At 68.4% G+C, this 56,088-nt stretch carries 52 protein-coding genes (1 of these 52 cut by a window edge); 37 read left to right on the forward strand and 15 right to left on the reverse strand.

The genetic code is table 11. The features are described 5' to 3' along the window. Positions 1–376: 376 nt before the first annotated feature. The 3 genes from EJP69_RS23050 (at position 377) to EJP69_RS23060 (ending at position 1,962) form a co-directional block, all read left to right on the forward strand. Positions 377–1,069, forward strand: coding sequence for an HAD family hydrolase (locus EJP69_RS23050; protein WP_126472631.1), 693 nt, complete (start codon positions 377–379; stop codon positions 1,067–1,069). 61 nt (positions 1,070–1,130) lie between these two features. Beyond that, on the forward strand, positions 1,131–1,457 hold the full coding sequence (locus EJP69_RS23055) for a thioredoxin family protein (protein WP_093205930.1): 327 nt from the start codon (positions 1,131–1,133) through the stop codon (positions 1,455–1,457). Between the two features lie 43 nt (positions 1,458–1,500). After that, a complete protein-coding gene (locus tag EJP69_RS23060) occupies positions 1,501–1,962 on the forward strand; it encodes a hypothetical protein (protein ID WP_126472632.1) in 462 nt (153 codons plus the stop codon). Positions 1,963–1,968: 6 nt separating this feature from the next. Here EJP69_RS23060 and EJP69_RS23065 read toward each other — a convergent pair whose 3' ends face one another. After that, positions 1,969–2,997, reverse strand: coding sequence for an AraC family transcriptional regulator (locus EJP69_RS23065; protein ID WP_126472633.1), 1,029 nt, complete (start codon positions 2,995–2,997; stop codon positions 1,969–1,971). A gap of 143 nt (positions 2,998–3,140) precedes the next feature. On the opposite strand from EJP69_RS23065, the gene EJP69_RS23070 reads away from it, so the two are divergent. The 10 genes from EJP69_RS23070 (at position 3,141) to yfcF (ending at position 14,333) form a co-directional block, all read left to right on the forward strand. Beyond that, entirely contained in the window at positions 3,141–4,313 is a 1,173-nt protein-coding gene (locus EJP69_RS23070; RefSeq protein ID WP_093205924.1) for an isovaleryl-CoA dehydrogenase, read from the forward strand. A gap of 75 nt (positions 4,314–4,388) precedes the next feature. After that, on the forward strand, positions 4,389–6,071 hold the full coding sequence (locus EJP69_RS23075) for an AMP-binding protein (protein ID WP_126472634.1): 1,683 nt from the start codon (positions 4,389–4,391) through the stop codon (positions 6,069–6,071). Beyond that, the gene (locus EJP69_RS23080; RefSeq protein ID WP_093205920.1) at positions 6,068–7,690 is read left to right on the forward strand and encodes a carboxyl transferase domain-containing protein; all 1,623 of its coding nucleotides are present in this window, start codon (positions 6,068–6,070) and stop codon (positions 7,688–7,690) included. The genes EJP69_RS23075 and EJP69_RS23080 overlap by 4 nt, the downstream gene beginning before the upstream one ends. A gap of 22 nt (positions 7,691–7,712) precedes the next feature. After that, the gene (locus tag EJP69_RS23085; protein WP_170217214.1) at positions 7,713–8,576 is read left to right on the forward strand and encodes an alpha/beta hydrolase family protein; all 864 of its coding nucleotides are present in this window, start codon (positions 7,713–7,715) and stop codon (positions 8,574–8,576) included. A gap of 16 nt (positions 8,577–8,592) precedes the next feature. After that, positions 8,593–9,393, forward strand: coding sequence for an enoyl-CoA hydratase/isomerase family protein (locus tag EJP69_RS23090; protein ID WP_126472636.1), 801 nt, complete (start codon positions 8,593–8,595; stop codon positions 9,391–9,393). A 5-nt stretch (positions 9,394–9,398) separates the two neighbouring features. Then, complete coding sequence (locus EJP69_RS23095; protein ID WP_126472637.1) at positions 9,399–9,905, forward strand: SMI1/KNR4 family protein; 507 nt, start codon at positions 9,399–9,401, stop codon at positions 9,903–9,905. Positions 9,906–9,924: 19 nt separating this feature from the next. Further along, complete coding sequence (locus EJP69_RS23100) at positions 9,925–10,599, forward strand: DUF4126 domain-containing protein (RefSeq protein ID WP_093205912.1); 675 nt, start codon at positions 9,925–9,927, stop codon at positions 10,597–10,599. After that, positions 10,592–12,598: an acetyl-CoA carboxylase biotin carboxylase subunit gene (locus EJP69_RS23105; protein WP_126472638.1), complete on the forward strand. Its 2,007-nt coding sequence runs from the start codon at positions 10,592–10,594 to the stop codon at positions 12,596–12,598. The genes EJP69_RS23100 and EJP69_RS23105 overlap by 8 nt, the downstream gene beginning before the upstream one ends. Before the next feature lie 74 nt (positions 12,599–12,672). Beyond that, positions 12,673–13,629 carry a DUF4349 domain-containing protein gene (locus EJP69_RS23110; protein ID WP_240652271.1) on the forward strand — a complete coding sequence of 319 codons (957 nt, stop codon included), beginning with the start codon at positions 12,673–12,675 and terminating at the stop codon, positions 13,627–13,629. Positions 13,630–13,700: 71 nt separating this feature from the next. Beyond that, complete coding sequence (gene yfcF, locus EJP69_RS23115) at positions 13,701–14,333, forward strand: glutathione transferase (RefSeq protein WP_126472639.1); 633 nt, start codon at positions 13,701–13,703, stop codon at positions 14,331–14,333. A gap of 21 nt (positions 14,334–14,354) precedes the next feature. Here yfcF and EJP69_RS23120 read toward each other — a convergent pair whose 3' ends face one another. Further along, positions 14,355–14,669, reverse strand: a complete 315-nt coding sequence (locus EJP69_RS23120) for an EthD family reductase (RefSeq protein WP_093205902.1) — start codon at positions 14,667–14,669, stop codon at positions 14,355–14,357. 118 nt (positions 14,670–14,787) lie between these two features. On the opposite strand from EJP69_RS23120, the gene EJP69_RS23125 reads away from it, so the two are divergent. The 14 genes from EJP69_RS23125 (at position 14,788) to EJP69_RS29560 (ending at position 26,181) form a co-directional block, all read left to right on the forward strand. Then, a complete protein-coding gene (locus EJP69_RS23125) occupies positions 14,788–15,708 on the forward strand; it encodes a 2-hydroxyacid dehydrogenase (RefSeq protein WP_093205900.1) in 921 nt (306 codons plus the stop codon). A gap of 93 nt (positions 15,709–15,801) precedes the next feature. Continuing rightward, on the forward strand, positions 15,802–16,551 hold the full coding sequence (locus EJP69_RS23130; RefSeq protein ID WP_126472640.1) for an IclR family transcriptional regulator: 750 nt from the start codon (positions 15,802–15,804) through the stop codon (positions 16,549–16,551). Further along, positions 16,548–16,946 (forward strand): cupin domain-containing protein, encoded by a 399-nt coding sequence (locus tag EJP69_RS23135; RefSeq protein ID WP_093304657.1) that lies wholly within the window; start codon positions 16,548–16,550, stop codon positions 16,944–16,946. The genes EJP69_RS23130 and EJP69_RS23135 overlap by 4 nt, the downstream gene beginning before the upstream one ends. A 31-nt stretch (positions 16,947–16,977) precedes the next feature. Then, positions 16,978–17,994, forward strand: a complete 1,017-nt coding sequence (locus EJP69_RS23140) for a Bug family tripartite tricarboxylate transporter substrate binding protein (protein ID WP_093205894.1) — start codon at positions 16,978–16,980, stop codon at positions 17,992–17,994. Positions 17,995–18,124: 130 nt separating this feature from the next. Continuing rightward, positions 18,125–19,342 carry a CaiB/BaiF CoA transferase family protein gene (locus tag EJP69_RS23145; RefSeq protein WP_126472641.1) on the forward strand — a complete coding sequence of 406 codons (1,218 nt, stop codon included), beginning with the start codon at positions 18,125–18,127 and terminating at the stop codon, positions 19,340–19,342. Between the two features lies 1 nt (position 19,343). Then, a complete protein-coding gene (locus tag EJP69_RS23150; RefSeq protein WP_126472642.1) occupies positions 19,344–20,513 on the forward strand; it encodes an acyl-CoA dehydrogenase family protein in 1,170 nt (389 codons plus the stop codon). A gap of 17 nt (positions 20,514–20,530) precedes the next feature. Next, complete coding sequence (locus tag EJP69_RS23155; RefSeq protein WP_126472643.1) at positions 20,531–20,827, forward strand: acylphosphatase; 297 nt, start codon at positions 20,531–20,533, stop codon at positions 20,825–20,827. Between the two features lie 158 nt (positions 20,828–20,985). After that, entirely contained in the window at positions 20,986–21,906 is a 921-nt protein-coding gene (locus EJP69_RS23160; RefSeq protein WP_126472644.1) for a hydroxymethylglutaryl-CoA lyase, read from the forward strand. 40 nt (positions 21,907–21,946) lie between these two features. After that, entirely contained in the window at positions 21,947–22,585 is a 639-nt protein-coding gene (rhtB, locus tag EJP69_RS23165) for a homoserine/homoserine lactone efflux protein (protein WP_093205884.1), read from the forward strand. Positions 22,586–22,642: 57 nt separating this feature from the next. After that, on the forward strand, positions 22,643–23,131 hold the full coding sequence (locus EJP69_RS23170; RefSeq protein ID WP_093205882.1) for a YbaK/EbsC family protein: 489 nt from the start codon (positions 22,643–22,645) through the stop codon (positions 23,129–23,131). Further along, entirely contained in the window at positions 23,128–23,403 is a 276-nt protein-coding gene (locus tag EJP69_RS23175) for a DUF1289 domain-containing protein (RefSeq protein WP_126472645.1), read from the forward strand. Before EJP69_RS23170 ends, EJP69_RS23175 begins: the two co-directional genes overlap by 4 nt. Beyond that, a complete protein-coding gene (locus EJP69_RS23180) occupies positions 23,400–24,047 on the forward strand; it encodes a 2-hydroxychromene-2-carboxylate isomerase (RefSeq protein WP_093205878.1) in 648 nt (215 codons plus the stop codon). Before EJP69_RS23175 ends, EJP69_RS23180 begins: the two co-directional genes overlap by 4 nt. A 176-nt stretch (positions 24,048–24,223) precedes the next feature. Continuing rightward, complete coding sequence (locus EJP69_RS23185; RefSeq protein ID WP_093205876.1) at positions 24,224–25,918, forward strand: MFS transporter; 1,695 nt, start codon at positions 24,224–24,226, stop codon at positions 25,916–25,918. Between the two features lie 113 nt (positions 25,919–26,031). Next, positions 26,032–26,181, forward strand: a complete 150-nt coding sequence (locus EJP69_RS29560) for a hypothetical protein (RefSeq protein ID WP_019656389.1) — start codon at positions 26,032–26,034, stop codon at positions 26,179–26,181. Positions 26,182–26,259: 78 nt separating this feature from the next. On the opposite strand, the gene EJP69_RS23190 is transcribed toward EJP69_RS29560, so the two are convergent. Then, complete coding sequence (locus EJP69_RS23190) at positions 26,260–27,372, reverse strand: ABC transporter substrate-binding protein (protein WP_093205874.1); 1,113 nt, start codon at positions 27,370–27,372, stop codon at positions 26,260–26,262. A gap of 175 nt (positions 27,373–27,547) precedes the next feature. Continuing rightward, entirely contained in the window at positions 27,548–28,660 is a 1,113-nt protein-coding gene (locus tag EJP69_RS23195) for an ABC transporter substrate-binding protein (RefSeq protein WP_093205873.1), read from the reverse strand. Positions 28,661–28,847: 187 nt separating this feature from the next. On the opposite strand from EJP69_RS23195, the gene uvrA reads away from it, so the two are divergent. Next, positions 28,848–34,598: an excinuclease ABC subunit UvrA gene (gene uvrA, locus EJP69_RS23200; RefSeq protein WP_126472719.1), complete on the forward strand. Its 5,751-nt coding sequence runs from the start codon at positions 28,848–28,850 to the stop codon at positions 34,596–34,598. 40 nt (positions 34,599–34,638) lie between these two features. On the opposite strand, the gene EJP69_RS23205 is transcribed toward uvrA, so the two are convergent. From EJP69_RS23205 to gabT, 7 genes are all read right to left on the reverse strand, one after another. Beyond that, positions 34,639–36,117, reverse strand: coding sequence for an NAD-dependent succinate-semialdehyde dehydrogenase (locus EJP69_RS23205; protein WP_126472646.1), 1,479 nt, complete (start codon positions 36,115–36,117; stop codon positions 34,639–34,641). A 50-nt stretch (positions 36,118–36,167) separates the two neighbouring features. After that, positions 36,168–37,130, reverse strand: a complete 963-nt coding sequence (gene speB / locus EJP69_RS23210; RefSeq protein ID WP_126472647.1) for an agmatinase — start codon at positions 37,128–37,130, stop codon at positions 36,168–36,170. A gap of 11 nt (positions 37,131–37,141) precedes the next feature. After that, positions 37,142–37,960, reverse strand: a complete 819-nt coding sequence (locus EJP69_RS23215; RefSeq protein ID WP_126472648.1) for an ABC transporter permease — start codon at positions 37,958–37,960, stop codon at positions 37,142–37,144. 42 nt (positions 37,961–38,002) lie between these two features. Next, positions 38,003–39,259, reverse strand: coding sequence for an ABC transporter permease (locus tag EJP69_RS23220; protein WP_126472649.1), 1,257 nt, complete (start codon positions 39,257–39,259; stop codon positions 38,003–38,005). A gap of 42 nt (positions 39,260–39,301) precedes the next feature. After that, entirely contained in the window at positions 39,302–40,330 is a 1,029-nt protein-coding gene (locus EJP69_RS23225; RefSeq protein WP_126472650.1) for an ABC transporter substrate-binding protein, read from the reverse strand. 74 nt (positions 40,331–40,404) lie between these two features. Then, positions 40,405–41,511, reverse strand: a complete 1,107-nt coding sequence (locus EJP69_RS23230) for an ABC transporter ATP-binding protein (RefSeq protein ID WP_093205861.1) — start codon at positions 41,509–41,511, stop codon at positions 40,405–40,407. Positions 41,512–41,538: 27 nt separating this feature from the next. Continuing rightward, a complete protein-coding gene (gabT, locus tag EJP69_RS23235; protein ID WP_126472651.1) occupies positions 41,539–42,831 on the reverse strand; it encodes a 4-aminobutyrate--2-oxoglutarate transaminase in 1,293 nt (430 codons plus the stop codon). Between the two features lie 170 nt (positions 42,832–43,001). Between gabT and EJP69_RS23240 the strand changes: the two genes are divergently transcribed. From EJP69_RS23240 to EJP69_RS23255, 4 genes are all read left to right on the forward strand, one after another. Further along, positions 43,002–44,411, forward strand: coding sequence for an aminotransferase-like domain-containing protein (locus tag EJP69_RS23240; RefSeq protein ID WP_126472652.1), 1,410 nt, complete (start codon positions 43,002–43,004; stop codon positions 44,409–44,411). 147 nt (positions 44,412–44,558) lie between these two features. Beyond that, positions 44,559–45,608 carry an ornithine cyclodeaminase gene (locus EJP69_RS23245; protein ID WP_093205855.1) on the forward strand — a complete coding sequence of 350 codons (1,050 nt, stop codon included), beginning with the start codon at positions 44,559–44,561 and terminating at the stop codon, positions 45,606–45,608. Positions 45,609–45,648: 40 nt separating this feature from the next. After that, positions 45,649–46,689, forward strand: a complete 1,041-nt coding sequence (locus EJP69_RS23250; protein ID WP_126472653.1) for a histone deacetylase family protein — start codon at positions 45,649–45,651, stop codon at positions 46,687–46,689. 131 nt (positions 46,690–46,820) lie between these two features. Then, the gene (locus tag EJP69_RS23255) at positions 46,821–47,807 is read left to right on the forward strand and encodes a Bug family tripartite tricarboxylate transporter substrate binding protein (RefSeq protein WP_126472654.1); all 987 of its coding nucleotides are present in this window, start codon (positions 46,821–46,823) and stop codon (positions 47,805–47,807) included. On the opposite strand, the gene EJP69_RS23260 is transcribed toward EJP69_RS23255, so the two are convergent. Beyond that, the gene (locus tag EJP69_RS23260; RefSeq protein WP_126472655.1) at positions 47,794–48,372 is read right to left on the reverse strand and encodes a TetR/AcrR family transcriptional regulator; all 579 of its coding nucleotides are present in this window, start codon (positions 48,370–48,372) and stop codon (positions 47,794–47,796) included. The genes EJP69_RS23255 and EJP69_RS23260 overlap by 14 nt on opposite strands. Before the next feature lie 89 nt (positions 48,373–48,461). Here EJP69_RS23260 and EJP69_RS23265 point away from each other — a divergent pair, with 89 nt between their 5' ends. Both EJP69_RS23265 and EJP69_RS23270 read left to right on the forward strand, forming a co-directional pair. Next, positions 48,462–49,727: an MFS transporter gene (locus tag EJP69_RS23265; protein WP_126472656.1), complete on the forward strand. Its 1,266-nt coding sequence runs from the start codon at positions 48,462–48,464 to the stop codon at positions 49,725–49,727. Positions 49,728–49,930: 203 nt separating this feature from the next. Beyond that, complete coding sequence (locus tag EJP69_RS23270) at positions 49,931–51,148, forward strand: porin (protein ID WP_126472657.1); 1,218 nt, start codon at positions 49,931–49,933, stop codon at positions 51,146–51,148. A 125-nt stretch (positions 51,149–51,273) separates the two neighbouring features. Here the strand turns inward: EJP69_RS23270 and EJP69_RS23275 are convergent, their stop codons facing one another. Further along, positions 51,274–52,128, reverse strand: a complete 855-nt coding sequence (locus tag EJP69_RS23275; protein ID WP_126472658.1) for an HAD-IIB family hydrolase — start codon at positions 52,126–52,128, stop codon at positions 51,274–51,276. Positions 52,129–52,220: 92 nt separating this feature from the next. Between EJP69_RS23275 and EJP69_RS23280 the strand changes: the two genes are divergently transcribed. From EJP69_RS23280 to EJP69_RS23290, 3 genes are read left to right on the forward strand one after another with little or no spacing between them, the layout of a single operon-like run. Then, the gene (locus EJP69_RS23280) at positions 52,221–53,216 is read left to right on the forward strand and encodes an ABC transporter ATP-binding protein (RefSeq protein ID WP_126472659.1); all 996 of its coding nucleotides are present in this window, start codon (positions 52,221–52,223) and stop codon (positions 53,214–53,216) included. A gap of 5 nt (positions 53,217–53,221) precedes the next feature. Next, positions 53,222–54,064, forward strand: coding sequence for an ABC transporter permease (locus EJP69_RS23285; RefSeq protein WP_126472660.1), 843 nt, complete (start codon positions 53,222–53,224; stop codon positions 54,062–54,064). Between the two features lie 5 nt (positions 54,065–54,069). Then, positions 54,070–54,873: an ABC transporter permease gene (locus EJP69_RS23290; RefSeq protein ID WP_093304626.1), complete on the forward strand. Its 804-nt coding sequence runs from the start codon at positions 54,070–54,072 to the stop codon at positions 54,871–54,873. Positions 54,874–54,880: 7 nt separating this feature from the next. On the opposite strand, the gene EJP69_RS23295 is transcribed toward EJP69_RS23290, so the two are convergent. Continuing rightward, positions 54,881–55,540, reverse strand: a complete 660-nt coding sequence (locus tag EJP69_RS23295; RefSeq protein ID WP_093304624.1) for an SIMPL domain-containing protein — start codon at positions 55,538–55,540, stop codon at positions 54,881–54,883. 9 nt (positions 55,541–55,549) lie between these two features. After that, a protein-coding gene (locus EJP69_RS23300; protein ID WP_093205838.1) for a peptide chain release factor 3 crosses the window boundary here: on the reverse strand, positions 55,550–56,088 show its 3' portion. It continues 1,090 nt past the right edge of the window; 539 of the gene's 1,629 nt are visible here — the last part of the coding sequence; the start codon falls outside the window, past its right edge; it ends in the stop codon at positions 55,550–55,552.

Consider the following 56,088-nt stretch of genomic DNA (forward strand, 5'->3'; position numbering starts at 1 on the left):
AGTTTCGGGGCCTCAATGCGTGGCCGAGCGAAGCGAAGGCCAGTGTGGGCTGTTCAGAGGCCGAGCGCAGCGATGGCCTGCTCGGTCTCCAACTCCCTTCTGGCTGCGCCGAGGAGCGCAGACGTAGGAGGGACAAGGGCCGCAGCTGTTTGAGCGAAGCGAGTTCTGCGGACCCCCTCCTACGTCGAGCACCGCAGGTTGCCCGCAGCGAAGCGAAGGGACGCAGACAGTAGGGTCGCCTTTCTTTTGCCTACTTTTCTTTGGCGAAGCAAAGAAAAGTAGGTCGGCCGCCGGGCCGAGACCCGGCCTCGGGAAGCAAACCAACCCAAGGGCCGATTGCTACCATCACACCAATCCCAAGGCCAATTCCCCAAAAATGTCCCCCTTCCCCTTCTCCGCAGTCCTCTTCGACTGCGACGGCGTCCTGGTCGACTCCGAACCCATCACCAACCGAGTCCTCGCCGAAATGCTCGGCGAACTAGGCTGGCAAATCACCACGGAAGAATCCATGAACACCTTCACAGGCAAAGCCGTGAAGGACGAAGCCGCCCTGATCGAATCGAAGACGGGCTTCAAGATCACCGACGACTGGCTCAAGACCTTCCGTGCCCGCCGCAACGAGGCACTGGAGCGCGACCTCACGGCCATCCCCCATGCCCCTGCCGCGATCCGCGAGATCCACTCCAGGCTCAAGGGCCGCATCGCCTGCGCATCGGGCGCCGATCGCCACAAGGTCGAGCTGCAGCTCGCCAAGGTCGGCCTGCTCGAGTGTTTCCAGGGCCGCATCTTCAGCGGCCACGAGATGCCGCGCTCCAAGCCGCATCCCGACGTGTACCTCGCCGCAGCCGAAGCGCTGGGCGTCGACCCCAGGCGCTGCGCCATCGTGGAAGACACGGTCACCGGCGCGATGGCCGGCGTGGCCGCGGGCGCGACGGTGTTCGGCTACAGCACGGGCGAGTCGGGCCACAGCGGCCCCGGCCCGTTGCTGAGCGTGGGCGCGGTGAAGGTGTTCAGCGACATGGCCGAACTCCCGGCGCTGCTTTCGGGCTACGGGCTGCAGGCGGCCTGAGTTTCTGTTGGAATGCGAGGGAGCACAGCCCACTCCCCAGCCGCAGGAAGCAAGCACCCCCATGACCTCCGAATACAAAACCGAGCAACCCGAGCGCAGCGAGATCGACGCGCTCTCCGGTCCCGCCGTCGTCGAGTTCGGCACCAACTGGTGCGGCATCTGCAAGGCCGCGCAGCCGAACATCACCGAGGCCTTCGCGAAGTATCCGAACGTGCGCCGAATCAAGGTGGAAGACGGCAGCGGCCGTCCGTTGGGCCGCTCGTTCAACGTGCGGCTCTGGCCCACATTGGTGTTCATGCGCGACGGCAAGCAGGTCGCGAAGCTGGTGCGGCCCGAAGACAGCCAGTCGATCGCCGACGCGCTGGCACTGATCGACGCACCTGCCTGAGCACAGCAGGCGATGCTCTATCCACCGAGAAAGGGCGCCTGACATGAATACGGAACTGCAGCGGCTCGCCAGGGCCGCAGATCTCGATGCGGAGGCCCATGCCCCGTTGCGGTTTCGCTTCGGCTTCATGTGTGCGCAGCGCGTGAGGCACCTGCTGGAGTCACCCGAAGCATTGAGCGGCCTCGACACGCTCGGAGCCTTTGTCGATGGCCATGCCGATGCTGCCACGCTGGCATCGGCGCAACAGCGCATGGCGGTGGCGGCGGGCAGCCATCCGGGCTCGCGCTCCATCGACGGAACGGCCCATGCAGCGGTGTCCGCGACCTATGCCGTGTACCAGGCGGTAGCCGGCCGCGCGCTGCAGGCGGCGGAGTACGCGGCCTACGCCATGGTCTACGCCTATGGCGCCTACGCGATCACCGATCCCGACGCCTTCGCGGAAGAGTTCGCATGGCAGGTCTCCGCGTTCGAGGGCCTGCTGCGGGACCGCGAAAAGACCGCCTGATCCCGTTCATTTGCCCTGCTGCCTGAAGTCGCGCGGCGCCTGCCCCGTCCATTGCAGGAAGGCGCGCGAAAAGCTCTTCTCGTTGCGAAAGCCCACCGCCAGCGCCACCTGCTTGATCGGCCGCGTGGTGCGGCGCAGCTGGTCGACGGCCATCTCGTGGCGCACCTCGTTCTTCAGCATCTGCAGCGAAGTGCCTTCCTCGTGCAGCTGCCGGTGCAGCGTGCGGCCCGACACATTGAGCAGCGCGGCCAGCGCCTCGGCGGTGGTGGCCTCGCTGGCGCGCGAGCGCAGCAGTTCGCGCACGCGCTGGCCCAGCAGGCGGTCGCGCCGGTACTGCAGGATGGTGAGCGGCAGTGCGCGCTTGAGCATGGTGCGCAGCGCGCGCTCGTCGCGCTGCAGCGGCAGGGCGAGATAGCGCTCGTCGAAGGCGATGCCGGCCTGCGGCGCGCCGAAGCGCACGTCGGGCGTGAACATCAGCGGGTAGGCGTCGCTGTGCGGCGGCGCGGCGAACGGAAAGCTCGCATGGCGCAGCGAGATGCGCGAGTCGATGGCCCAGCACATGTAGCCGTGCACGAAGCGCAGCGTGGTCACCAGGCAAAACTCGCGGAAGGCGTCGTCGAGCGGGCGGTTCTCGGCGATGCGCAGCGTGGCCACGCCGCCGGCCACGTCGAGCGAGAGGCCGATGTCCTCGGTCAGCAGCCGGTGGTGGCGGCACCATCGCTTGAGGGCCACGCCCAGGTCGGGCGATGTCAGCGAGGCGCGGCACAGCATGCCGTAGCTGCCCCAGGGCAGGCGCCGCGTGAACCAGCCCAGGGTTTCGTCGTCGAGTTCCTGCATGGCGTGGCCGGACAGCGCCTCGAACTGCGCGGCCGTCACGCGCGCGCCCGGCCGGGCCAGTTCGCGCGGCGTGATCTGTGCCGCCTTCAGGGCCTCGGCGGGGTCCATGCCGTAGCGTTCGTAGGCCCGCACGATGGCTCTCACGAAGGCCATGGGCGTGACGGCGCGGGCGGGTCGGAGGAACGAGGGGGGCGACATGGTTCGGCGATTCTGTCGTGGCGCGATTTGCAACCATTGTGGCGCCAATTGAGGCACCGCGAAGCGTAAGCTGCGGTCTTTCAAGCAAGCGCCATCCCGCGCGGGTAGCCCTGCGCGCCGACCCCTCAGAGGAGACAAACCCCATGCACGATCCCGGCCTGAACTTCGACCTGGGCGAGACCATCGACTCGCTGCGCAGCGCGATCCAGGACTTCGCCGCGAACGAGATCGCTCCCCGAGCCGCCGACATCGACCGCGAGAACCTGTTCCCGCACGACCTCTGGAAGAAGCTCGGCGACCTCGGACTGCACGGCATGACGGTGAAGGAAGAGTACGGCGGCACCGAGCTGGGCTACCTGGCCCACATCGTGGCCATGGAGGAGGTGTCGCGCGCATCGGCCTCGGTGGGCCTGTCGTACGGCGCGCACTCCAACCTGTGCGTGAACCAGATCCACCGCAACGGCAGCGAGGCGCAGAAGAAGAAATACCTGCCCAAGCTGGTGAGCGGCGAGCACGTGGGCGCGCTGGCCATGAGCGAGCCCAACGCCGGCTCCGACGTGGTGAGCATGAAGCTCAAGGCCCAGAAGAAGGACGGCTACTACGTGCTCAACGGCGGCAAGATGTGGATCACCAACGGCGGCGACGCCGACACGCTGGTGATCTACGCCAAGACCGAGCCCGAGATGGGCGCGCGCGGCATGACGGCCTTCATCGTGGAAAAGAATTTCAAAGGTTTTTCGGCCGGCACCAAGCTCGACAAGCTCGGCATGCGCGGCTCCAACACCTTCCCGCTGTTCTTCGACAACTGCGAAGTGCCCGAAGAGAACGTGCTCGGCGGTGAAGGCATGGGCGCCAAGGTGCTGATGAGCGGCCTCGACTACGAGCGCGCCGTGCTCTCGGGCGGCCCGCTGGGCATCATGGCCGCATGCATGGACGCTGTGCTGCCCTTCATCCACGAGCGCAAGCAGTTCGGCCAGAGCATCGGCGAGTTCCAGCTCATGCAGGGCAAGCTGGCCGACATGTATTCCACCTGGCAGGCCACGCGCGCCTATGTGTACGCCGTGGGCAAGGCCTGCGACCGCAACGACCATGCGCGCACCTTCCGCAAGGACGCGGCCGGCGCCATTCTTTACTCGGCCGAGAAGGCGACGTGGATGGCCGGCGAGGCGATCCAGACGCTGGGCGGCGTGGGCTACACGAAGGAGTTTCCGGTCGAGCGCCTGTGGCGCGACGCGAAGCTGTACGAGATCGGCGCGGGCACCAGCGAGATCCGCCGCATGCTGATCGGCCGCGAGCTTTTCGCAGAGACGGCATAGGATGTTTTCTCCCTGCCCCGGCACGAACCGGGCAGGGAAGAAAAGCGAAAAGAGCGAACGGAGACAAGGAAGGAAATGAGCATGACTGCTTCGTTGACCGAGAGCTACGGCAAGGGCGCCACCGACGTCCCCCTGATCGAACAACCCATCGGCGACTTCTTCGACGACATGGTCGCGAAGCAGCCGGACAGCGAGGCGCTCGTCAGCCGCCATGAAGGCAGGCGCTACACCTACCGCGAGCTGCAGGCCGAATCGAACCGCCTCGCCAGCGCGCTGCTGAAGCTGGGCCTCGTGCCCGGCGACCGCGTGGGCATCTGGTCGCACAACAACGTGCCGTGGGTGCTGATGCAGATCGCCACCGCGAAGGCGGGCCTGATCCTCGTCAACATCAACCCGGCGTATCGCACCTCCGAGCTCGAATACGCGCTCAACAAGGTCGGCTGCAAGGCGCTGGTGACGATGGCGCAGTTCAAGACCAGCGACTACCTCGGCATGCTGCGTGAGCTGGGCCCGAAACGCCTGCCGCAGCTGGCTCACACCTTCTGGATCGATGCGAAGCCGGGCGAGGGCGCCGAGCAGCCCGGCATGCAGCGCTTCTCGCAGCTTCTTGCGAGCGGTGATGCCAATGATTCGCGCGTCGCGCAGGTGCAGAAGACGCTGAAGGCCACCGACCCGATCAACATCCAGTTCACCAGCGGCACCACCGGCTTTCCGAAAGGCGCGACGCTCACGCACCGCAACATCCTGAACAACGGCTTCTTCATCGGCGAATGCATGAAGCTCTCGCCGGTCGACAGGCTGTGCATTCCGGTGCCGCTGTACCACTGCTTCGGCATGGTGCTGGGCAACCTGGCCTGCCTCACGCACGGCTCGGCCATCGTGTACCCGAACGACGGCTTCGATCCGCTCACCGTCCTGGAGACGGTGCAGGCCGAGAAGTGCACCGGGCTGCACGGCGTGCCGACGATGTTCATCGCAGAGCTCGACCATCCGCGCTTCAGGGAGTTCGACCTGTCGACGCTGCGCACCGGCATCATGGCCGGCTCGCCGTGCCCCATCGAGGTGATGAAGCGCGTGGTCAGCGAGATGCACCTGAGCGAGATCACCATCGCCTACGGCATGACCGAGACCAGCCCCGTGAGCTGCCAGAGCAGCACCGACACACCTCTGGACCGCCGCGTGTCGACCGTGGGCACGGTGCAGCCGCACCTGGAGGTGAAGATCGTCGACCCCGAGACCGGCGCCGTGATGCCGCCGGGCAAGTCGGGCGAGCTGTGCACGCGCGGCTACTCGGTGATGCACGGCTACTGGGACGACGAGGCCAAGACCCGCGAGGCCATCGACGCCGAGCACTGGATGCACACCGGCGACCTCGCCACCATGGACGCCGAAGGCTACGTCAACATCGTCGGGCGCATCAAGGACATGGTGATCCGCGGCGGCGAGAACATCTATCCGCGCGAGATCGAGGAGTTCCTGTATCGCCATCCGAAGGTGCAGGACGTGCAGGTCGTCGGCCTGCCCGACCGCAAGTACGGCGAGGAGCTGTGCGCCTGGATCATCGTCAAGCCGGGCCAGAGCGCCACCGAGGAAGACATCCGCGAGTTCTGCAAGGGCCAGATCGCGCACTACAAGGTGCCGAAGTACATCCGCTTCGTGAGCGAGTTCCCGATGACGGTGACCGGCAAGATCCAGAAATTCAAGATCCGCGACGCCATGACCGAGCAGCTCGGCCTGAGCCAGGAAAAGACAGCATGAGCCAACTCGAGACCAAACTGAACGCCCGCTCGGCGGATTTCCAGGCCAACGCCGCCGCCATGCGCGCGCTGGTCGACGACCTTCGCACGCAGTTCGCGAAAGTGGAGCAGGGCGGAGGCGAGGCCGCGCGCGCCAAGCACACGGCGCGCGGCAAGCTGCTGCCGCGCGACCGCGTGGCCGAGCTGCTCGACCCGGGCACGCCATTCCTCGAGATCGCGCCGCTGGCCGCGCATGCGATGTACCTCGACGGCAAGGGCGCCGAGTCGGCGCCGGGCGCCGGCATCATCGCGGGCATCGGTCGCGTCAACGGCGTGGACTGCATGATCGTGTGCAACGACGCCACGGTGAAGGGCGGCACCTACTATCCGATGACGGTGAAGAAGCACCTGCGCGCGCAGGAGATCGCCGAGCAGAACCGCCTGCCGTGCATCTACCTCGTCGACTCGGGCGGCGCCAACCTGCCGAACCAGGACGAGGTATTTCCCGACCGCGAGCACTTCGGCCGCATCTTCTACAACCAGGCCAACATGAGCGCCCAGGGCATCCCGCAGATCGCGGTGGTGATGGGCTCGTGCACGGCCGGCGGCGCATACGTGCCCGCGATGAGCGACGAATCGATCATCGTGAAGAACCAGGGCACCATCTTCCTGGGCGGCCCGCCGCTGGTGAAGGCGGCCACCGGCGAGGTGGTGACGGCCGAGGATCTGGGCGGCGGCGACGTGCACACGCGCCTGTCGGGCGTGGTCGACCACCTCGCGCAGAACGACCTGCATGCGCTGGCGCTCGCGCGCTCGGCGGTGGCGAACCTCAACGCCAAGGCGGCCGAGGCCCCGGCGAAAGCCGCGGTGCGCGAGCCAGCATTCCCGCGCGAGGAGCTCTACGGCGTGATTCCCACCGACACGCGCAAGCCATTCGACGTGCGCGAGATCATCGCGCGCATCGTCGACGGCAGCGAGTTCCACGAGTTCAAGGCGCGCTTCGGCGCCACGCTGGTGTGCGGCTTCGCCGAGATCGAGGGCATGCCGGTAGGCATCGTCGCCAACAACGGCATCCTGTTTTCCGAATCGGCGCAGAAGGGCGCGCACTTCATCGAGCTGTGCTGCCAGCGCAAGATCCCGCTGGTGTTTCTGCAGAACATCACTGGCTTCATGGTGGGCCGCAAGTACGAGAACGAAGGCATCGCGCGCCACGGCGCCAAGATGGTGACGGCGGTGGCCACCGCCAACGTGCCCAAGTTCACGATCATCATCGGCGGCAGCTTCGGCGCCGGCAACTACGGCATGTGCGGCCGTGCGTACAGCCCGCGCTTCCTCTGGATGTGGCCCAACGCGCGCATCAGCGTGATGGGCGGCGAGCAGGCCGCGAGCGTGCTGGCCACCGTGAAGCGCGACGGCATCGAGCTCAAGGGCGGCAGCTGGAGCAAGGAAGAGGAAGAGGCTTTCAAGGCGCCGATCCGCCAGCAGTACGAAGACCAGGGCCACCCCTACTACGCCACCGCGCGGCTGTGGGACGACGGCATCATCGATCCGGCCGACACGCGCCGCGTGCTGGCGCTGGGGCTTGCGGCTGCGCGCAATGCGCCGGTGCCGGAGCCGAAGTTCGGCATCTTCCGGATGTAGGGAGAGGGACGGAGTCGCTCTCATGACGCTGCGCCGGCTCACGCTCATCGCCGCCTTGCTCTGCGCGGCGCTGGGCGCGCACGCGCAGAGTGTGGCGCGCCGCGACATCGAGATTCCGATGACGGTAAAGGGCTTCTTCGGCGAGTCCCACATCAAGCTGGCCGCCACCGAATACAGGCCCGAGGGCAACGGGCCGTTTCCGGTGCTGGTGATCAACCACGGCACGCCGCGTTCGTCCGCCGACATTCCGAAGATGCAGGACCGCTACGCGCGGCAGGCCGAGATGTTCGCGAAGCACGGCTTCCTGGTCCTCAACCCGCTGCGGCGCGGCTACGGCAAGTCCGACGGGCCGTGGGCCGAGAACTACTTCAGCTGTGCCAACCCCGACTACGTGCAGGCCGGCCTCGAAAGCGCGAAGGACATCAGCGCCGCGCTCGATTACGCGCGCACGCTGCCGTATGCCGACGCGCAGCACATGGTGCTGCTCGGCAAGTCGGCAGGTGGCTTCGGTGTGCTGGCGTTGTCGAGCCTGAACCCCGAGGGCGTGGTCGGCACCATCAACTTTGCGGGCGGCCGCGGCTCGCGCGGGCCGGACGACGTGTGCAACGAAGCGAAGCTGGTCGATGCCTTCGGCCGCTACGCATCGACCACCAGGGTGCCGATGCTGTGGGTCTATTCGGAGAACGATCATTTCTTCGGCCCCGCACTGGCGAGCCGGCTGCTGGAGGCCTACAAGGCCAAGGGCGTGGACGTGCGTTTCGAGCGCGTGCCGCCCTACGGCAACGACGGTCACGCCTTCTTCGAGGGCCGCGACAACGCCGCGATCTGGGTACCCATGGTGGACCAGTTCCTCGCGAAGCTGGGCTTGCCTCGGCACCCGCAATGACGACAAGACAACCGACATGAGCGAATACACCAAACTCCAGCTGAGCTTCGACGGCGCCATCGCCCGCATCTGGCTCGACCAGCCCGACGCGCGCAATGCCTTCGACGACATCGTCATCGCCGAACTGACGCGGGCCTTCACCGAAGCCGGCGCCGCGACGCAGGTCAAGGCCATCGTGCTCGGCGCGAACGGCCCGGCCTTCTGCGCAGGCGCGAACCTCAACTGGATGCGCCGCATGGCCGACTACACGCGCGACGAGAACATCGCCGACGCGGGCAAGCTGGCCGCCATGCTGCGCACCATCGCCGAGTGCCCCAGGCCCACCATCGCGCGCGTGCAGGGCGACGTGTACGCGGGCGGCATGGGGCTGGTGGCGGCCTGCGACATGGCCGTGAGCGTGGACAGCGCCTGGTACTGCCTGAGCGAAGTGAAGATCGGCCTCGTGCCCGCGACCATCAGCCCCTACGTGCTGCGCGCGATGGGCACGCGCGCCTCGCAGCGCTACTTCCTCACGGCCGAGCGCTTCACCGCTGCCGAGGCGCATCGCATCGGCTTCGTGCATGAAGTGGTGGCCGCCGATGCGCTCGATGCCAAGGTCGACGAGCTGGTGAAGGCGCTGACCGGCGCGAGCCCAGCCGCGGTGCGCGCCTGCAAGCAGTTGGTCGCCGACGTGGCCGGCCGCGAGATCGACGATGCGCTGATCGCGAAGACGGTCGAGGGCATTGCCGACATCCGCGCGAGCGACGAAGGCCGCGAGGGCGTGCAGGCCTTCCTGCAGAAGCGCAAGCCGTCCTGGCTGGAATCGAACAAGGCCTGAGCGGCATGGCGCAGCATCGCGAACTCATCGGGCGCATGGACGCGTGGCTGGCCGTCCGTCGGCCGGACTACCACGCGTTGCTGCAGCCCGGCGTGGACGACGGTGCGCTCGACGCCTTCGAGGCGAAGTTCTCGTTGAAGCTGCCCGAGGCCTTCCGCGCGCTCTACCGCTGGCGCAATGGCCAGCCGAACAGCAGCTTCGACAGCCTGCAGGGCAACCGCATGTTCAGCGCGCTCGAGGACATCGCCGACACCAAGGAGATGCTCGACGACATGATCGGCTTCGACTTCGAAGACCCGGCCACGTGGCGTCGCGGCTGGGTGCCCTTCCTGTCGAACGGCGGCGGCAGCTACCTGTGCGTGGACATCGATGCCGAGGGCGGCGGCCTGCCGGGGCAGCTCGTCGGCTTCTGGAAGGCGGATGAAGACCGTCCCGTCGAGCATGCGTCGGTCGAGGCATGGCTCGCGGAGCTCGTGGCTTCCATGGAAGCCGGCACCGTCGAATTCGACTGAAGAGAGAAGGGGCCTCGCCATGAACACCAGCCTCGACATGCCGCAGCTGCTCGCGCTGGCCGCCGCCATCGGCTGGGCCAGCGGCGTGCGGCTCTACCTGGTCGTGCTGCTGACGGGCCTGGCCGGCTACTTCGGCTGGGTGCCGCTGCCGGGCGGGCTGCAGATGCTGGCGCATCCGGTGGTGATCGCGGCCAGCGGCTTCATGGTGTTCATCGAGTTCTTCGCCGACAAGATCCCCGGCCTCGATTCGCTGTGGGACGTGGTGCACACCGCCATCCGTATTCCGGCCGGCGCGGCGCTCGCGGCCAGCGTGTTCGGCGTGGACCATGGCGTGATGGCGATCGTCGCGGCGCTGCTCGGCGGCAGCTTCGCGGCCACTGCGCACGCGGCCAAGGCCACGACGCGCGCGGCCATCAACACATCGCCCGAGCCGTTCTCGAACGTCGGCGCCTCGCTGGCGGAAGACGCCATGGTGCCCACGGGGCTGTGGCTCGCGGTGGCGCATCCCTTCGTCTTTCTCGTGCTGTTCGTGCTGGTGCTTGTGGCGAGCGTGTGGCTCATCCGCAAGAGCTGGCGTTTCCTCAAGGCGCTGTTCGCCCGCGTGGCCCGCATCTTCAGCGGCCGGCCCGATCCGGGCGTGGTGCCCGCGTTTCAACTGAAAAAGAATCCTCCGGGAGACACTCCGAATGTTTAAGAAGATCCTCATTGCGAACCGTGGCGAGATTGCTTGCCGAGTTGCCGCGACTGCCCGCCGCATGGCGATCCGCACCGTCGCCGTGTATTCCGATGCCGACGCGCACGCCAACCACGTGCGCGCCTGCGACGAGTCGGTGCACCTTGGCGGCAGCGCCCCGAAGGACAGCTACCTGCGCTGGGAAAAGATCCTCGAAGCCGCCAAGGCCACGGGCGCCGAGGCGGTGCATCCGGGCTACGGCTTCCTGAGCGAGAACGAGGAGTTCGCGCAGGCCTGCGCCGACGCGGGCCTGGTCTTCATCGGCCCGCCGCCCTCGGCCATCAAGGCGATGGGCCTGAAGGCCGAGTCGAAGCAGCTGATGGAAAAGGCCGGCGTGCCGCTGGTGCCCGGCTACCACGGCCACGACCAGGATCCGCAGCTGCTGCAGCGCGAGGCCGACCGCATCGGCTATCCGGTGCTCATCAAGGCCAGCGCCGGCGGCGGCGGCAAGGGCATGCGCGCGGTCGACAAGGCGGAAGACTTCGCCGCCGCGCTCGCCTCGTGCCAGCGCGAGGCCATCAACAGCTTCGGCGACGATGCGGTGCTGATCGAGAAGTACGTGCAGCGCCCGCGCCACATCGAGATCCAGGTGTTCGGCGATACGCACGGCAACTATGTCTACCTGTTCGAGCGCGATTGCTCGGTGCAGCGGCGCCACCAGAAGGTTCTTGAAGAAGCCCCGGCGCCCGGCATGACCGAGGCCATGCGCAAGCAGATGGGCGAGGCCGCCGTGGCCGCCGCGCGCGCGGTGAACTACGTGGGTGCGGGCACGGTCGAGTTCATCGTCGAGCAGCGCGAGGGCGGCGAGATGAACTTCTTCTTCATGGAGATGAACACGCGGCTGCAGGTGGAACACCCCGTGACCGAGGCCATCACGGGGCAGGACCTCGTCGAATGGCAGCTGCGCGTGGCTTCGGGCGAGACGCTGCCCGCGAAGCAGTCGGAGCTGCAGATCCACGGCCATGCCATCGAGGCGCGCATCTGCGCCGAGAACCCGGACAACAACTTCCTGCCCGCCACCGGCACGCTGCGCGTGTACCGCAAGCCGCAAGCCACCGCCTTCCAGCGCAGCCGCGTGCGCATCGACGACGGCGTGCGCGAGGGCGGCGAGATCTCGCCGTTCTACGACTCGATGATCGCCAAGCTGATCGTGCACGGCTCCACGCGCGAAGAGGCGCTGGCCCGGCTCGATGCGGCGCTGGCGCAGGTACAGATCGTGGGCGTGGCCACCAACGTGCAGTTCCTGCGCGGCATCCTGGCGACGGAATCGTTCTCGAAGGCCAACCTCGACACCGCGCTGATCGAGCGCGAGCGAGCCGTGCTGTTCGACCGCGAGCCGCTGGGCCTGCCGCTGGCGGCTGCCGCGGCCATCACGCGCACGCTGATCACCGAATGGCCCGCGAAGATGCCCGATCCGTTCGCGCGCCGCGACGGCTGGCGCTCGCTGGGCGAGTACCGGCGCCACTTCGACTTCGAGTTCCGCGGTGCGGAGCAGACCGCCGTGCTGACCTACAAGCGCGACGGCAGCCTGTGGCTCGAGGCCGGCGGCGCAGCAGGGCCGCTGGTGATCGGCCAGTTCCCGACCGGCGAGTTCGAGGTGGAGTTCGCCGGCACGCGCCAGACGCTCGACGTGCACGTCGACGGAGCCACCGCGCACGTCTTCGCATCGAAGGGCGCCACGAAGATCACCGCCATCGATCGCCTGGCCCACGCCGGCGACACCCATGCCGAAGGCGGCCGGCTCACCGCGCCCATGCCGGGCAAGGTTGTGTCCTTCGCGGTCAAGGCCGGTGACAAGGTCAGCCGCGGCCAGCCGCTGGCGGTGATGGAGGCCATGAAGATGGAGCACACCATCGCCGCGCCGGCCGACGGCACGGTGGAGGAGTTGATGTTCGCGCCGGGCGAGCAGGTGGCCGAGGGCGACGAACTGCTGCGGATGAGTGCGGCGGTGGCGGCTTGACCAAAAAAAGTTAACCCCGTTGCGGGCGCTCGCCCGTATGAGCTGCGGTAGTCATCACTCAAGGGAATCGTTCCATGACCTATCGCCTGCCCCGTTTGCCCCTTTTGTCCCGTTTCTCCGCCCGTCGCCATACGGGCATCGCCCTGCTGGCCCTGGCGGCCGCGCTGTCGCTGGCCGGCTGCAACCGCAACAGCGGCGAAGCCAGCGTGCTCGCCGAATCGGCCCCGCCGCCCGCGCCGATGCAGGCAGCGGCCGGCTACGGCGGCGGCATGGCCATGAAGGAGCAGCGCATGCGCTCGGCGGAGCCGGCCACCGACTCGCAGCAGGATGGCACGCCCCTGCAGCGCTTCCTGGCCGTGCGGCAGGACCTGAACGTCGAGGTGCCGGCCGAGCAACTCGCCGATGCCTGGGGCAAGGTGCGCGACCTGTGCGGCACGCTGAAGTGCGAGCTGCTGTCGTCCTCCCTGCTGCGCGAGACGCCGCAGCAGCCCGGCAACGCCATGCTCGAGATGCGCGTGGAGCCCGCCGACGTCGACAAGCTGCTCGGCGGCCTGGCTGGCGTGGCGAACGTGGTCTCGCACACCACCACCAGCGAGGACAAGACCGCCGAGGTGATCGACGTCGAGGCCCGCATCAAGAACCGCACCGAGTTCCGCGACAGCCTGCGCACGATGCTGCGCGACACTGTCACCAAGCGCACCATGACCGACCTGCTGGCCATCCAGCGCACGCTGTCGGACACGCAGGCCGAGCTCGACGCCATCGCCACGCAGCGCAAGGTGCTGGCCCAGCAGACCAGCAAGCAGCACATCCAGATCCAGTTCTCGGCCAAGCGCGCGCTGGTGAGCAGCGGCGACGGCTACAGCCCGATGCGGCATGCGCTGCGCAACGCCGGCTCGGTGCTGGCGGAAAGCGTGGGCTCGCTCATCACCTTCATCGCGGCGGTGCTGCCGTGGCTGGTGCTGGTGGTGCTGCCGGTGGGCTGGCTGGTGCGCGTGCTGTGGCGTCGCCGCCGCGCCGCAACCAAATGACGCGGCCGAGTAAGTAAGATCGGGGAGGGCTCTGTTCTAGGCCCTTTTTCTTACCCCAGGAGCCTTTTCCGATGCCGGATCCGCTGCGTCTCTACGTGGATGCCCAGTACGCCAGTCCCTACGCCATGTCGGTGTTCGTGGCGCTGCACGAGAAGCAGCTGGGCTTCGACATGTCGCCCGTCGACCTGGGCGCGCTGGAGCACCGGGCGGCCGGCTTCTCGCAGTTGTCGCTCACGCAGCGCGTGCCGACGCTGGTGCACGGCGACTTCGCCCTGTCGGAGTCTTCCGCCATCACCGAGTACATCGACGAGACCTTCACGGAAGGAACGGCGCTGTATCCCGCACAGCCGCGCAACCGGGCCCGGGCGCGCCAGCTGCAGGCCTGGCTGCGCAGCGATCTGATGCCGATCAGGCAGGAGCGCCCCACCGAGGTGATCTTCTACGGCCCGGCCGGCGTGCCGCTCTCGGCCGTGGCCCATCGGGCGGCGAAGACGCTCTTCCAGGTGGCGCAGGCGCTGCTCGCGGACGGCGCCGAGAACCTGTTCGGCGAATGGTCCATTGCCGACGTCGACCTGGCACTGATGCTCAACCGCCTGGTCATGAACGGCGATGCCGTGCCGCAGCGGCTGGCGTCGTACGCGGATCGCCAGTGGCAGCGGCCCTCGGTGCAGCGCTGGGTGGCGCTGGAGCGGCCGCCGCGCTGACCGGATGGTGACGGGGCTTCGTCAGCCCACCACCACTTCGCTGATCTGCGTCGCCGGCACGATGTCGGTGTAGTTCTTCACGTCGTCCCTGATCTCCTTCGCGTGCGGGCCGAAGGCCTTCTGGAAGGATTCGACGGATTCGGCGAACACGTGGCACATGGCTACGTAGGTGGGCGCGGAGCCCGGCGCGCCGCCGCCCAGGCCCTTGTCGATGGTGTAGGAGAGGCATGCGTCGCCCATGCGGGCCGCGAGCAGGGGCATGTGCTTGTCGCGGTAGTAGTCGTGATCGAACCGTGCGCCGGGGGTGTGGGGGTACATCACGCTGAACTTGATCATTGAAGGTGGCTCCTGAGGTGAGCGTTCGAGGATAGGAGATGGCCAGTGCCCGCACAAGCCGAGGGCGAGCCGGGCGCGACTCTGCGTGTCGCGCGGGCGGCCCCTAAGATGCGTGCCCATGCGAATCACCGTCTACCTCACCGACAACCGCCCGGAACCCTGGATCGAAGGCCTGAAGGCCGAACTCCCCGATGCCGTCATCGAAGCCTGGAAGCCCGGCGCTCCCCAGGCCGACCATGCCGTGGTCTGGGCGCCGCCGCAGGAGTTCCTCGACGAGCAGCCGAAGCTGCGCGGCATCTTCAACATCGGCGCGGGCGTCGATGCACTGCTCAAGCTGAAGGTGCCGGCGCACACGCGCATCGTGCGGCTCGACGACGCGGGCATGTCGGTGCAGATGGCCGAGTACGTCTGCCACACGCTCATCCGCCACTTCCGCGAGTTCGACGCCTACGAGGCCGACGCGCGCGAGGGCAAGTGGAGCTACCGCAAGCCGAAGCTGCGGCGCGACTTCCCCGTCGGCATCATGGGCCTGGGCGTGCTCGGCGAGCGCGTGGCGAAGGCCGTGGCGCAGTTCGAGTTCCCGGTGCTGGGCTGGAGCCGCTCGCCGAAGGAGATCGAAGGCGTGCGCGTGTTCAGCGGCGAGGCGCAGTTCGACGAGTTCCTGTCGTCCACGCGCGTGCTGGTCAACCTGCTGCCGCTGACCGAGGCGACGCGCGGCATCCTCAACCGCGACACGCTGGGCAAGCTGAAGCCCGAGGGCTATCTCATCAGCATCGCGCGCGGCGGCCACCTGGTTGAAGACGACCTGATCCCGCTGCTCGACGCCGGCCGACTCGCGGGCGCGACGCTCGACGTGTTCCAGGTCGAGCCGCTGCCTTCCGACCACGCCTTCTGGCGCCATCCGAAGATCACCGTGACGCCGCACGGCTCGGCGCGCACGCTGCGCGAGGAGTCCATTGCCCAGATCGCCGGGAAGATCCGCGCGATGGAGAAGGGGCTGCCGATCGCCGGCGTGGTCGATCCGGCACGCGGTTACTGACGGGAGCGCGTCCTCCTTCCGGGCCCGCCGGAATGCATCGCGGGCAGGGGAAACCCTGAAACACATGTTTTTCACAAGTATGAAAATCTTTTCATGACTGTGAAAACTGCGTTTCGGGTGATCGAGATCGTCGAGCTCTTCGCCCGGGAGAAGCAGCCGCTGGCTCTTTCCGAGATGGCGCGCCTGCTCGACATGCCGGTGTCGAGCTGCCTGGGCCTGATCCGCACGCTCGAGGAGCAGGGCTACATGTACGAGACCGGCCGCCGCCAGGGCTACTACCCGACGGGCCGGCTGCTCGCGATGGCACAGGTCATCGCCGCCCACGACCCGGTGCTCGACCGGGTGAAGTCCACGCTCGAAGAATTGCGCGACGCGGCGCGCGAGACGGTGGTCTTCGGCAAGTTCCGCGACGCGGGCCAGGTGGTGTACCTGGAGGTGCTGAGCGCGCCGCAGAGCATCCGCTACACCGCCGAGTCGGGCGAGACGCGCCCGGCCTACGCCAACTCCATCGGCCGCGCGCTGCTGTCCACGCTGGCCCCCGACGAGCGCCGCAGGCTGCTCGAAGGCGCCACGCTCGCGCCGCTGACCGACGCCACGCTCACCACCGCCGACGCCATCGAGGCCGAGCTGCAGCGCTCCGCCACGCGCGGCTGGTACGGCAACCTTGGCGAGAGCATTCCCGACCTGATCGGCCTGGCCTGGCCGCTTCGCATCGGCGGCGAGGCCTATGCCATCTCCGTCGCCGGACCGCGCTACCGCATGGAGGCGCGCATCGAGGAGATCGCCGCGATGCTGCGCTCCGCCTGCCTCGCCATCGAACCCAAGAACGAAAGCCCCCGATGACAACGACGACCGCCGCAGCCCCCCGCTATTTCGTCCGCGAGGCCGAGATCGCCGGCTACCACCCCGCGAACCACACCGGCACGCTGAACAAGCGCCTGATCGGCCCCGAGACCGTGGGCGCGAAGCAGCTCGAGGTGCTGGTCGGCCACATCCAGAAGGGCAAGGGCGCGCTGCCTCACGCCCACCCGGGCATCGAGCAGGTCTGCTACATGCTCGAGGGCCGCGCGGTCGCCGAGGTGGGCGGCCAGCGGCAGGAGCTGCACCCGGGCGACAGCTGCTTCTTTCCCGCCGACGCGATGCACACCTTCACCGTGGTGAGCGACGAGCCGGTGCGCGTGCTGGTGATCTACAGCCCGCCGTACGAGGAATCGCCGGAGCGCGTGATCCGGCCCTGAGAACCGACAGCACAACAACCGGAGACAAACCATGCAGACAACGAAGAACGCGACCGGGCAACCGGCCGCGATGGCGAACCGTCGCCGTTTCATTTCCATCGGCGCGGCCGCGGGCCTCGCGGGCGCCATGCCCTGGGCCTTCGCGCAGGACGGCTACCCGAAGCAGCCGATACGCATCGTCGTGCCCTTCGCCGCCGGCAGCGGCACCGACGCGGTGGCGCGCATCACCGGGCAGATGCTGGGCGAGGCGCTCAAGGCCTCGGTGATCATCGACAACCGGGCGGGCGCCAACGGCGTGATCGCGGCCGAGTACGTCGCCAAGGCGGCGCCGGACGGCTACACGCTGTTCATGACGACCAACACCACGCATTCGGCCAACCCGAGCCTGATGAAGTCGCTGCCCTACGACCCCGTGAAAGACTTCGCGCCGGTGAGCCGCATGGGCAACCTGCCCTTCATGCTGGTGGTGAACAACGACCTGCCCGTGAAGAGCGTGGCCGAGCTGCTCGCCTGGGGCCGCGCCCATCCGGGCAAGCTCACCTACGCGAGCGGCAACAGCACCGGCATCGTGAGCGGCGCCACGCTCTCGCGCATGAGCGGCGTGCCGATGCTGCACGTGCCCTACAAGAGCACGCCGCCGGCCATCGCCGACCTGATCGGCGGGCAGGTCTCGATGATGGTGGTCGACCTCGCGGCGGGCCTCGCCACGGTGAAGGCCGGCAAGATGCGCGCGATCGCCGTCACCACGCAGGAGCGCACCAAGCTCTTTCCCGAACTGCCGCCGCTGGCCGACACGCCGGAGCTCAAGGGCTTCGACATCACCTCGTGGAACGGCGTGTTCGCGCCGGCCGGCACGCCGCGCGACATCGTGCTGAAGCTCAACAAGGCGCTCGCCGAGATGGCGAACGGCCCGGTCTTCCGCGAGCGCGTGGCGAAGCTGGGCTTCGACGCCTTCGGCAGCACGCCGGAAGAGCTGGGCGCATTCACCGTGTCGGAGCTGGCGAAGTGGAAGAAGCTGATCCAGGCCGCGGGGATCCAGCCCGAATGAGCGCTGCCTTGAATCTGCATTTCTCCCTCCCCCGTTGGGGGAGGGCAGGGGTGGGGGCATGCGGCGTCTCCATCGGGCGCCCTGCCTGCCCCCATCCCAGCCTTCCCCCAGAGGGGGAAGGAGCGAAGACATGAATACTCCTGGACCTCTCGAAGGCATCCGCATCCTCGACCTCACGGCCGTGGTGATGGGGCCGTATGCGACGCAGACGCTGGGCGACCTCGGCGCCGACGTCATCAAGGTCGAGCCGCCCGGCGGCGACAACCTGCGTGCCGTCGGCCCGATGCGCAACCCGGGCATGGGCGCGATGGCGATGCACCTCAACCGCAACAAGCGCTCGATCGTGCTCGACCTCAAGCAGCCCGAGGGCCGCGAGGCCTGCCTGCGGCTGGCGGCGGGCTGCGACGCGCTCATCTACAACACGCGGCCGCAGGCGATGGCTCGGCTCGGGCTCGGCTACGAGGCGGTGTCGGCCGTGAACCCGAAGATCGTCTACCTCGGCGCCTTCGGCTACGGCGAGCAGGGGCCCTATGCGGGCAAGCCGGCGTACGACGACCTGATCCAGGGCGCGGCCGGCGTCGCCTCGCTGTTCGCGCAGCAAAGCGGTGGCGCGCCGCGCTACGCGCCCGTCACGCTGGCCGACCGCGCGGTGGGGCTGCAGGCCGCCATCGCGCTGCTGGCCGCCGTGCTGCATGCCCAGCGCACCGGCAAGGGCCAGGCCGTCGAAGTGCCGATGTTCGAGGCGCTGTCGCAGTTCGTCATGGGCGACCATCTCGGCGGGCACAGCTTCGAGCCGCCGCTCGGTCCCACCGGCTATGCACGCTTGCTCGCGCCGCATCGCAAGCCGTACGCCACGGCCGACGGCTACCTCAGCGTGCTCATCTACAACGACAAGCACTGGCAGGCCTTCTTCGACGTGATCGGCCGGCCGGAGCTGCGCAGCTCGCCGATGTTCGGCACGCACACGGCGCGCGCCGCGAACATCGGCGCGGTCTATGCGTTCGTGGCCGAGGTGATGGCCACGCGCGGCAGCGACGAGTGGTTCGCCGCGCTGTCTGCCGCCGACATCCCGGTCGCGCGCCTGCACAGCACCGAATCCCTGCTCGACGACCCGCACCTGCGCGCCGTCGGTTTCTATCCCGAGCTCGACCACCCGAGCGAGGGCCGCATCCGCACCCTCGCGCCGGTCGGCCGCTACAGCGCCACGCCGGCCGCCATTCGCCGCCCGGCGCCGCGCATCGGCGAGCAGAGCGTGGAGTTGCTGCGCGAAGCGGGCTACGGCGACGAGGCCATCGAGCGCATGCTCGAACGCGGCGTGACGCTGCAACCCGACACAGCCAAGGACTGAAATGGACTTTTCCCTGAACGAAGACCAGCGCTCGCTGGTCGCCGCCATCGAACGCCTCTGCGAGGACTTTCCCATCGACTACTGGCGCGACCACGACGACCGCGCCGTGTTCCCGCACGAGTTTCATCGCGCCGTGGCCGAGAGCGGCTGGCTCGGCATCGCCATGCCCGAGGCGCAGGGCGGCGCGGGGCTCGGCATCACCGAGGCGGCGCTGATGATGCGCGCCATCAGCGCATCGGGCGCCGGCATGTCGGGCGCGTCGTCGGTGCACATGAACATCTTCGGGCTCAACCCGGTGGTGGTGTTCGGCAGCGAAGAGCAGCGCCAGCGCTTCCTGCCGCCGCTGATCGCGGGCACCGAGAAGGCCTGCTTCGCCGTGACCGAGCCCGATGCGGGGCTCGACACCACCAGCCTCAAGACGCAGGCGGTGCGCCAGCCCGATGGCAGCTACCTGCTGCACGGGCGCAAGATCTGGATCTCGACCGCGCAGGTGGCCGACCGCATGCTGATCCTCACGCGCACCACGCCGCTCGACCAGGTGAAGAAGCCCACGCAGGGCCTCACGCTGTTCTACACGCCGCTGGACCGCAGCAAGGTCGAGGTGCGCGAGATCCACAAGCTGGGACGCGCGGCGGTGGACTCCAACATGCTCTTCATCGACGGGCTCCACGTGCCGGAGGAAGACCGCATCGGCGAGGAAGGGCGCGGCTTCGAGTACATCCTGCACGGGCTCAACCCCGAGCGCATATTGATCGCGGCGGAAGCCATCGGCATCGGCCGTGCGGCGCTGCGCATCGCCTCGCAGTACGCGCAGGAGCGCGTCGTGTTCGGCCGGCCTATCGGGCAGAACCAGGGCGTGGCGCATCCGCTGGCGCGTGCCTGGGCCAATCTGGAAGCGGCGGACCTGATGATGCTCAAGGCCGCGACGCTCTACGACGCGGGCGAGCCCTGCGGCATCGAGGCCAACGCCGCCAAGTACCTCGCGGCCGAGGCGGCGCACGACGCCTGCCAGAACGCCGTGCTCACGCTCGGCGGCATGGGCTATGCGAAGGAATACCATGTGGAGCGGCTGCTGCGCGAGAGCTACATCCCGCGCATCGCGCCGGTGAGCCCGCAGATGATCCTGAACTTCATCGCCGAGAAGGCGCTGGGGTTGCCCAAGTCGTACTGATCTCTTCCTTTCGAGCCATGAACACCGTCACTCGCCATCTCGTGATCCGCGGCCTCGTGCAGGGCGTTGGCTACCGCTGGTCGATGGTGCAGGCCGCGCGGCGGTTCGGCGTGCGCGGCTGGGTGCGCAACCGGCGCGACGGCAGCGTGGAGGCGCTTGCCGCAGGCGAGGCCGGCGCAGTGGAGGCTTTGGTGCGCTGGGCGCATCAGGGGCCGGACGGTGCGCGCGTCGATGCCGTGGACCTGGGCGACATGGTCGGCGCCAGGCCGGCGGACGACCTGCCCGAAGGCTTCGAGCAGCGCGAAACCGTTTAGCCGGCTCTTCCCGCCGCCGGTGCCGCGCGGCTGGCACCATTTGCAACGCCACAGGCACGCATTGCTACCTTCCGCCGCTTGTGTACCAGGCAGGGTATTTCCATGTGGCCGACAATCGGAGGCGGTCTTCCATCCTCCTGCGATACAAGAGACATCCCATGAAACTCCCCACCAAAGTCAGCCTCGTCGACGTCGGCCCGCGCGACGGCCTGCAGAACGAAAAGCAGCCCGTCTCCGCCGAAGTGAAGATCGGCCTCGTGCACCGCCTGCAGGACGCGGGCCTGAAGGAGATCGAGGTCACCAGCTTCGTGAGTCCCAAGTGGGTGCCGCAGATGGCCGACAACGCCGAGGTGATGCACGGCATCCGGCGCAAGCCCGGCGTGCGCTACTCGGTGCTCACGCCCAACATGAAGGGCTTCGAGGCGGCCATCGCCGCACCGCGCGAGGAATGGCCCGACGAGATCGTGGTGTTCGGCGCCGCGAGCGAGGCCTTCAGCCAGAAGAACATCAACTGCTCCATCGCCGAGAGCATCGAGCGCTTCGCGCCCGTGGTGGCCGCGGCGCTCGAGAAGGGCATCCAGGTGCGCGGCGCCATGTCGTGCACGGTCGGCTGCCCTTATGAGGGCGAGATCGCGCCGGCCAAGGTCGGCTACCTCGCGCAACTGATGAAGGGCATCGGCGTGCAGCGCGTGGACGTGGCCGACACCATCGGCGTGGGCACGCCGCGCAAGGTGCAGGCGGCCATGGAGGCCACGCTGGCGCACTTCGATGTCGACGCCATCTCCGGCCACTTCCATGACACCTACGGGCAGGCGCTGGTCAACACGCTGGCGGCGCTCGAGCTGGGCGTGTGGAACTTCCAGTCGTCCTCGGCCGGCCTGGGCGGCTGCCCCTACGCCAAGGGCGCGACGGGCAACGTGGCGACGGAAGACGTGGTCTACATGCTGCACGGCATGGGCATCGAGACCGGCATCGACCTCGACAGGCTGATCGACGCGGGCGTCTACATCAGCGAGGCATTGGGCCGCGAGCCGAACTCGCGCGCCTCGAAGGCCATCCGCACCAAGCGCGCCGGCTGAAGCGCATCGCAAACCAAAGGAAGAAAGAAGAGGAACAAGCGTGGACCTGCATGTCTGGCTCGCATTCCTGGTGGCGAGCTGCGTCATCGCCGTGTCGCCCGGCTCGGGCGCCGTGCTCAGCATGAGCCATGGCCTCAGCTACGGTGTGCGCCGCACCACGGCGACCATCGTCGGGCTCCAGCTGGGGCTCGCCGTGATCCTGCTGGTGGCCGGCCTCGGCGTGGGCGCGGTGCTCACCGCCTCGGCCACGGCCTTCACGGTCATCAAGGTGGTCGGCGCGTGCTACCTGCTGTGGCTGGGCTGGCGCCAGTGGCGCGCGCCCGTCGCGAAGGCTGAAGGCAATGCGCAGGAGGCGTCGGCCGAGCCCGACCTCACGGCCTCGCAGCGCGTGCTGCGCGGCTTCCTGACCAACGTGACCAACCCCAAGGGCATCGTCTTCATGGCGGCCGTGCTGCCGCAGTTCATCCAGCCGACGCGGCCCCTGTGGCTGCAACTGCTGGTGCTGCTGGCCACGACGGTGATGGTCGACGTGACCGTGATGCACGGCTATGCCTGGCTGGCGGCGCGGCTGCAGGGCATGCTTCGCAGCGTGCGCGCACGGCGCGCGCAGAACCGCGTCTTCGGCGGCGTGCTGATGGCGATGGGCGCGTTCCTGTTCATGTTCAAGCGCAGCGCCTGAGCGGCGCTCGACGCCGCTCTACCGCCAGTCTGGCGACAGCCTGATAGATTCGAATCCATGTGCGGTTCTGAACTCCAATCCCTCCCCGAAGGCGTCCGGCGCGTTTCCCGCGCGCTGCAGGATGCCGGTCATCCCCATTCCCCACGCATGCTCGATGACGCCTGCCGCACTGCGCAGCAGGCGGCCGACGCGCTCGGCATCTCGGTCGGCCAGATCGCCAAGAGCATCATCTTCCGGCGCAAGAGCGATGAAGTGGCGGTGCTCGTCATCACCTCGGGCGACAAGCGCGTGGACGAGAAGAAGGTCGACGCGCTGGTCGGCAAGACCGGCCGCGCCGACGCCGACTTCGTGAAGGCGCGCACCGGCTTCACCATCGGCGGCGTGTCGCCCGTGGGTCATGTGACGCCGCCCGTGGTGCTGATCGACCGCGAGCTGTTCCGCTTCGAGGAAATCTGGGCCGCGGCCGGCCATCCGCATGCGGTGTTCCAGCTTCGCCCGCACGACCTCGAGAAGCTCACCGGCGCGCCGGTGGCCGACGTGGTGTGAATTTCGCGGAAGCCGAGACGCTTGCCGAACGCGCCGCGGCCGTGCAGGCCATGGTGGAAGACGTGCCCTCGCCGTGCTCGTCGGTCTGTCGCATGGACCGCCTGAGCGGCTTCTGCGAAGGCTGCCTGCGCACCATTCCCGAGATCGCGGGCTGGAGCAGGATGGAAGACGAAACCCGGCGCCACGTGTGGCGCGCGATAGAGTTGCGTGCCAAGGCCGGCATCTGGCGGGCTCCAGACGGCACAAGCGACACAGGAGACAGGCACGCATGAAGCACATCGACTTCCATCTGGACTTCATCTCGCCCTACGCGCACCTCGCCTTCGAGCACCTGCCCGAGGCGCTGGAAGGCCTGAGCTACAGCGTGGCCTACAAGCCGGTGCTGCTGGGCGCGCTGCTCAAGCAGCACGGCCAGCTCGGCCCGGCCGAGATCCCGTCGAAGCGCAGCTGGACCTACCGCCACGTGCTCTGGCTGGGCCACACGCACGGCATCGAGATCCAGATGCCGGCCTCGCATCCCTACAACCCGCTGCCGCACCTGCGGCTCGCGGTGTCCACGGGCGACGACGGCAGCATCAGCCGCCTCGCGGCCGAGACCATCTTCCGCCACGTGTGGCGCGGCGGTGAGGATGCGGGCGATGCCGCGCGCCTTGCCGCGCTCGCCGCGCAGCTCAAGCCGAAGCGCGACGCGAACAGCGACGAGAGCAAGGCCCTGCTCAAGCGCAACACCGACGAAGCGCTGCAGCAGGGCGTGTTCGGCACGCCTTCCTACGTGGTCGACGGCCGCCTGTTCTGGGGCTTCGACGGCCTGCAGATGCTGCGCGCATATCTGAAGGGCGATGCCTGGTTCGACGGTCCGCAATGGGCCTCGGCGGACCAGCGCCCGGCCTTGCTGCGCGGCAGCAAACCGGCCTGAGTACAAACCCGCGCAAGGGCCCGATTTCTTACAAGCTGAAACGCGCCCCGCGGGTTTCACCCTAATCCGTAAGCACCGGTTCAGTTTCGCGAAAGGCTCGGGTCAGTCGCGCCTCCAAGAATGCCTCACGGTCCCGAATGCCGGGAACGAATGTACGCATACACAGGAGACGACCAATGGCAGCCACACTAGATTCGAGGGGAGTGCCGCATCCGGCCCCCCGGCCCATGTCCTCGGAGGAGAAGAAAGTCATCTTCGCCTCCTCGCTCGGCACCGTGTTCGAGTGGTACGACTTCTATCTCTACGGCTCGCTGGCCGCGATCATCGCGAAGCAGTTCTTCAGCGGCCTGGATGCGGGCGCCGCCTTCATCTTCGCGCTGCTGGCCTTCGCCGCCGGCTTCCTGGTGCGTCCGTTCGGCGCCATCGTGTTCGGCCGCCTGGGCGACATGATCGGGCGCAAGTACACCTTCCTGGTGACGATCCTGATCATGGGCCTGTCGACCTTCATCGTCGGCCTGCTGCCGAGCTACGCGACCATCGGCGTCGCGGCGCCGGTGATCCTGATCGCGCTGCGCATGCTGCAGGGCCTCGCGCTCGGCGGCGAGTACGGCGGTGCCGCCACCTACGTGGCCGAGCACTCGCCGCACGGCAAGCGCGGCGCCTACACCTCGTGGATCCAGACCACCGCCACGCTCGGCCTGTTCCTGAGCCTGCTGGTGATCCTGGGCGTGCGCGAGTTCATGGGTGAAGCGGCATTCAACGACTGGGGCTGGCGCATTCCGTTCCTGGTGTCGATCCTGCTGCTGGGCATCTCGGTGTGGATCCGCCTGACGCTGTCGGAGTCGCCCGCCTTCCAGAAGATGAAGGCAGAGGGCAAGACCTCGAAGGCGCCGCTGTCCGAGTCCTTCGGCCAGTGGAAGAACCTGAAGATCGTGATCCTGGCGCTGGTGGGCCTGACGGCCGGCCAGGCAGTGGTCTGGTATTCGGGCCAGTTCTACGCGCTGTTCTTCCTGACGGCACAGCTGAAGGTCGACGCGACCACGGCCAACCTGATGATCGCCGCGGCACTGCTGCTGGGCACGCCCTTCTTCGTGGTGTTCGGCACGCTGTCGGACAAGATCGGCCGCAAGCCCATCATCATGGCCGGCTGCCTGCTGGCCGTGGTCACCTACTTCCCGGTCTTCAAGATGCTGACCGAGGCCGCCAACCCCGACCTCGCCCGCGCACAGGCCACGGCCGGCGTGACGGTGACGGCCGATCCGGCGACCTGCTCGTTCCAGGGCAACCCGGTGGCCCGCGAGATCGACTTCCGCAGCTCGTGCGACATCGCCAAGCGCTACCTCGTGCAGAACTCGGTGAGCTATGAGAACGTGGCCGGCGCGCCGGGCTCGAAGGCCGTCGTGAAGATCGGCGACAAGACGGTCGAGGCGCCCGTGGGTACTGTCGTGAACTCCAAGTTCGACGAGAACTCCGTCAAGGAGATCGCCGCGTTCAAGAAGGGCGTTGCCGAAGACCTGAAGGTCGCGGGCTATCCGGCCAAGGCCGACCCCGCCAAGATCAACAAGGTGCTGACCATCGTGCTGCTGTTCTGGCTGGTGCTGCTGGTGACCATGGTCTACGGCCCGATCGCCGCGATGCTGGTGGAGCTGTTCCCCACGCGCATCCGCTACACCTCGATGAGCCTGCCGTACCACATCGGCAACGGCTGGTTCGGCGGCCTGCTGCCGACCACTGCCTTCGCCATCGTTGCCTCCACCGGCAACATGTTCAACGGCCTGTGGTATCCGATCATCATCGCCGGCATCACGCTGGTGGTGGGCACGCTCTTCATCCGCGAGACGAAGGACGTGGACATCTACGCCAACGACTGATCGTCGCGAACAAGAGCAAGACAAAAGGAGGGCGCCGCGCCCTCCGTTCAACAAAGAGGCTTCATGCCGACCGCATGAGGCCTTTTTCTTGAACCATCCAGGAGACAAAACCCATGTGGAAACTCGTCGTCGGCTTCGTCATCTTCGCCGCCATTGCCCTGTACGTGATCTCGAAGGCCGGTGACAAGGTCGACATGTCGGGCGAGAAGCATGGTGGCGACACCACCACGCACGAGCCGGCGCCCGCCGCCGCGCCGAAGTAAACCCGAAGATTCATGCGGAACACCGCGGAACCGGCTTTGCCGGGCCGCAGGTGTTGCCCCGGGGTTGGGGGGCGACCCCTACCTCTTGAAGCGGCCGTCGCTCACGATCGACAGGTCGACGTAGTCGATGCCGGTGTGGTCGGTCGGCGAGTAGCTGATGTCGAGTCCGCCTCCCACGTCGTACTGGAAGGCGTTCAGCGTGGCGATGAGCTTCGCGCGCGTGGGCTTCGGGCCGGTGCGGCGCAGCGCCTCCACCATCACCTTGGTGGCGACGAAGCCTTCGAGCAGCGCGGGCGACAGCTCGTTCTGGCCCTTGGCCTTGGCCAGCGCCAGCGCTTCCTTGATGAGCGGATGGCCGAACGAGCGTTCGTAGGGCAGCACCTGCGTGACGATCACGCCCGCGCTCGCCGAGCCTAGTTCCTTGATGAAGCCCGAGGCCGCGTTGTTCGACAGCGTGATGATCTGCGCCGCCGAGCCCGCGGCGCGCAGCGCCTTCACGCCGTCGGTGACGGCCGTGCCCGAGCCGATCCACAGCACCGCCTGCGCGTTCGCCTTGGTGAGCTGCGGCACGATGGTCGCGTAGTCGGGCTTGTTGCGGTCGGCCAGCGCCACCACGGCCGGCTTCAGGTTGGCCTTCTCGAAGCCCTTGTTCGCGCCTTCCATCGCGTCCTTGCCGAAGGAGTCGTCGGCCTGCACGACCGCGATGCGCTGGATGCCCGTGGTCTGCAGGTGCTGCACCGCCTTCTCGGCCTCGCGCTGGTAGGTCGAGCGCACGTTGAAGATGTTCTTCTGCAGCGGCTTGTGCAGCGCCATCGCGCCCGTCGAGGGGCCGACCAGCGCCACGCCGTACTTGTCGAGCAGCGGGATCACCGCGAGCGTGTTGGGCGTGCCGCGGTTGAGCAGCAGCGCGAGCACCTTCTTGTCCTCGATGAGCACGCGCGTGTTCTCCAGCGAGCGCTTGGCGTCGAGGCCGTCGTCCATGCGGATCATCTCGATCTGCTCGCCGTTGATGCCGCCCTGGGCGTTGACCTGGTCGATGACCAGCTGCGAGCCCATGATGGTTTCCTTGACGCTGGCCGCCACCGGGCCCGAGAGGTCGGCGGACTGGCCGATCAGGATCTGGGCCGAAGCACCCGGCGCCGCCATGGCCAGGAGCAGCGCAACGGCGCAGGACGTGAACGTCTTCTTCATCGAGCAAAGCCTTTCCACGAAGCGGGGTGCTTCTGTCAACAGGTGTGTAATGTGTTGCTGAACGTCACAGATCGCTAGCTCGCGCAAACCCTGTCAGACCAAGGTTTTCAGGCGAAAAAAAAGCCCGCCGGTTCGCACCGGCGGGCCTGTGGAAACGCCCTCTGGGGGCGGGGACTCAACGCTTGAAGCGCCCGTCGCTGATGATCGACAGGTCCGCGAAATCGATGCCGCTGTGGTCGGTCGGCGAATAGCTCACCTCCAGCCCGCCGCCCAGGTCGTAGCCGCGCAGGCTTTCGAGCGCCGCCACCATCCTTGCGCGCGTGGGCTTGGGGCCGGCGCGGCGCAGGGCCTCCACCAGCACCTTGGCCGAGGCGAAGCCCTCGAGCGCGGCCGGCGACAGCTCGGCCTGGCCCTTGGCCTGCGCGAGAGCCAGGGCTTCCTTCACCATCGGCTGGCCGAGCGAGCGCTCGTTGGGAAACACCTGCGTCACGATCACGCCCTTGCTCGCGTCGCCCAGCTGCTTGATGAAGCCCGACGAGGCGTTGTTCGACAGCGTGACCACCTGCGCCGCCGAACCCGCCGCACGCAGCGCCTTGATGCCGTCGACCACCGCCACGCCGGAGCCGATCCACACCACGGCCTGCGCATTGGCATCCTTGATGGCGGGCACGATGGCCTTGTAGTCGGGCTTGTCGCGGTCGGCCGGGATGGTCACGGTCGGCTTCGCGTTGCCCTTGGCGAAGCCGGTCATCGCGCCTTCGAGGGCGTCGGAGCCGAAGGAGTCGGTCACGTACACCACCGCGATGCGCGTGAGGCCGATGGTCAGCAGGTGCTGCACCGCCTTCTCGGCCTCGCGCTGATAGGTGGCGCGAACGTTGAACACGTGCTTCTGCAGCGGCTTGTGCAGCGCCATCGCGCCGGTGGAGGGGCCGATGAGCGCCACGTCGTACTTGTCGAGCCAGGGGATGATCGCCTGCGAGTGCGGCGTGCCGCGGCTCATGAAGAGCGCCAGCACCTTCTTGTCCTCGATCAGCACGCGTGCGTTCTCGCTGGCGCGCTTCACGTCGAAGCCGTCGTCCATGCGCAGCACCTCGATCTTCTCGCCGTGGATGCCGCCCTGGGCGTTGGCCGCGTCGATCACCAGCTGCGCGCCGCCGATGGTCTCGTTCACGCTCGCCGCCACCGAGCCGGTCATGCCGGCGGTCTGCCCGATCAGGATCTGGGCCGACGCGCCGAGCGCGCTGAAGGCCAGCAGTGCGGTGGCGCAGAGCATGCGCGTTTTCGTCATGGAAACCTTTCGAGGCAATGCGGGCGCCCGGTTCGGGCTGCCATGAAAACAAATGTGGTATTTGTTTCTGAAAGTGTCGTGAATTCCATCAGGACAAACCCCTGCGCAACCCCCGACCTTGTGACCTAGTGCGCAAACCCGTCACGGAGCACTCCCTAGAATGTTTGCCCCACCCCCCAAGGCACTCATGACACAGGGCTCCATCCGGATTCGCGGCGCGCGCCAGCACAACCTCCAGAACCTCGATCTCGACATCCGCACCGGCGAAATGACGGTGGTCACCGGGCCCAGCGGCTCGGGCAAGTCGAGTCTCGTTTTCGACACCCTCTATGCCGAAGGCCAGCGGCGCTACGTGGAGACCTTCTCCGCCTATGCGCGCCAGTTCCTGGACCGCATGGACAAGCCGGCCGTCGACAAGGTCGAAGGCGTGCCGCCCGCCATCGCCATCGACCAGACCAACCCGGTGCGCTCCTCGCGCTCCACGGTCGGCACGATGACCGAGCTGAACGACCACCTGAAGCTGCTCTTCGCGCGCGCGGCGAACCTGTTCGACCGCGAGACCGCGCTGCCGGTGCGCCACGACTCGCCCGACAGCATCTACGCGCAGATCGTCGAGCGCGCGGCCGCGGCGGGTGATCCGCGCCTCGTGGTCACCTTCCCGGTCGAACTGCCGGCGAGCACCACGGCCGAGGAGGTCACGCAATGGCTGTCGGCGAGCGGCTTCACGCGCGTGCAGGCCGAGCGCGAGGTGGCCACGCCCACCGGGCCGCGCAAGGTGCTCGACGTGGTGGCCGACCGCTTCCGCGCATCGAGCGCCGAGCGCTCGCGCGTGGTGGAAGCCATCGAGGTTGCGCTCAAGCGCGGCAGCGGGCGCGTCACGGTGCATGCCACGGGGTCCGAGGAAAACGCGTCCACCGACGTGTGGAAGTTCTCGACCGGCCTGCACTGCCCCGAGAGCGACATCCGCTACGCCGACCCGATCCCGTCGATGTTCTCGTTCAACTCGGCCGTCGGCGCCTGCGAGACCTGCCGCGGCTTCGGCCGCGTGATCGGCGTCGACCTGGGGCTGGTGATCCCGAACGACAAGCTCACGCTGCGCGCCGGCGCCATCAAGACCATCCAGACGCCGGCATGGAAAGAGGCGCAGGACGACCTCATGCGCCACGCAGAGGCGGCCGGCATTCCGCGCGACACGCCCTGGAACAAGCTCACCGAGGAGCAGAAGCACTGGGTGATCGAGGGCACGCCCAACTACAAGGAAGGCAACTGGAACAAGCAGTGGTACGGCGTGCGCCGCTTCTTCGGCTACCTGGAGAGCAAGGCCTACAAGATGCACATCCGCGTGCTCTTGTCCAAGTACCGCAGCTACACGCCGTGCCCCACCTGCAGCGGCGCGCGCCTGAAGCTCGACAGCCTGCTGTGGCGCATCGGCAGCAAGGAAGACGCCGACGCGGTGCTGCCGCCCGAGAAGCGCTTCATGCCCACCGGCGCCAGGTGGACGCGCGCGCAGCTCGAGGCGCTGCCCGGCCTGTGCCTGCACGACCTGATGCTGCTGCCCATCGAGCGGCTGCGCCAGCTCTTCGACCGCATCGAGCACCGCAGCAACGGCCACACGGCGAGCGAAGGCGAGCTGCAGGCGCTGAAGCTGCTGTTCGAGGAAATCACCACGCGCCTGCGCTACCTGCACGACGTGGGCATCGGCTACCTCACGCTCGACCGCCAGAGCCGCACGCTCAGCGGCGGCGAGGTGCAGCGCATCAACCTCACCACCGCGCTCGGCACCTCGCTGGTCAACACGCTGTTCGTGCTCGACGAGCCCAGCATCGGCCTGCATCCGCGCGACATGAACCGCATCACCGAGGCCATGCTGCGCCTGCGCGATGCAGGCAACACGCTGGTGGTGGTCGAGCACGACCCGGCCGTGATGCTGGCCGCCGATCGCGTGATCGACATGGGCCCGGGCCCCGGCGCGCGCGGCGGGCAGGTGGTGTTCGATGGCACCACCGACCAGCTGCGCGATGCCGACACGCTCACCGGCCAGTACCTGGGCGGGCGCAAGAAGATCGGCATGGGCTTCAAGCGCCTCGTGAGCGAGAACACGCACCGGCTCATCCTCGAAGGCGTGCGCGAGCACAACCTGAAGAACGTGACGGTCGAGTTCCCGCTGGCGCGGCTCGTGTGCGTTACCGGCGTGAGCGGTTCGGGCAAGTCCACGCTCATACAGGACGTGCTGGCGCCGGCGCTCATGCGCCACTTCGGCAAGGCCACCGAGAGCCCGGGCGCGCACGACCGCCTGCTGGGTGCCGACCACCTCGGCGACGTGGTGTTCGTCGACCAGTCGCCCATCGGCAAGACCGCGCGCTCCAACCCGGCGAGCTACGTGGGCGCGTGGGACGCCATTCGCGAGATCTTCGCCACCGCGACGCTCTCGCGCCAGCGCGGCTACACCGCCAGCAAGTTCAGCTTCAACTCCGGCGACGGGCGCTGCCCGACCTGCGGCGGCTCGGGCTTCGAGCACGTCGAGATGCAGTTCCTGTCCGACGTGTACCTGCGCTGCCCCGACTGCGACGGCAAGCGCTACCGCCCCGAGATCCTCGAAGTGCGCGTGGAGCGCAAGGGCAGGAGCTACAACGTTGCCGACGTGCTCGAACTCACCGTGGCCGAGGCGGCGGCGGTGTTCGAGGCCGACCGCGACGTGCTGCGCGTGCTGCAGCCGATTTCCGACGTGGGCCTGGACTACGTCAAGCTCGGCCAGCCCGTGCCTACGCTCAGCGGCGGCGAGGCGCAGCGGCTGAAGCTCGCGGGCTTCCTGGCCGAGGCCGCGAAGAACGCCACCGCCAGCAAGCAGTCGGTGGCGCGCAAGGGCACGCTCTTCCTGTTCGACGAGCCGACCACCGGCCTGCACTTCGACGACATCGCGCGACTGATGCGCGCGCTGCGCAAGCTGCTGGACGCCGGCCATTCGCTGATCGTGATCGAGCACAACCTCGACGTGATCCGCGCCAGCGACTGGCTCATCGACCTCGGCCCCGAAGGCGGCGAGGGCGGCGGCCAGGTGGTGGCCGAAGGCACGCCCGAGCAGCTGCGCGAGAACCGCGCCTCGCTCACCGGCGCCGCGCTGGCCGACTACGAGCTGGCCATCGGCCCCGACGCCTACAAGGTGGCCGAGCGCGCCGCGCGCCGCTACATCGCCAACGCCAAGAAGGCGCCGGGCGCCGATGCCGTGGAGATCGTCAACGCGCGCGAGCACAACCTGAAGAACCTGAGCGTGGACATCCCGCGCGGCAAGTTCAGCGTGGTGACGGGCGTGAGCGGATCGGGCAAGTCGACGCTGGCCTTCGACATCCTGTTCAACGAAGGGCAGCGCCGCTACCTGGAATCGCTCAACGCCTACGCGCGCAGCATCGTGCAGCCGGCCGGCCGGCCCGAGGTGGACGCGGTGTACGGCATCCCGCCGACCGTGGCCATCGAGCAGCGCCTGTCGCGCGGCGGGCGCAAGAGCACGGTGGGCACCACCACCGAGGTGTGGCACTTCCTGCGCCTCTTGTACGTGAAGCTGGGCATCCAGCACTGCATCCACGACGGCGCCGCCGTGCAGCCGCAGACGCCCGACAGCATCGCCGCGCAGCTCATGCGCAACTTCAAGGGCCAGCACATCGGCCTGCTCGCGCCGCTGGTGACCAACCGCAAGGGCGTGTACACCGAGCTGGCCGACTGGGCGCGCCCGCGCGGCTTCACGCATCTGCGCGTGGACGGCGACTTCCTGCCGACCACCGGCTTCCCGCGCATCGACCGCTTCAAGGAGCACAGCATCGAGCTGCCGGTGGCCAGCCTCGACGTGCTGCCCTCGAAGGAGAACGAGCTGCGCGAGGCGCTGGCCAAGGCGCTGGAGCACGGCAAGGGCGTGGTGCACGTGCTGAGCGAGCTCGACGGGCTGCGCGCCGCGATGATGGCGGGCGTGTCCGCGGCCGGCATCGGCCGCCTCAACGTGTTCTCCACGCTGCGCGCCTGCCCGGTGTGCAGCACCAGCTACGCAGAGCTCGATCCGCGCCTGTTCAGCTACAACAGCAAGCACGGCTGGTGCCCCGACTGCGTGGGCACCGGCGTCAAGCTCAGCAAGGACCAGCGCAAGGTGTTCGACGACTCCGTGCTGGCCGGCGACGACAAGGGCCGCGAGCAGACCTTCGCCGAGCCCGAGGTGGAAGACCTGGCCGACGTGGCCTGCCCGACCTGCGAGGGCACGCGCCTGAACGCCACGGCGCGCGCCGTGAGCTTCGGCACCGCGTCCGACGGCTCGGGCGGCATCGGCATCACCGAGCTCGCGCGCATGAGCGTGACCGAGGTGCGGCAGTGGTTCGACGGGCTGACGCTCACCGGCCGCGAAGCCGAGATCGCGCGCGACCTGGTGCCGGAAATCAGGAGCCGGCTCGAGTTCCTGGAAGAAGTGGGCCTGGGCTACCTCACGCTCGACCGCGGCGCGCCCACGCTGTCGGGCGGCGAGGCGCAGCGCATCCGCCTTGCGGCGCAGCTCGGCAGCAACCTGCAGGGCGTGTGCTATGTGCTCGACGAGCCGACCATCGGCCTGCACGCGCGCGACAACCAGATCCTGCTCGACGCCCTGCACAAGCTCGGCGACAAGGGCAACACGCTGGTGGTGGTGGAGCACGACGAGGACACCATCCGCCGCGCCGACCACATCATCGACATCGGCCCGAGCGCCGGCAAGCGCGGCGGCAGGCTGGTGGCCGAAGGCACGGTGGCCGACATCCAGAAGGCCGACGACTCGCAGACCGGCCGCTACCTGCGCGACGCCATCAGGCACCCGCTGCAGGCGCGCCGCCTGGTGCCCTCGCCCGACCCCAAGGCCGGGAAGAGCGGCGAGTGGCTCACCGTGCACGGCGCCGACCTGCACAACCTGCAGGACGTGACCGCCACGCTGCCGCTGCAGCGCCTGGTGGTCGTCACGGGCGTCAGCGGCTCGGGCAAGTCCACGCTGGCGCGCGACGTGCTGCTGGCCAACGTGCAGGCCATCGTGACGCAGCGCATGACCAAGGCGGGCCGCGACTCGGACGCCGCGGGCAAGCGCCCGGCATGGGCGGGCTGCCGCAGCGTCGAAGGCTACGAGACCATCGACCGCGTGCTCGAGGTCGACCAGACGCCCATCGGCAAGACGCCGCGCAGCTGCCCGGCCACCTACATCGGCTTCTGGGACACCATCCGCAAGCTCTTCGCCGACACGCTGGAGGCCAAGGCGCGCGGCTACGGCCCGGCGCGCTTCAGCTTCAACACCGGCGAAGGCCGCTGCCCGGGCTGCGAGGGCGCGGGCGTGCGCACCATCGAGATGAGCTTCCTGCCCGACGTGAAGGTGCCCTGCGAGGTCTGCCACGGCGCGCGCTTCAACCCCGAGACGCTGGCCGTGAGCTGGCGCGGCAAGAGCATCGGCGACGTGCTGAAGATGGAAGTCGACGAGGCCGTCGAGTTCTTCGCGAGCATGCCCAACATCAGCCATCCGCTGCAGCTGCTGAAGGACGTGGGGCTGGGCTACCTCACGCTGGGGCAGCCCTCGCCCACGCTCTCGGGCGGCGAGGCGCAGCGCATCAAGCTGGTGACCGAGCTGAGCAAGGTGCGCGACGACATCACCCGCCGCGGCCAGAAGGCGCCGCACACGCTGTACGTGCTCGACGAGCCGACCGTGGGCCTGCACATGGCCGACGTCGAGAAGCTGATCCACGTGCTGCACCGGCTGGTGAACGGCGGCCACAGCGTGGTGGTGATCGAGCACGACCTCGACCTGATCGCCGAGGCCGACTGGATCCTCGACCTCGGGCCCGAGGGCGGCAACGCGGGCGGGCGCATCGTCGCGGCGGCGCCGCCTGAAGAAGTGGTGCGGCTGGGCACGCACACCGGCGTGGCCCTGGCGCCGGTGCTGGCGCGGTAGGGCAGGGCGGGGCTCGCCTCCGCCCCTTTTCCTGCTCCTCTTACTTCTGGATGTCGCCCAGGCAGAGGTACTTGATCTCGACGTAGTCGTCCATGCCGTGGTGCGAGCCTTCGCGCCCCAGGCCCGACTGCTTCACGCCGCCGAAGGGCACGTGCTCGGTGGCGATCACGCCGGCATTGATGCCGACCATGCCGTACTCCAGCGCCTCCGCCACGCGAAAGATCCGGCCCACGTCGCGGGTGTAGAAGTAGCTCGCCAGGCCGAACTCGGTGTTGTTCGCCGCGTCGATGCCGTCCTGCTCGGTCCTGAAGCGGAACACGGGCGCGAAGGGGCCGAAAGTTTCCTCCCGCGCGCACAGCATGTCGGGCGTGGCTTCGGCAATCACGGTCGGCTCGAAGAACTGGCCCTGCAACCGGTGGCCCCCCGCCAGCACCTTGCCGCCCTTGGCGACGGCGTCGGCCACATGGCGCTGCACCTTGTCGAGGGCGGCATCCTCGATCAGCGGGCCCTGCACCACGCCGTCGTCGAAGCCGTTGCCGACCTTGAGCGCCCTGACCCTGGCGGCGAACTTCTCGACGAATGCGTCATAGATGCCTTCCTGCACATACAGCCGGTTCGCGCACACGCAGGTCTGGCCGGCGTTGCGGTACTTGCTCGCGATGGCGCCCTCGACCGCCGAATCGAGATCGGCGTCGTCGAACACCAGGAAGGGCGCGTTGCCGCCCAGCTCCAGCGACAGCTTCTTGACCGTGGGTGCGCACTGGCTCATCAGGATGCGGCCCACTTCCGTGGAGCCCGTGAAGCTCAGGTGGCGCACGACGTCGCTCTCGCACAGCTCCTTGCCGATCGCGATGCTGTTCTGGCTGTCGGCCGTGAGCACGTTGAGCACGCCCGCCGGAATGCCGGCGCGCACGGCCAGTTCCGCCGCGGCGAGCGCGGTCAGCGGCGTGAGTTCGGCCGGCTTGATGACGACCGTGCAGCCCGCGGCCAGCGCCGGCGCCACCTTGCGGGTGATCATGGCCAGCGGAAAATTCCACGGCGTGATCGCCGCGCACACGCCGATGGGCTGCTTCATCACCAACAGGCGGCGGTTGTTGTCGAACTGCGGCAGCACCTCGCCATTCACGCGCTTGGCTTCTTCGGCAAACCACTCGATGAAGCTCGCGCCGTAGGCGACCTCGCCCTTGGCCTCGGCAAAGGGCTTGCCCTGCTCGGCGGTCATCAGGCGGCCCAGGTCTTCGGTGTTGGCGACCAGCAGGTCGAACCACTTGCGCAGCACGATGCTGCGTTCCTTGCCGGTCTTGCCGCGCCAGGCGGCGAGCGCCTCGTTGGCGGCGGCAATGGCATGCGCGGCGTCCGCACGCGTAAGGTTGGCGACGTCGACCAGCTTGCGGCCGGTGGCCGGGTCGTTCACGTCGAAGCGGCTGGCGCCGGCGACCCATTTGCCGGCGATCAGTGCGTCGGTCTTGAGCAGGGTCGGGTCGTTCAGCAGTGCGAGGGGGGATGTCTTCGTATCCATGGTGTCGTGTTGTCTCGAAGGAATTGAATAACCGGTGCAGGCACCCGGTGTCAGCGGAAAGGAACGCCGGGGAGCACGCAGAGCATTTCGTAGAGCAGATTGGCCCCGAGCAGCGCGGTGTTCCCGCTCGTGTCGTAGGGCGGGCTGACCTCCACCAGGTCGGCGCCCACCACGTTCAGGCCGCGGCAGCCGCGCACGATCTCCAGCGCCTGCGGCACGGTGAGCCCGCCGATCTCGGGCGTGCCCGTGCCGCCGGCGAACGAAGGATCGATGCCGTCGATGTCGAAGCTGATGTAGACCGGATGAGTCGGCCCGATGCGCTCGCGAACCTGCGCCATCAACGGCGCGAGCGACTGGTACCAGACCTCGTGCGCCTGCACCACGGTGAAGCCCTGCTCGCGCGGCCAGTCGAAATCGTCCGCCGCATAGCCGGTGCCGCGCAGGCCGATCTGCCAGACCTTGTCGCAGGCCAGCAGCCCTTCTTCGACGGCGCGCCGGAACGGCGTGCCGTGGGCGATGCGCTCGCCGAACATGTCGTCGTTCACGTCCGCATGGGCGTCGACGTGCACCAGCGCGACCGGACCATGCCTGCGCGCCACCGCGCGCAGGATCGGCAGCGCGATGGTGTGGTCGCCGCCGAGCGTGAGCGGCGCGCAGCCGGCGGCCAGCACCGTGTCGTAGAAGGCCGAGATGATGGCCAGCGACTTGTCGAGCGAATAGGTGTTGATCGGCACGTCGCCCAGGTCGGCCACGCTCAGCTTGTCGAAGGGCGCCGCGCCGGTGGCCATGTTGTAGGGCCTCAGCAGCGCCGACTCGGCGCGGATCTGGCGCGGTCCGAAGCGCGCTCCCGGCCGGTTGGAAGTGCCGATGTCCAGCGGCACGCCGATGAACGCCGCGTCCAGTCCTTCGGGCGATGTTGCGGAAGGCAGCCGCATCATCGTGCCGGGGCCGGCGAAGCGCGGCATGGTGTTGCCGCCGAGCGGCTGGTTCGGTGTCGTTGCAGTGGTGGGCATCGTGTGTGTATTCAGCGCCGCCGGCCGCGCAGCCATTCGAGCGCGAGCAGCAGCGTGGTGGTGAAGACGATCAGCAGCGTCGCCACGGCCGCGATGGTGGGCGAGATGTTCTCGCGGATGCCGGTGAACATCTGGCGCGGCAGCGTGACCTGGTCCGGCCCCGCGAGGAACAGCGTGACCACCACCTCGTCGAACGAAGTGGCGAAGGCGAACAGCGCGCCCGAGATCACGCCCGGCGCGATCACCGGCAGCGTGACGCGCATGAAGGTCCTGAACGGCGTCTCGCCCAGGCTCAGCGATGCGCGCACAAGGTTCTGGTTGAAGCCGGCCAGCGTGGCGAGCACAGTGGTCAGCACGAAGGGCGCGCCCAGCGCCGCATGCACGACGATCAGCCCGAAGTAGGTGTCGGCCAGCCCGATGGGCGCGAAGTAGAGGTACGTGGCGACGCCCACCACCACGATCGGCACCACCATCGGCGAGATCAGCACGCTCATGAGCAGGCCCTTGAAGGCGAAGTTCGTGCGCGACAGCCCCACCGCCGCCAGCGTGCCCAGCACGGTGGCCAGCACGGTGGCGGCCGGCGCGACGATGAAGCTGTTGCGCGCCGCGCGCGCCCACTCTGGCGAATCGAAGAGGTTGCGATACCAGCGCAGCGACCAGCCCGGGATCGGATACGCCAGGAACGAGCTGTCGGAGAACGACAGCGGGATCACCACCAGGATCGGCGCCAGCAGGAAGGCCAGCACCGCGACGCAGCCGGCGCGCACCAGCCACCATCCGAGCTTGTCGGCGAAGGTGGCGTAGGCCGGGAATTGGGGAAGCTTCAGCATGCTTGTCTGCCTGTGTTTCTTTCGTGCAGCTTCTCGTGTCGCTCAGCCGAGGCTCAGCTCGGCCTTGCCGATGCGGCGGTACACGGCATAGAGCACCAGCGTCGCGACCAGCAGCACGGCGCCCAGCGCGCAGGCCATGCCCCAGTTGATCTCGACGTTGGTGTAGCGCGCGATGTAGTAGCTCAGCATCTGGTCGTCCGCGCCGCCGAGCAGCGCGGGCGTCACGTAGTAGCCGATCGCCAGGATGAAGACCAGCAGCGCGCCGGCGCCGATGCCCGGGTAGGTCTGCGGCACGTACACGCGGAAGAAGGCCGCCAGCGGCGAGCTGCCCAGCGAGACGGCCGCGCGCAGGTAGGTGGGCGGCACGCTCTTCATGACGCTGTAGAGCGGCAGGATCATGAAGGGCAGCAGGATGTGCACCATCGCGATGATCACGCCGGTGCGGTTGAACAGCAGCGCCAGCGGCTGGTCGATCAGGCCGATGCCCATCAGGCCGCGGTTGACCAGCCCCTCGGACTGCAGCAGCACGATCCATGCGGCCACGCGCACCAGGATGGAAGTCCAGAACGGCACCAGCACCAGGATCATCAGCACGTTGGCCTTGCGCGCGGGCAGCGTCGACAGCCACCACGCCAGCGGATAGGCCAGCAGCAGGCAGAAGAAGGTGACCACGGCGCTGATCTGGAAGGTGCGCAGCAGGATGCCGGCAAAGGCGCGCTGGTCGGCTGGCATGCGCTCCACCTCGCCGGCCACGTCGCGCCGCAGGTCGACCGAGGCGAGCAGGTAGTCGGGCGTCCAGCGCGAGCCGTTCTTGGCGATGGCCTGCCAGTACGGCGCCTCGCCCCAGCGCGGATCGAGCTCCAGCATGCGCGCCTTGATCTCTTCCGGCGTGCCGGTGATGGGCAATGCCCTGAAGGCGCCCATCACCAGCGAGCGGGCGCCGGCGATCTCGGTGTTGAGGCGGCGCGCCAGGGCGCCCGCGTCGGAGCTGTCGGGCAGCTGGCCCAGATCGGCCGCCATGGCTGCATAGGCCGCGGGCGCGGGCGCCTCCTTGCGGTTCCAGCCGTCGAGCGCGCGCACGGTGCGCGGCAGCGCGTTGGCCACTTCGGGGTTCTCGACCGCCCGCTGCAGCAGCGCCACGATGGGCACCAGCAGCGTCAGCAGCAGGAACACCAGCAGCGGCGCCGTGAGCGCGAAGGCGCGCCACTTGCGGCGGGCTTCGGCGCGCGCCAGCGCACGCCGCAGATCGCCGGGCGGGGCCTGCGTTGGAACCGGGGGGACAGACGTTGCCGCGTGCATGGCCTCTTTCGCGCTCGCTCGTTGGTTGGTTCGTCTGTCTGGTTACTGCGTGGCCCAGGCCGCGAAGCGCTTCTCGAGCGCCTCGCCCTGGTCGGCCCAGAAGCCGACGTTGAACTGCAGCGCATCCTTGGCGTTGGTCGACGAGGTCGGCAGGTCAGCCAGCACCTTGGGGCTGAGCGAGGTCAGCGCCTTGGTGTTGGTGGGGCCGTAGGCGATGTTCTGGGCGTAGACCGCCTGGTTGGCCGGCTGCATCGCGAACTGGATGTACTTCAGCGAAGCTTCCTTGTTCGGCGCGCCCTTCGGGATCACCAGGTAGTCGAGGTCGTAGATGCCGCCCGGCCAGTAGATCTTGAGGTCGCGGCCCTCGCGGTTGGCCGCGTCGATGCGGCCGTTGTAGACGGTGGTCAGCACCACGTCGCCGGCGACCAGGAACTGCGGCGGCTGCGCGCCGGCTTCCCACCACTGGATGTTCGGCTTGAGCTCGGTGAGCTTCTTGAACGCGCGGTCGGCGCCTTCCTTGGTGCCGAGCACCTTGTAGACATCGACCGGCTTCACGCCGTCGGCCATGAGCGCGAACTCGAGGTTGTAGCGAGCGCCCTTGCGCATGCCGCGCTTGCCGGGGATCTTCTTCACGTCCCAGAAGTCGGCCCAGCTGCTGGGCGCGGTCTTGAGCTTCTCGCCGTTGTAGGCCATCACGGTCGACCACACGAACAGGCCCACGCCGCAGTCGGTGACGGCGGCCGGCAGGAAGTCGGCCTTGCTGCCGATCTTGGAGTAGTCGAGCTTCTCGAACAGGCCCTCGTCGCAGCCGCGCGCGGCGTCGGGCGACTCGACCTCGACCACGTCCCAGGTGACCTTCTTCGTCTCGACCATGGCCTTGATCTTGGCCTGCTCGCCGTTGTATTCGACCGGAATGATCCTGGTGCCGGTCTTCTCGTAGGGCTCGTAGTAGGCCTTCTTCTGGGCATTGGCGTTGGCGCCGCCGAAGTTGACCACGGTGAGCTGCTGCTGGGCGAAGGCCGGCAGGGCGAAGCTGGCGGCGACGGTGCAGGCGAGGAGAGTCTTTTTCATGGTGGAAGTCTTCCTGGGTGATGGAGAAGGGGAGAAGGGGGGAAGGGAAACGAGGGAACAACAACCGGCCGGGTTCAGGGGGCGTAGATGCGCGCATGCGCCGTCGGAAACTCGAGCACCACCGCTTCGCCGGCCTGCGGCGCGGCGGCGCCGTCGAGGCCGTTCAGCGGCAGCTTCACGGTGGCCTCGGCCTGACCCCCACCGACGCTGCACAGCAGTCGCAGGTGATCGCCGAAGTAGATGACCCGCGCCACCTCGGCGTCGAGCATGTTGGCGCGCTGCGCGTCGGGCCGGCGATGCAGCACCACCCGCTCGGGGCGGATGCAGGCCTCGACGGTCGCGCCCGCTGCCGCGCCGCTGACGTTGAGCCCGTGCAGCACGCGGCCGTCGGGCAGCTTCATTTCCGCATGCTCGCCACCATGGCCCTGTTGCTGGCCGAGCTGTCCCTTGAGCACCGTGTTGTCGCCGACGAAGCCGGCCACGAAGCGGTTGGAGGGCGTCTCGTAGAGCCGGTCGACCGTGTCCAGCTGCTGGATCACGCCTTCGTTGAACACCGCCACGCGGTCGCTCATGGTGAGCGCCTCGCCCTGGTCGTGCGTCACGTACACGAAGGTCACGCCGAGCTGGCGGTGCAGGTCCTTGAGCTCGATCTGCATGTGCTCGCGCAGCTGCTTGTCGAGCGCGCCGAGCGGCTCGTCCATCAGCACCAGCTGCGGTTCGAACACCAGCGCGCGCGCCAGCGCCACGCGCTGCTGCTGGCCGCCCGAGAGCTGGCCGGGCAGGCGGTCGGTCATGCCGCGCAGCTGCACCATGTCGAGCGCGCGCTGCACTCGGCGCTGCTGCTCGTCCTTCGGCACCTTGCGCACGGTCAGCGGATAGGCCACGTTCTGGCCCACGCTCAGGTGCGGGAACAGCGCGTAGTTCTGGAAGACCATGCCGAAGTTGCGCTTGTGCGGCGGCGTGCGGGTGATCGGCTTGCCGTCGAGCAGGATCTCGCCCGAGGTCGGCGACTCGAAGCCCGCCAGCATCATCAGCGTGGTGGTCTTGCCCGATCCCGAAGGCCCGAGCAGGCTCAGGAACTCGCCGCGATGAATGTCCAGATCGAGCTGGCGCACCACCAGGTGCTCGCCGTCGTAGGTTTTCTGGACACGCTGGAAGCGCACCAAGGGTTCAGCTGTCATGGAGGATTTCAGGAAAGGATCGTTCGATCAGCGCAGCGCGGCGAAGCTGTCCGCGAGAAGCGCCAGGCCTTCGTCCACAAGCAAGTCGGATGCCGTGAGCGGCACCAGCACGCGAATTACATTGCCGTAGGTGCCGCATGACAGCAGGATTAACCCGCGTCGCGCCGCCTCCGCGACCACCTTGCGGGTCAGTGCGGCGTCAGGTCGCGCGGTGTCGCCTTCCTCGAACAGCTCGATGGCCACCATGGCGCCGAGCCCCCGCACGTCGCCGATGGCCGGCACGTCGGCGGCGATGCGGCGCAGGCCGGCCGTGAGCCGCTCGCCCAGCGCACGGCTGCGCGCCAGCAGCTGCTCGTCGTCGAACACCTTCAGCACCGCGAGCGCCGCGGCGCAGCCGATGGGGCTGCCGGCATAGGTGCCGCCCAGGCCGCCGGGCGCGGGAGCGTCCATCACCTCGGCGCGGCCCACCACGCCGGAAATCGGGAAGCCGCCCGCCATCGACTTGGCGGTGGTGATCAGGTCGGGCGCCACGGGCCACTGCTCGCTGGCGAACCAGGTGCCGGTGCGGCCCGCGCCGGTCTGCACCTCGTCGGCAATGATGAGGATGCCGTGGCGGTCCGCCAGCGCGCGCAGGCCCTCGACGAAATCGTTGGGCGCCACGTAGAAGCCGCCTTCGCCCTGCACCGGCTCCAGGATGAAGGCCGCCACGCGCTCGGGCTCGATGTCGTTCTTGAACAGCAGCTCGACCGAATGCAGCGCATCGTCCACGCTCACGCCGTGCAGCGCGTTCGGGTACAGCGCGTGGAACACCTCGCCCGGGAACGGGCCGAAGCCGACCTTGTAAGGCGCCACCTTGCCGGTCAGGCCGAGCGTCATCATCGTGCGGCCGTGGTAGCCGCCGGTGAAGGCGATGACGCCGGGACGCCGGGTGTGGGCGCGGGCGATCTTGACCGCGTTCTCCACCGCCTCGGCGCCGGTGCTCAGGAAGACGGACTTCTTCGCGAACTGGCCCGGTGCCAGCGCATTCAGCCGCTCGGCCAGCTCCACGTAAGGTTCGTAGGCCACCACCTGGAAGCAGGTGTGCGAATAGAGGTCTGCCTGCGCCTTGACGGCGGCCGTGATCTCCGGGTGGCAGTGGCCGGTATTGAGCACCGCGATGCCGCCGGCGAAGTCGATGTAGCGGCGGCCCTCCACGTCCCACAGCTCGGCGTTGGCGGCCCGGCTGACGAAGATTTCATGGGCCTGGCCGACGCCGCGGGCGACTGCCGCGCTGCGGCGGGCCATGAGGACGGCATTGCTGAGGTGGGGTTCGCGTTGCATGGTACGACCTGTGCTTTGGTGCTTGGAGGAAGGAATCCCGGCACTCTAGGTCGCACGATTCGGTCCGGCCATGTACACCGGAAGCGATCGATCGGAAGACTGTACTGGTCTTGTATCCTGTACATACTTTCCTCAATATGGTGCAGGCCGGTCTGCCGGAGACACCCCCGATGCTCATTCTTCGCCCCGAACAGCCGACGCCACTGGTCAGCCAGATCGTTGAAGGGCTGCGCGGACTGATCGGCTCGCAGAAGCTCAAGGCCGACAGCAAGCTGCCGTCGATCCGCGCCTTTGCAGCGGCCCACGGCGTCAGTGTCTTCACGGTGGTCGAGGCCTACGACCGGCTGGTGGCCCAGGGCCTGCTGGTCTCGCGTGCCAATGCGGGTTTCTTCGTCAAGCGGCGCAGCGAGGACAGTGCCGCCGGATCGGCCATCGCACCCCGGCCGGACCCCCGCTTCGACGCCCGCTGGTACCTGCAGCAGATCTTCGAGAACCGCAACCTGCCGCTCAAGCCAGGCTGCGGCTGGCTGCCGCACGACTGGCTGTTCGAGGACGGCATGCGCCGCAGCCTGCGCCACCTGGCTTCCGAGGGCACCGACATCGGCGGCTACGGCCTGCCCTTCGGCCACATGGCGCTGCGCATGGCGACGGCCGAGGCGCTTTCGGAGCAGCAGATCGTGGTCGAGGCCGCCCAGGTCCTGCTGACCCAGGGCTCGAGTCAGGCGCTGGACCTGGTCGCGCGACGTCTGCTCAAGCCGGGCGATTCGGTGCTGGTGGACGACCCGGGCTATCCGAACCTGATGTTCATGCTGCGCTTCCTGGGTGTGGAGATCGTCGGCGTGCCGCGCACTCCTGCGGGCTACGACATGCCCGCGCTCGAGGCGCTGCTCGCGGTGCACCGGCCCAAGGCCTTCTTCACCCAGCCCCGGTTGCAGAGCCCGACCTGCTCGATGGCCTCGCTGCCGCAACTGGTGCAACTGCTTCAATTGGCCCAGACGCACGACTTCACGCTGGTCGAGAACGACATCTACGCCGAGATGGACGCATCGATGCGCCCCTCGCTCGCCAGCCTGGGGCAGTTGCGCCGCGTGGTCTACGTGAGCAGCTACTCGAAGACCATCTCGCCGAACATCCGCGTCGGCTACGTGGCCGCGCAGCCGGAGCTGCTCGAAGACCTGGCACAGCTCAAGATGATCTCGGGCCTCACCTCGTCCGACATCACCGAGCGCCTGGCCTTCGGTACCGTGACCGACGGCCGCTGGCGCAAGCATCTCAAGGCCCTGCGCGAGCGCCTCGCGCAGGCACAGGGCAGCGTAGCGAGGCGGCTGGGCGGCCTGGGCTTCGAGCTGTTCCACGAAGCGGCGGCCGGCATGTACCTGTGGGCCCGCCACCCGGACATTACCGACAGCGCCGAGCTCTCGCGCCGCGCCGCGGCGGAAGGAATCATGCTCGGCCCGGGCCAGCTGTTCCTGGTCAACCCGCATCCCACCGGCTGGCTGCGCTTCAACGTGGCCTTCAGCGAAGACGAGCGGCTGTGGCGCTTCCTGGAGCGCAACATCGAAGAACACAGGCACGACTGAAGACGCGACCGACAGGGCTCGCAATAGCCCGCAAGCAGGCGCACAATGGCTCCAACCCTTGGCGCAGGCGCATCCTGAATCAGCCATGGCGGAGTAAACATGTGAGGGGATGAAGCGCCGCGGCGGGGCTACGCAAGGAGCCATGTCATGACCCGCTTCATCGATGTTCACAGCCTGGTCCGCCTGGTGGACGAGACCGGTGTTCCGCAGTTCCTCACCGCGCTGGCCGACGCGCTGCGCGACGACTTCATGCGGTGGCGGGAGTTCGACAAGAAGGCGCGCGTAGCCAGCCATTCGCACCTCGGCGTGATCGAGCTGATGCCGGTGGCCGACGACGGCGCCTACGCCTTCAAGTACGTCAACGGGCATCCGCACAACACCCAGGTCGGGTTGCCGACCGTCATGGCCTTCGGCGTGCTGGCCGAGGTCGACACGGGTTACCCCGTGCTGCTTTCCGAACTCACGCTCACCACCGCGCTGCGCACGGCAGCCACTTCCGCGATGGCGGCGAAGGCGCTGGCGCGACCCGATTCGCGCAGCCTCGCGCTGATCGGCAACGGCTCGCAGAGCGAGTTCCAGGCGCTGGCCTTCCATGCGCTGCTTGGCATCGAGGAAGTGCGCGTGTACGACATCGATCCGCACGCCACCGACAAGCTGGTGCGCCACCTCGCGGCCTGCACGCCTCTGGAGATCGTGCGCGCGCGCTCGGTGGCCGAGGCGGTGCGCGGCGCGGACATCGTCACCACCGTCACCGCCTACCAGGGGCGCGCGACCGTGCTCACGCCCGACATGATCGAGCCGGGCATGCACATCAACGCGGTGGGCGGCGATTCGCCCGGCAAGACCGAGCTGCATCCCGGCGTGCTCGGCAAGGCGCGCGTGTTCGTCGAGTACGAGCCGCAGACCCGCGTCGAAGGCGAGATCCAGCAGGTGGCCGCCGACTTCCCGGTGCAGGAGCTCTGGCGCGTGCTGCTCGGCGAGGTGCCCGGCCGCGAGAGCCCCGCGCAGGTCACGCTGTTCGACTCGGTGGGCTTCGCGCTGGAGGACTACACGGCGCTGCGCTACATCCAGCGCATCGCCATGGAGCGAGGCATCGGCCGGCAGATCGCGCTGGTGCCGGAGCTCGACGACCCGAAGGACCTGTTCGGGCTCACCGCCTCGGGGCGGCGCCGGGCGGTGCTGCGGCGTGCGGCATGATGGGCGGCTTCACCACCGCCGATCCTGCCTTTCCTCTTCCATGCTCACCATCTACAACGACCAGCACGTTCTCCATCAGGGCAAAGTCGAGATGTTCCGCGGCGAGCTCGTGCCGTGCTTCGAGGTGCCCGCCCGCGTCGATCATGTGAAGAGCGAGCTGGAGCGCAGGGGCCTCGGCTCGCTGCAGGCGCCCGATGCCTTCGACGAATCGCTGCTCGCCAAGGTGCATGCGCCGCGCTACCTGGACTTCATCGCGCACGCCTGGGACGAGTGGGTGGCGCTGGACCCGGCCAACGCGACGCGCGACGCGCTGCCTTCGTACTGGCCCACGCGCGGCATGCGCAGCGACGTGCTGCCCAAGAGCTTTCCGGCGCGCATGGGGCTGTTCTCCTTCGACGCGGGCACGCCGCTGATGGCCGGCAGCTGGGCTGCGGCACGCCACGGCGCCGCCTGCGCGTGGACCGCGGCACGGCGCGTCATCGGCGGCGAGCGCTCCGCCTTCGCGCTGACGCGGCCACCGGGCCACCATGCGGGCGCCGATTTCTTCGGCGGCTACTGCTTCCTCAACAACGCCGCCGTGGCGGCGCAGGCGCTGCGCGATGCGGGCGTCGAACGCGTCGCGGTGCTCGACGTCGACTATCACCACGGCAACGGCACGCAGGCCATCTTCTACGAGCGCGACGACGTGCATTTCGCGAGCCTGCACGGCGATCCGCTGACCGACTACCCCTACTACCTGGGCCACGCCGACGAGCGCGGCGCCGGAAGAGGCGAGGGCTTCAACCACAACCTGCCGCTGCCGCGCGGCACGGACTTCACGGCCTGGCGCGCGGCGCTGAAGACTGCGCTGGCCCGCATCGCCGAAGTGAAGGCCGGCGCGCTGGTGGTCTCGCTCGGCGTCGACACCTTCGAGGGCGATCCGATCTCCGGCTTCAAGCTCAGGAGCGACGACTACCTGCGCATGGGCGAGGACCTCGCGCGCGCCGGATTGCCGACGGTGTTCGTGTTCGAAGGCGGTTACGCGGTGGCCGAGGTGGGCGTCAACGCGGTGAACGTGATCGAGGGGTTCGGGCAGTTCTGACCGGCTGACGCGCAGGCGACTCGGATCTCACGAATCGCCCCGGTTTCGCGGGGAAATCAGGGCAGCCCCGATTGCCTTCGCCGATGCGGCGGGGCCCAATCGGCGCTTTCAAAGTCAGGACCCAGTCAGCCATGCTCCGCCGCTCCACCTTCCTCCGTACCGCCGCCGCACTCGTCGCGGGCTGCGGGCTCGCCCTCCCGATGGCGGCGCTCGCGCAGGCCTTTCCCGCCAAGCCCATCAAGCTGGTGATCGCCTTCCCGGCCGGCGGCCCGACCGACATCACCATGCGCCAGCTCGCCGAGAACGCGAGCAAGATCCTCGGCCAGCCGGTGATCATCGACAACAAGCCCGGCGCCGGCGGCACGCTGCCCGCGCAGGCGCTGCAGACCGCGCAGCCCGACGGCTACACCGTCGCGCAGATCCCGCTGGGCGTGTTCCGCCTGGGCTACACGACCAAGATCAACTGGGACCCGCTGAAGGACATCACGTACGTGCTGAACGTCACCGGCTACGCCTTCGGCATCGTGGTGCCGGCCGACAGCCCCTTCAAGACCTGGGCCGACTTCGTCGCCTACGCCAAGGCCAACCCCGGCAAGCTTACCTACGGCTCGACCGGCACGCTGACCAGCCCGCACCTGACGACAGAAATCGTCGCGCAGAAGGCCGGCATCCAGCTGCAGCACGTGCCCTACAAGGGCAGCGCCGACCTGATGCTCGCGGTGGTCAGCGGCCAGCTGATGGCCGCTGCCGACAGCACCGGCTTCGCGCCGCAGGTCGAGGCCGGCAAGCTGCGCGTGCTCAACACCTGGGGCGAGAAGCGCCTGGCCAAGTTCCCCGACGCGCCCACGCTGAAGGAGCTGGGCTACGACGTGGTGCAGAACTCGCCCTTCGGCATCGGCGCGCCCAAGGGCACGTCGCCCGAGGTGGTGAAGAAGCTGCACGACGCCTTCAAGCAGGCGATGGAAGAGCCGAGCTACGTGGCCTCGCTGGGCCGCTACGACATGCTGCCGAACTACATGAGCTCGGCGACTTACACCAAGTTCGCGCAGGACACGGTGGTGCGCGAGAAGGCCATCATCGACAAGCTGGGCCTGGCGAAGGAAGTCAAGACGAACTGAGCGAGCTGAGGACGAAGAGCTCGTCCACCAGCCGGGACGCCAGTTCCGGGTGCACCGCATCGCCCCCGAAAACCAGCCGGAACACGATCGGCGCGATCAGGTGATCGATCACCTGCTGCGGCTCGGGTGCGCGCTCGCCCCGGGCGTGCGCCTGCTCGACCAGCGTCAGCGCTTCCCTGCGGCGGTTGCGCAGGCAGTCGGTGTCGGAGTTGCCGTTGGCCAGCGCGGCCGCGGCTTTCAGCAACGAGGTATTGCACGGCTTGGCCAGGTGCTCGATGAGCTCGCGCGCCCAGGCTTCCAGGTCGGCGCGCAGGGTGCCCGTGTCGGGCAGCGGGCGGTTCGGGTCCAGCCGGTGGGTGGCCGTCTCGGCCAGCAGGCCCTGCAGGTCGCCCCAGCGCCGATAGATGCTGGAGGCGCTGACGCCCGCGCGCTCGGCCACGGCCGGCACCGTCACGCGCTCCCGTCCCTGCTCCGCGACCAGCTCTTCGAGGGCGGTGCGCACCAGTGCCTGCACCTGGGCACTGCGGCCACCGGGACGCTTGTTGGGGAGGGCGATGTCGGTCATGGTTTGGACTTTAACGCAAAGATATTTGCTTTAGAAGGTTCTCAGGTATAGAATCGCAAAAGCAAAAAAAGTTGCATTAAGGATTCGCCATGCCGTCCTCCTGCCCCGAACTCGCATCCGCCACCGCCGAGATCGCCGCCCGTTCAAAGCCCTGGCGGCTGCCGCAACGCGCTGCCTTTCCGCTGCTGGCCGCGGTGCTGTTCGCCTTCTTCTTCGCGGCTGCCGCGCCTTCGCCGCTCTTCGTGGTGTTCCAGCATGCGTGGCACTTCTCGTCCTCGCTGCTCACGGTGGCCTTCGCTGTCTATGCGATCGCGCTGCTGGTTTCGTTGTTGATCGCGGGCTCGCTGTCGGACCACATCGGGCGGCGGCCGGTGGTGCTGGCGGCGCTGGTGCTGCAGGCGGTGGCGATGGGGCTTTTCCTGCTCGCGAACGGCATCGGCGGGCTGATCGCCGCGCGCGTGGTGCAGGGCATTGCCACCGGCGTCGCGAGCGGCGCGCTGAGCGCGGCGGTGGTCGAGGCCGCGCCGGCCGCGCGCAAGCGGCTGGGCGCGATGATCACGAGCGTGTCGCCGCTGGCCGGTCTGGCCCTGGGCGCGCTGCTGACGGGCGTGGCGGTGAAGTTCTCGCTGCAGCCTGTGATGCTGGTGTTCGGCGTGCTGGCCGCGGTGTTCGCGCTGGGTGCGGCGGTGGTGCTGTGGATGCCCGAGACCGTCACGCCGCGTGCAGGTGCGCTGGCCTCGCTGGTTCCGCGCGTGTCGATTCCCGCCCAGGCCAGGGCCGAGTTCGCTCGCGGGCTGCCGGTGTTCGTCGTGGTGTGGGCGCTCGGTGGGCTGTACCTGTCGCTGGCGCCTTCGCTGATGCTGCACGTGTTCGGCATCGACAACGGCGTGGTCAACGGCCTCACGGTGGCGGTGCTGTCGGGCATGGGGGCGATCGCGCCCACCTTGCTCGCGCGCTTTGCCGCGCCGAAGCCCGTCATCCTCGGCATGGCGAGCATCGCCGCAGGGCTGGTGCTGCTGCTGGCTTCGCTCGCAACGCGCTCGCTCGCGCTGTTCTTCGTCGGCACGGCGGTGGCGGGCCTGGGCTTCGGCGGCGCGTTTTCCGCGCTGGTGCAGACGCTGGCGCCGATGGCGCAGTCGCACGAGCGCGGCGAACTGTTCGCTGCGATCTTCGTCGTGAGCTATCTCGCGTTCAGCCTGCCGGCGATGCTGGCGGGCTTCCTGGTGGCGCCGCTGGGTCTGCTGAACACCACCGAAGGCTATGCAGCGGTGCTGCTGTTGACCGCCGCCTTCGGTGTCTGGAACCAGTGGGCGGGCCTGCGTCGGCGCTTGCGCGAGCTGCCAGTGAGCGAATAGCCGCGAGGCGCTTCGGGTCAGGAAACAGTCAGGACACTCATGTCAAGAGCCTTGGCCCTTCGACGGCCAAGTGTTTACCCTATGTAATTCGTTTGTCTTCCACGGTGGAAACACTCCGATGCAGTCTTGTGGCGTGAAAGCCCGGGCTCTTAACAGCTGCATCTGAATCGGAGCGGCAACTTCCCCATCCTGGAGTGATACGAATGAAGAAATCCCTGCTTGTTCTGGCTGCCATGGCGGCCTGCGGTGCCGCATCGGCGCAATCGACCGTGACGCTGTTCGGCGTGGTCGATGCCGCCTACCGCAACGTGTCGAACAAGAGCGAGTCGATCCCGGCTACCCCCTTCACCCCCTTCTACAGCGTGAAGGCCAGCCGCAGCGAACTGGCCAATTCGGGCCTGAGCTCCAGCCGTCTCGGCTTCCGCGGCGTGGAAGACCTGGGCGGCGGCCTGTCGGCCAGCTTCTGGCTCGAAGCCCCGATCACCAACGACGACGGCGCCACCGGCGTCTCCAACTTCACCCGCCGCTCGACGGTGAGCATTGCCGGCGGCTTCGGTGAAATCCGCCTGGGCCGCGACAAGACCGCCACCGTGCTGAACGACGAGCAGTTCGACCCGTTCGCCGACACCGGCATCGGCGGCTCGCTGATCATCGACGCCAACGAAGCCAGCGTGTCGGGCACCGGCTACGGCAGCAACAGCACGTACAAGCGCGCCGGCAACATGGTTCAGTACTTCCTGCCGCGCAACCTGGGCGGCTTCTACGGCAACGTGGGCTACAGCTTCCACGAAATCACCCGCACGTCGCCCGACACTTTGGCCGGCGCCGACCGCACCAACACCGGCCGCCACATCGGCGGTCGTGTCGGCTATGCCTCGGGTCCGTTCGACGTCGCCGCCAGCTACGCGCAGAACGACACCAGCTTCACCACCGGCACCGGCGCGGCCGCCGTGGCGCGCCCGGGCAAGATCAAGACCTTCAATCTCGGCGCGACCTACGACTTCGGCGTGGCCAAGGTGTTCGGCGAGTACTCGCGCTCGAAGGATCAGCGCGATCCGCTGAACGTCTTCACCCGCGTGCCCAGCACGGACCTGACCGGCTACCTGATCGGCGTGACCGTGCCGATCGGCCCGGGCCAGATCCGCGCCTCGTACTCGCAGGTCAAGTACGACTTCAACCGCGCGCCGGCCCTCTTCGCGGTGAACGCTCCCGATCCGAAGTCCAACAAGTTCTCGCTGGGCTACGTGCACAACCTGTCGAAGCGCACCGCGCTCTACGCCACGGTCGCTCGCGTCAGCAACAAGAACGGCGCGGGCAACACGGTCGGTGCCGGCCCGTCGTACGTCGCCACGTACAACCGCGTGGCGCTGCAGCCCAAGACGTCGACCGGCTACGAGTTCGGCATCCGCCACGCCTTCTGAGCCCCGGCGGCTACACGCAACCCTTTCTCCAAGGAGCCTTCACCGGTCCTTTTCGCCCGCCTCGCGCGGGCTTTTTTTCGTCCGTGTGTTGTTTGTTCGCTGCGCCGTGTCGCGCAGCGAGATGCTCAGCGCTCGGGGTGGGCGGCCCGGGCCGAGAGAATCGCGCGCGCCGCCTCGGCGAACCCCGTGCCGCGTTCGCCCTGCGTCACGTAGCGCGGCAGGTGCTCGAGCTGCGGCACGAAGCGCGCGACGTTCGCCACGCCGATGCTGTGCGCGAAGCTGCGGAACATCAGCTGGTCGTTGGTGGAGTCGCCCACGTAGGCCCAGCGGTCCATCTCGTCGTCGAGCGTGCGGCCCCACAGTTCGCGTGCGATCCAGCGCGCGCCTTCGAGCTTGTCGTTGTCGCCGTACCAGCCGTTGATGTGGATGCTGCTCACGGTGGCGTGCATGCCTTCGCCGCGCATCAGCGCCACCACCCGCGCGATGGTGGCGTCGCTCAGCTGCACGAACTCGCTGTGGTCGATGGCGATGTCGGTCTCGCGCCCCGGCGAGTCGGTGGCGCGGCCCACGCCCGGCAGTTCGCGCTCGATGCGCTCCAGCACGGCCTGCATGCGCGCGAAGTTGGCGACGCGCGTGGGCTCGTCCTGCTGGTAGCGCTTCTCCACGCGGCCGTCGGCCGAAGGCAGCAGCGCCACCGCGCCGTTCTCGGCCACGATGGCATCGACGGGCCAGCTGTTCACGAAGGGCAGGCTCCAGCCCACCGGGCGGCCCGTGATCGCCACCACCGACAACCCCGCCGCCTTGAGCTCGCCCAGCGCCTGCAGCGCGTCGGGCGTGATCGCGCCGTCGTGGGTCAGCGTGTCGTCGATGTCGGTGAAGACTCCGACGAGGGCGTCGCGCGCGGCAGCCTCCCAGCGGGACAGCGGCAGCAGGTGGTGGGGCGAGGAGGGCAGCGGAGGCTGGGGGAGCGATGGGGGCATGGCGATCGAACCGGAAGGAGCAGCGATCGTACCGGTGCTTTCGTGTAGCATCCCGCCCCCGCCGTGCCCTCGAGGCCGGCGCGGCGCTCTCCATGCCCCACATCCTCGTCGACAACCTCCGCAAGACCTACCGCATCTCCGAACGCGACCCCGGCGTGATGGGCGCGCTGCGCGGCCTCGTGCAGCGCCGTCATCGCACGGTGGAGGCGCTCTCGGGCGTGTCGTTCTCGCTGGAGCGCGGCGAGCTGCTGGGCTTCATCGGGCCGAACGGCGCGGGCAAGTCGACCACCATCAAGATCCTCTCGGGCATCCTGCGGCCCGACGGCGGGCGCGTGGAGATCGACGGGCGCGACCCTTTCACCGACCGCGAGCGCCACGTGGCGCGCATCGGCGTGGTCTTCGGCCAGCGCACGCAGCTGTGGTGGGACCTGCCCGTGGGCGACGGCTTCGACCTGCTGCGCGACATCTACCGCGTGGACTCGGCGCGCTACCGCCGCACGCGCGACGAACTGGTGGCGCTGCTGAACCTGGAGCGCGTGCTCGCGCAGCCGGTGCGGCAACTCTCGCTGGGCCAGCGCATGCGCGCCGAGATCGCTGCTGCGCTGCTGCACGAGCCCGACATCCTGTTCCTCGACGAGCCGACCATCGGCCTCGACGCGCCTTCGAAGCTGGCCGTGCGCGACTTCGTGCGCCGCGCCAACCGCGAGCGAGGCACCACCGTGCTGCTGACCACGCACGACATGCACGACATCGAGGCGCTGGCCCGGCGCGTGATCATCATCGGCCACGGCCGCGTGCTGGCCGACAGCCCGGTCGAGGCGCTGCGCGCGCAGGTGATGGCCGAGCGCCGCCTCGTCGTCGATTTCGCGCAGGGCGCCGAGCTGCCCGCGCAGGTGGACGGCGCACGGGTGCATTCGCGCGACGGCCAGACGCTGGTGCTCGACTTCGATCCGGCGCAGACCGCGGCACCGGCGCTCATCGCGCGCATCGCCGCCGCGCACGCGGTGGAGGACATCCGCCTCGAAGGCCTGGCGATCGAGGCCGTGATCGCGCGTTTCTACGCCATGCACGGAGCCGCCGAAGCATGACGGCGATGAGCCCGCACGATCTCGCGCGGCCCTACATCGCGGCCTTCGCATCGCGCTTCCAGCAGATGCTGCAGTACCGCACCGCCGCGCTCGCCGGTTTCGCCGCGCAGTGCTGGTGGGGCGGCATCAAGGTGATGGTGTTCGCGGCCTTCTATGGCGGCGCGACAGCCTCGGGCGCCAGCACGTCGATGTCGCTCGCCCAGGCCGTCACCTACACATGGCTGGCGCAGGGGCTGCTCGTGCTCCTGCCCTGGCTGGGCGATCCGGAAGTGGCGCAGGCGGTGCGCACCGGCGCCGTAGCCTACGACCGCCTGCGCCCCGTGGACGCCTATGCGCTGTGGTTCGTGCGCAGCGCCGGCTGGATCGCCGCGCGCGTGCTGCCGCGCATCGCGCTGATGGCGGCCTTCGCGATGGTCGCGTTGCCGCTGCTCGGCTTGGGCGAGTGGGCATGGCAGCTCCCGGCGGGCGCGGCGGCGGGGCTCGCCTTCGCGCTCTCGTCGGTCTTCGCGCTGCTGCTCTCCACGTCGATGGTGATGCTGCTGAACGTCGCGGCCACCGCCGCGCTCAACGAACGCGGCATCAGCGCGGTGACCACGCCCGTGGTCATCGTGTTCTCGGGCAACCTGCTGCCGCTCGCGATGCTGCCCGACGCCTGGCAGGCCGCGCTGCTGCTCCAGCCGCTGGCCGGGCTGATGGACATTCCGGCGCGGCTCTACTTCGGGCAGCTGCAGGGCTGGCAGGCCGTCGGCGGGCTGGGGCTGCAGGTCTTCTGGATCGCCGTGCTCGTGGCGCTGGGGCACATGGCGATGGGCCGCACGATGCGCAGCCTCCAGGTGCAGGGCGGGTGAGGGCGATGGGATCGATTCCGCTTTTCTTCCGGCTGGTGGGCGCGTCCATCGGCGGCCAGGCGCGCTACCCGGCCTCGGCGCTGATGACGACGGTCGGCCAGTTCCTCGGCACCGGCATCGAGGCCGTCGCCGTGTGGGCGCTGTTCCACCGATTCGGCGACGTGCAGGGCTGGCGCATCGGCGAGGTGGCGCTGTTCTACGGTCTCGTGAACTGCATGTTCGCGCTGGCCGATGCGCTGGGGCGCGGCTTCGACGTGCTGGGCACCGAGTTCCTGCGCACCGGCGCCTTCGACCGCCTGCTGTTGCGTCCGCGTCCGCTCTCGCTGCAGCTCATGGGCAACGACTTCCGCATCAGCCGGCTGGGCCGCCTGCTGCAGGGGCTGGCGATGATTGCGTTCGCGACGCAGCAGATGGGCATCGCGTGGACACCGGGCGCCGTCGCCATCGCGCTGCTTGCCGTCGCGGGCGGCGTGGCGCTGTTCCTGGGCATCCTGGTGCTGCAGGGCACGCTGGCCTTCTGGACCGTCGAGAGCCTGGAGATCGCGAACGTGCTGACCTACGGCGGCGTGCAGGCGGCGCAGTACCCGCTGGCGCTCTATGCGCGATGGTTCCGGCGCGTGCTGACCTTCATCGTGCCGCTGGCCTGCGTGGCCTACTACCCGGTGCTGGCGATTCTGGGGAAGGCCGATCCGCTCGGTGCGCCGGCATGGGTGGGCTTGGTGTCGCCGCTCGCGGGGGGCGTGTTTCTCGCGGCGGCGTTCGGGGTGTGGCGCATCGGGTTGCGCCACTACGCTTCGACGGGGAGCTGAGAAGGCCTCAGCCGATCAGGAAGCGCACGCGGTAGCGCAGCGTTCGTGTGCGCCTGGCTCCCGCCAATTCCTCGAAGTCGTCCCCAGGGCCGGCGGACGCCAGTGCCACGGCACCACCCGCATACCCCCAGTTGCGATCGCCGTAGGCACCCGAGTTGTCCGCTTGCGAACCAAGCTCCTCGACCTGCGCGACCGCGCCCAGCGTGACACCCGCTTCCTTCGCAAGAATCGACGCCTTGCTGCGCGCATGCCGGATCGCGGCCATGCGTGCCTCGGCTTCCGCGTCGTCCTGCGCTTCGAAGCGGGGCTGCTGCATGTCGACGCCCATGGTGTAGCGCGAGTTCGTGAACAGCGGTTCGAGCGCGTCGAGTGCCTGATAGAGACGGCGCGTTTCCTTGCAGGCGATCAGCACGCGGTGCGCCACTTCCTGGCCCACGCTGCGCTTCAGATACCAGGGCTGCCAGGCGTCGCGCCCGCCTTCGGTGATCTCGTCAGGCGTGAGGCCGGCTTCTTTCAGCGTCCGGATCGCGTCGTTGCGCAGCTTGGTCGCTTCGGCCAGTGCCACCTCGGTCTTCGATGCCTTGACGGTGATCGTCAGGGCGGCGCGTTGCTCGACGATCGTTTCGGTCAAGTCGCCGAGCCCCGCCACCTGGATGTAGGTTTCCATGGCGAATGCCTATCCCGCGCTCTGCAGCGCCAGCCCCGCATGCTCGCGCAGCGGATGGAAGTGGATCTTCGGAAAGCGCTCCTGCGCCAGCCGCACGTCGTACGGCGAGGTGCACAGGAAGGCCAGCGTGTCGGCCGCATCCTTCGCCATGCGCTGCGGGTACGCGTTGACGAACTCGCGCAGCTCGGCCGGCGTGTCGGCCGTGATCCAGCGCGCGCCGGTGTACTGGCAGCCCTCCAGCTTCACGTCGGCGTCGTACTCGGCCTTCAGGCGGTGCTGCACCACTTCGAACTGCAGCTGGCCGACCGCGCCCAGCAGCATCGGGCCGCCGATCTCGGGGCGGAACACCTGGATCGCGCCTTCCTCGCCGAGCTGGGCCAGGCCCTGCTGCAGCTGCTTGGTGCGCAGCGGGTTCTTCAGGATCACGGTCATGAAGAGTTCGGGAGCGAAGAAGGGCAGGCCGGTGAACTGCAGGCTCGCGCCGTCGGTGATGGTGTCGCCCAGCTGCACGCCGCCGTGCGTGGTGAAGCCCACGATGTCGCCCGCGT

Origin of the sequence: Variovorax gossypii (assembly GCF_003965815.1) — a bacterium.
Taxonomy (GTDB): Bacteria; Pseudomonadota; Gammaproteobacteria; order Burkholderiales; family Burkholderiaceae_C; genus Variovorax; species Variovorax gossypii.

What these genes read in the sequence shown, in the direction of transcription:
- EJP69_RS23050 (WP_126472631.1), top strand. Translation starts at nt 377, where the DNA reads ATGTCCCCCTTCCCCTTCTCCGCAGTCCTCTTCGACTGCGACGGCGTC.
- EJP69_RS23055 (WP_093205930.1), top strand. Translation starts at nt 1,131, where the DNA reads ATGACCTCCGAATACAAAACCGAGCAACCCGAGCGCAGCGAGATCGAC.
- EJP69_RS23060 (WP_126472632.1), top strand. Translation starts at nt 1,501, where the DNA reads ATGAATACGGAACTGCAGCGGCTCGCCAGGGCCGCAGATCTCGATGCG.
- EJP69_RS23065 (WP_126472633.1), bottom strand. Translation starts at nt 2,997, where the DNA reads ATGTCGCCCCCCTCGTTCCTCCGACCCGCCCGCGCCGTCACGCCCATG.
- EJP69_RS23070 (WP_093205924.1), top strand. Translation starts at nt 3,141, where the DNA reads ATGCACGATCCCGGCCTGAACTTCGACCTGGGCGAGACCATCGACTCG.
- EJP69_RS23075 (WP_126472634.1), top strand. Translation starts at nt 4,389, where the DNA reads ATGAGCATGACTGCTTCGTTGACCGAGAGCTACGGCAAGGGCGCCACC.
- EJP69_RS23080 (WP_093205920.1), top strand. Translation starts at nt 6,068, where the DNA reads ATGAGCCAACTCGAGACCAAACTGAACGCCCGCTCGGCGGATTTCCAG.
- EJP69_RS23085 (WP_170217214.1), top strand. Translation starts at nt 7,713, where the DNA reads ATGACGCTGCGCCGGCTCACGCTCATCGCCGCCTTGCTCTGCGCGGCG.
- EJP69_RS23090 (WP_126472636.1), top strand. Translation starts at nt 8,593, where the DNA reads ATGAGCGAATACACCAAACTCCAGCTGAGCTTCGACGGCGCCATCGCC.
- EJP69_RS23095 (WP_126472637.1), top strand. Translation starts at nt 9,399, where the DNA reads ATGGCGCAGCATCGCGAACTCATCGGGCGCATGGACGCGTGGCTGGCC.
- EJP69_RS23100 (WP_093205912.1), top strand. Translation starts at nt 9,925, where the DNA reads ATGAACACCAGCCTCGACATGCCGCAGCTGCTCGCGCTGGCCGCCGCC.
- EJP69_RS23105 (WP_126472638.1), top strand. Translation starts at nt 10,592, where the DNA reads ATGTTTAAGAAGATCCTCATTGCGAACCGTGGCGAGATTGCTTGCCGA.
- EJP69_RS23110 (WP_240652271.1), top strand. Translation starts at nt 12,673, where the DNA reads ATGACCTATCGCCTGCCCCGTTTGCCCCTTTTGTCCCGTTTCTCCGCC.
- yfcF (WP_126472639.1), top strand. Translation starts at nt 13,701, where the DNA reads ATGCCGGATCCGCTGCGTCTCTACGTGGATGCCCAGTACGCCAGTCCC.
- EJP69_RS23120 (WP_093205902.1), bottom strand. Translation starts at nt 14,669, where the DNA reads ATGATCAAGTTCAGCGTGATGTACCCCCACACCCCCGGCGCACGGTTC.
- EJP69_RS23125 (WP_093205900.1), top strand. Translation starts at nt 14,788, where the DNA reads ATGCGAATCACCGTCTACCTCACCGACAACCGCCCGGAACCCTGGATC.
- EJP69_RS23130 (WP_126472640.1), top strand. Translation starts at nt 15,802, where the DNA reads ATGACTGTGAAAACTGCGTTTCGGGTGATCGAGATCGTCGAGCTCTTC.
- EJP69_RS23135 (WP_093304657.1), top strand. Translation starts at nt 16,548, where the DNA reads ATGACAACGACGACCGCCGCAGCCCCCCGCTATTTCGTCCGCGAGGCC.
- EJP69_RS23140 (WP_093205894.1), top strand. Translation starts at nt 16,978, where the DNA reads ATGCAGACAACGAAGAACGCGACCGGGCAACCGGCCGCGATGGCGAAC.
- EJP69_RS23145 (WP_126472641.1), top strand. Translation starts at nt 18,125, where the DNA reads ATGAATACTCCTGGACCTCTCGAAGGCATCCGCATCCTCGACCTCACG.
- EJP69_RS23150 (WP_126472642.1), top strand. Translation starts at nt 19,344, where the DNA reads ATGGACTTTTCCCTGAACGAAGACCAGCGCTCGCTGGTCGCCGCCATC.
- EJP69_RS23155 (WP_126472643.1), top strand. Translation starts at nt 20,531, where the DNA reads ATGAACACCGTCACTCGCCATCTCGTGATCCGCGGCCTCGTGCAGGGC.
- EJP69_RS23160 (WP_126472644.1), top strand. Translation starts at nt 20,986, where the DNA reads ATGAAACTCCCCACCAAAGTCAGCCTCGTCGACGTCGGCCCGCGCGAC.
- EJP69_RS23170 (WP_093205882.1), top strand. Translation starts at nt 22,643, where the DNA reads ATGTGCGGTTCTGAACTCCAATCCCTCCCCGAAGGCGTCCGGCGCGTT.
- EJP69_RS23180 (WP_093205878.1), top strand. Translation starts at nt 23,400, where the DNA reads ATGAAGCACATCGACTTCCATCTGGACTTCATCTCGCCCTACGCGCAC.
- EJP69_RS23185 (WP_093205876.1), top strand. Translation starts at nt 24,224, where the DNA reads ATGGCAGCCACACTAGATTCGAGGGGAGTGCCGCATCCGGCCCCCCGG.
- EJP69_RS29560 (WP_019656389.1), top strand. Translation starts at nt 26,032, where the DNA reads ATGTGGAAACTCGTCGTCGGCTTCGTCATCTTCGCCGCCATTGCCCTG.
- EJP69_RS23190 (WP_093205874.1), bottom strand. Translation starts at nt 27,372, where the DNA reads ATGAAGAAGACGTTCACGTCCTGCGCCGTTGCGCTGCTCCTGGCCATG.
- EJP69_RS23195 (WP_093205873.1), bottom strand. Translation starts at nt 28,660, where the DNA reads ATGACGAAAACGCGCATGCTCTGCGCCACCGCACTGCTGGCCTTCAGC.
- uvrA (WP_126472719.1), top strand. Translation starts at nt 28,848, where the DNA reads ATGACACAGGGCTCCATCCGGATTCGCGGCGCGCGCCAGCACAACCTC.
- EJP69_RS23205 (WP_126472646.1), bottom strand. Translation starts at nt 36,117, where the DNA reads ATGGATACGAAGACATCCCCCCTCGCACTGCTGAACGACCCGACCCTG.
- speB (WP_126472647.1), bottom strand. Translation starts at nt 37,130, where the DNA reads ATGCCCACCACTGCAACGACACCGAACCAGCCGCTCGGCGGCAACACC.
- EJP69_RS23215 (WP_126472648.1), bottom strand. Translation starts at nt 37,960, where the DNA reads ATGCTGAAGCTTCCCCAATTCCCGGCCTACGCCACCTTCGCCGACAAG.
- EJP69_RS23220 (WP_126472649.1), bottom strand. Translation starts at nt 39,259, where the DNA reads ATGCACGCGGCAACGTCTGTCCCCCCGGTTCCAACGCAGGCCCCGCCC.
- EJP69_RS23225 (WP_126472650.1), bottom strand. Translation starts at nt 40,330, where the DNA reads ATGAAAAAGACTCTCCTCGCCTGCACCGTCGCCGCCAGCTTCGCCCTG.
- EJP69_RS23230 (WP_093205861.1), bottom strand. Translation starts at nt 41,511, where the DNA reads ATGACAGCTGAACCCTTGGTGCGCTTCCAGCGTGTCCAGAAAACCTAC.
- gabT (WP_126472651.1), bottom strand. Translation starts at nt 42,831, where the DNA reads ATGCAACGCGAACCCCACCTCAGCAATGCCGTCCTCATGGCCCGCCGC.
- EJP69_RS23240 (WP_126472652.1), top strand. Translation starts at nt 43,002, where the DNA reads ATGCTCATTCTTCGCCCCGAACAGCCGACGCCACTGGTCAGCCAGATC.
- EJP69_RS23245 (WP_093205855.1), top strand. Translation starts at nt 44,559, where the DNA reads ATGACCCGCTTCATCGATGTTCACAGCCTGGTCCGCCTGGTGGACGAG.
- EJP69_RS23250 (WP_126472653.1), top strand. Translation starts at nt 45,649, where the DNA reads ATGCTCACCATCTACAACGACCAGCACGTTCTCCATCAGGGCAAAGTC.
- EJP69_RS23255 (WP_126472654.1), top strand. Translation starts at nt 46,821, where the DNA reads ATGCTCCGCCGCTCCACCTTCCTCCGTACCGCCGCCGCACTCGTCGCG.
- EJP69_RS23260 (WP_126472655.1), bottom strand. Translation starts at nt 48,372, where the DNA reads ATGACCGACATCGCCCTCCCCAACAAGCGTCCCGGTGGCCGCAGTGCC.
- EJP69_RS23265 (WP_126472656.1), top strand. Translation starts at nt 48,462, where the DNA reads ATGCCGTCCTCCTGCCCCGAACTCGCATCCGCCACCGCCGAGATCGCC.
- EJP69_RS23270 (WP_126472657.1), top strand. Translation starts at nt 49,931, where the DNA reads ATGAAGAAATCCCTGCTTGTTCTGGCTGCCATGGCGGCCTGCGGTGCC.
- EJP69_RS23275 (WP_126472658.1), bottom strand. Translation starts at nt 52,128, where the DNA reads ATGCCCCCATCGCTCCCCCAGCCTCCGCTGCCCTCCTCGCCCCACCAC.
- EJP69_RS23280 (WP_126472659.1), top strand. Translation starts at nt 52,221, where the DNA reads ATGCCCCACATCCTCGTCGACAACCTCCGCAAGACCTACCGCATCTCC.
- EJP69_RS23285 (WP_126472660.1), top strand. Translation starts at nt 53,222, where the DNA reads ATGAGCCCGCACGATCTCGCGCGGCCCTACATCGCGGCCTTCGCATCG.
- EJP69_RS23290 (WP_093304626.1), top strand. Translation starts at nt 54,070, where the DNA reads ATGGGATCGATTCCGCTTTTCTTCCGGCTGGTGGGCGCGTCCATCGGC.
- EJP69_RS23295 (WP_093304624.1), bottom strand. Translation starts at nt 55,540, where the DNA reads ATGGAAACCTACATCCAGGTGGCGGGGCTCGGCGACTTGACCGAAACG.